The sequence below is a fragment of the Methylobacillus rhizosphaerae genome (assembly GCF_900187985.1).
Taxonomy (GTDB): Bacteria; Pseudomonadota; Gammaproteobacteria; order Burkholderiales; family Methylophilaceae; genus Methylobacillus; species Methylobacillus rhizosphaerae.
Map to the genome: position 1 here is coordinate 57,672 of NZ_FZOA01000005.1, position 57,671 is coordinate 115,342.

Genomic DNA, 57,671 nt, shown 5'->3' on the forward strand with positions numbered 1-57,671 from the left:
TGGCTTCGTGCCTATAATGAACCAAGTGCAAGAGAGGTTCAGCGCGGATTGGCCCGGTTCGCGAATTGTTGACTAATAACATGATGTCCAAACTATAAATCAGGAGGGGCAAAAATGCAGCAACAGGAATTAGGTTCATCTCGCTTTGTCAGTACTCTGACAAAAAATACTGTAGCACTGATTCTGGCTGGAGGACGAGGCAGCCGCCTCAAAGGCCTCACGGACTGGACAGCCAAGCCGGCAGTGCCTTTTGGCGGCAAGTTCCGCATCATCGATTTTCCCTTATCCAATTGTATCAACTCAGGCATCAGGCGCATCGGTGTCGTGACGCAGTACAAGGCCCATACCCTGATTCAGCATATCCAGCGTGGCTGGGGGTTTCTGCGTGGCGAGTTCAATGAGTTTGTTGATCTTCTTCCTGCCCAGCAGCGTGTCCAGGAAGAATGGTATAAGGGTACTGCAGATGCCGTATTCCAGAACCTGGATATCCTGCGACAGACCAGTGCCGAGTTTGTACTGATCCTGGCAGGCGACCACATCTACAAGATGGATTACGGACAGATGCTGGCAGCGCATGTGCGTAACAAGGCTGATATGACTGTGGCATGTATCAACGTGCCGCTGCAGGAGGCCACTGCTTTCGGTGTCATGGGGGTCGACAACAATGACAGGGTAGTCGATTTCCGGGAAAAACCTGCTGACCCTCCTTCTATTCCTGGCGACCCGGAACATGCGCTCGCCAGCATGGGTATCTATATCTTCAATGCCAGTTTTCTCTATGAGCAGTTGATTAGGGATGCAGATGACCCTCATTCATCGCATGACTTTGGTCATGACATCATTCCCTACCTGATCAATAAATACCGGGTGTATGCCCATCGTTTCGCTGATAGTTGCGTTGGGGCGGATGATGGAAATTACTATTGGCGGGATGTTGGCACGATTGATGCATATTGGGAAGCGAATATGGAGCTGACCAAGGTCATCCCCGAGTTGAATCTTTATGACCGGCAGTGGCCGATATGGACATATCAGGAACAGTTACCGCCAGCCAAGTTCGTTTTTGACAGTGATGACAGGCGAGGGCAGGCAACAGATTCCATGATTTCAGGTGGGTGCATTGTCAGTGGCTCACTGGTGCGTAATTCAATCCTGTTCTCGGATGTTCGGGTCAACAGCTATAGCCTGATTGAGCAGTCCGTCATCCTTCCTAAAGTGGATGTGGGGCGAAATGTCACCTTGAAGCGTGTTGTCGTGGATAACGGAGCAAGAATTCCCGATGGCATGGAAATCGGGGTGGATCCGGTAGCTGACCGTGAACGTTTTTATGTCACGGAGCAAGGGATTGTACTGGTGACGGCGACGATGCTGGGACAGAGCCTGCACCATATTCGTTGAGACTCGATGACTGAGAGGTCGGGTAATCATGAACAGGATTCACTCATGTAAACATTAAGGGAAGATATGACCGCATCGCATCCCAAGCTGTATCTCAATTTATACTGGCATATGCATCAGCCGGATTACCGGGATTCCATCAGTGGCGAATATGTCCTGCCCTGGACATACCTGCATGCCATCAAGGATTACACGGATATGGCCTATCACCTCGAAAGCAATCCTGCTGCACGGGTGAGCTTCAATTTTGTGCCTGTGCTGCTGGATCAGCTTGAGGATTATGCAGATCAGTTCAATAGTGGGAAGATAAGAGATCCTCTGCTGGCCTTGCTGCTCAGGGAGGACATGAAGTCACTGACGCTGGATGAGCGTTGTCTGATTCTGGAAAGCTGTTTCAAGGGCCATCATGAAAAGATGCTGGCTCCCTTTGAGCATTACCAGTGTCTGTACAATATGTATACCAAGCTTGAGCCACGCGGCAAGAGTATGCTCAATTACCTGTCCGGCCAATATATGGCAGACCTGATTGTCTGGTATCACCTGGCCTGGACCGGCGAAAGCGTGCGCAGGAACAGCAGTGAAATCCAGATGCTCATGAACAAGGGCAGTCAGTTCACGCTGGAAGACAGGCAAGTATTGTTCCGGGTGATGGCAGACCTGATCCGTGGCCTGATCCCGCGCTACCGGGCATTGGAAGCCACTGGTCGCATCGAAATTTCTACAACGCCGCACTATCATCCCATCCTGCCGTTGCTGCTGGATTTTCGCTCAACCCGCGATGCCATGCCTTATGCACCATTGCCGCGTTACCCGCAGTACCCGGGTGGCAGGCAGCGGGCATGTGCCCATGTGCAGGAGGCGCAGGAGTTTCATCAGCATCGCTTCGGCAAAGCGTCCAACGGCATGTGGCCTGCAGAAGGCGCTGTGTCGCAAGAAGCGCTGATCCTGCTGGCACAGCATGGAGTGAAATGGGCTGCCACCGGGGAAGGCGTGCTGGCCAATAGCCTGTATAAATCCTTTGACAGCAGTGGCTTGCCGCCCAGGCATGAGTACCTTTACAAGCCGTATCGTGTTGGCAATGAGCAGGATTCCATCATGTGTTTTTTCCGTGATGACCAGCTGTCAGACAAAATCGGCTTTGAATATGCAAACCTGCACGCAGATAGTGCAGTGGCAGATTTCGTACACCACCTGGAACAGATTTATGAGCAGCATCCAGGTGAACAGCCGCCGATTGTCAGCGTGATTCTGGATGGTGAAAATGCCTGGGAGTACTATCCCTACAATGGATATTACTTCCTGAGCCAGCTATATACAGCCTTGAGCACGCATGAACACATCACCATGACCACACCAAGTGATCTGGTGCAGCGATGCCTGCAGCCGGATTCGGGATTACCCATAGGAGAATTGCCTGCTGTTGCGGCAGGCAGCTGGGTGTATGGCAGTTTCAGTACCTGGATAGGCAGTTCAGATAAGAACAAGGGTTGGGATCTATTGTGTGAAGCCAAGCAGGCCTACGATCGTGTCGTGCAGCAGGGTGCACTGACGGAGGCTGAGCTGGCGGCCGCCACACGGCAATTGGCCATCTGCGAAGGGTCAGACTGGTTCTGGTGGTTTGGTGACTATAACTCGGGCTTGAGCGTCAGCAGTTTTGACCATTTGTTCCGCCGCAACCTGTCCAACCTTTACCATTTATTGCAGCTGGATCCGCCACACACTCTGGACCAGGCCATCAGCGCGGGGTCGGCATCCTCGACAGCGGCCAATGCCGGCACCATGCGCCGCGGCCAATCAGCAGAATCATCAACTTGATAGATATGACAGGAGTAGTACTTGGCTAAAACTGTTGCATTATTGCTCGGGGTCCACGCTCATCAACCAGTGGGGAATTTTACCAGTGTGCTGGATGATGCTCATGCCCGCTGCTACGGCCCGTTCCTGAGGACGGTACATGAGTATCCGGATTTTCATTTTGCGATTCATATTAGTGGCTGGTTGCTGGATTACATGATCCAGCATTTTCCTGAGGATATGGCTTTGCTGCGCGACATGGTGGCACGAGGGCAGGCAGAGCTGTTCGGCGCAGGCTTTACCGAGCCAGTGCTGGCTTCCATTCCAGTCAAGGACCGAATCGGCCAGATCAACACCTTGTCCCACCGGCTCAAGCAGGCATTTGGTGAGGTGCCGCAAGGGGCCTGGCTGACTGAGCGAGTCTGGGAATCTACCGTGGTACCTGCGCTGGTCGATGCTGGCATACGCTATGTGACAGTGGATGACTATCACTTCATGTGCACCGGCCATGCAACCAACAAACTCGATGGTTTTTATACCACTGAGGAAGATGGACGCCAGCTGGATTTATTCCCGATTTCCGAAGCCCTGCGCTACCGCTTGCCATTTTCCCCGGCTCATGAGGTGGTGGAGTATCTCGAAAGCCTGGCGCAGGAGGATGGTCAGGCCGCCGCAGTGTATTTTGATGATATAGAAAAATTCGGAATATGGCCTGAAACCTATCAGTGGGTGTATGAGCGTGGCTGGCTGCGCCAGTTCATAGAAGGGGTGCTGGCATCCGATATCATCAAGCCCATGCGTTATTGTGATTATCACCAGCAGGCAAAGAAGCGCGGAGTAGTGTACCTGCCGACGACTTCCTATATCGAAATGAACGAATGGACCCTGCCAGTGCCCGCTGCACACCATTATGCCGACCTGGTGGAGCAGGAGCGGCAGCAACAGCGCTATGAAACCAGCAAACCATTTGTGCGTGGCGGCATCTGGCGTAATTTCCTCATGCGCTATCCTGAGTCTAACTGGATGCACAAACGTATGCTGGCATTGTCTGCACGTTATCATGCCTTGCCGGAAAAGCAGCAAACGGCAGAGATGTTGCAGGCATTGTATGAAGCCCAGGCCAATGATGCTTACTGGCATGGCCTGTTTGGCGGGTTGTACCTGCCACATCTGCGCCGGGCGGTGTACCAGGCGCTAGTGCGGCTGGAAAGCCTGCTGGATGAGGTGGAGGCACGGTCACCGCAGCAAGTGATGGATATCGACCTGGACGGCCATGACGAATTTTTTATGCAGAATGGCTGCCTGCAGGCTGTGATCCGACTGGATGGCACGGCATCCATCGCTGAGTTTGATAGCTATAAACTCAAGCATAACTTTGCGGATACCCTGACCAGGCAGACGGAACACTACCATCGCAGGATTCATGCAGCTCCAGAGCACCAACAGCAGGGAGGGGGCATCAGTAATCCACACGAGCAGATGGCCTCCAAGCATGAAATAACGCCTGCTGACCTGATTGTGGATGAATACCGCAAGGCGCTTTTCTGCGATAGCTGGCATGATCACCAAGGTACCAGCCACCGTTTGCAATATATGCGGGATGAACATGGCGGGCCTGGTTGCGAGTTTGCGGCCAGCCTGCCTGGGCAGGCCAGTCTACTGCGCAAGACCTTCAACCTGGAACAGAATCAGCTGGTGGTGCAGTACACATTTGCCAGCCAGGAACTGCTGGAAGGCAGGCTGAGAGTGGAGCTTAACCTTGCCATGCCAAGCTGCGATGGTCCTGCAGGCCGTTTCCGCCAGGATGAGCATATTCTCGGTGGCTTCGGGCAACCGCTGGTAATGGAAAACTTCCAGCAGCTTTTCCTGGACGATGAAGTGCTGGGCGGAACACTGGAATTGAGCAGCAGCATCCCTTGCCATTATTTTAGCCATCCGCATTTCTCGGTTTCCCAGTCCGAAGCGGGTTTCGAAAAGGTCATGCAGGCAGTCACCATTGTGCTGGAGTGGCCGGTGGAACAACTGGGACAGGAAATTTTCGTGCATCTCAAGGCAATATGAACTTAGGCATAGAGTGATGGCAGCATTGAATATTGGCGTTGATATAGGCGGCACCAACCTGAGGGTGGGGGTGGTACGGGAGCTGGAGGTAATCTATCAGCAACGTTTTCCTGCGGATTTCTCTGCAATCTGCAAACAGCATGCCCCTGAAGCCGCCCTGCAGGAAATCCTGCGTATTACCAGCGCTGCCTTACTGCAGGCCAAGGCAGCCTATCCCGACGTGCAGCATGTCGGCATCGGTTTTCCCGGCTTTATTGACCCGAAAAGCGGCCAGGTGCTGCAATCTCCCAATCTGCCCGGGTTACGGAAAGTTGACCTGGCCGCCGCACTTTCTCGATTGATTGAATTGCCTGTCAGGTTGGAAAATGATGCGCTGGTGGCGGCCTTGGGTGAATACAAGCTCCTTGAAACTCCTCCGCGCAGCATGGTGTATATCGGCCTGGGCACTGGGGTCGGGGGAGGGCTGATCCATGCTGGTCTGCCTTATCCGGGAGATCATGGCATTGCCATGGAAATCGGACACCTGATCGTCGAGGCCAATGGGCGCCAATGTGGATGCGGCAATAAGGGGTGCCTGGAACAATATGCAGCAGCGCCTGGTGTTATCGCCAGTTATGCCGAATTGAGCGGACAGCATCTTGTCGCTCATGATATAGCCGCCCGGGCCGATGCTGATGATGAAGCGGCACTGGCAGCTTATGCGCTGGCCGGGCGCTACCTGGGACAGGCCATTGCTCATATAGTGAAAACCGTTGACCCGGAATTGGTGCTGGTGGGTGGCGGCATGAGCCAGGCCTGGCGTCATATCGCCCCGGAACTGGAAACACAGTTGGATAATGACTTGGTGCCTGTCCTCAGAAACAAAATAACCATGGCAGTTTCAGAAAGCGGCGACCTGGCAGGTATCATAGGCGCTGCTTATCTATCCTAGACCAGCAATGCTGTCCGAACCGGCCACAAGTATGCGTGGGCGATATCTCCGATAACATCGCTTGTAATGATTTCATTCTAAAAATAATATCTCGACCATAAAAGGCCATGCTGATGCATGGCCTTTTATTTTTCTGTGCTTATTACCTGCTGGCTTGAGCCAGGTTGGGTTGCGCAGGTGCTTGCCAGCTTCCACCTAATGCACGAATCAACTGAACTGTGGCTCGTGCACGCTCTGCATTCAGCTGCAATGTTACCCGCCTCTGAGAGAGTAGAGTACGGTCAGCATCAATGACTTCGATATAGCTGACAAGGCCTTCGCGGTAACGGCTTTGTGCCAAGCTACTGGCGCGCTCCGAGTAGATCACGGCATTGTCCTGTACACCAGTCTGTCGATCAATGATACGCAGGCTGGCCAGGTTATCCTCGACTTCGCCAAAGGCCTTCAGGACAGTCTGTCGATACAGTGCCACATCTTCCTCGTACACTGCGCGCGCGCGTGCCAGTCCGGCATCACGCTTACCCCCATCAAGAATAGGCAGGGACAGCATAGTGCCTATCAATGGCCCCAGCAGGAATGTTCGGCTGGACCACTCAAACAGGTGACCAATGTCAGAGGATTCATATCCCAGGGCACTGGTGATGTTGAGCCGTGGGAAATAGGCTGCTCTGGCAACGCCGATACGGGCATTGGCAGCTGCCATGGCGCGTTCTGCGGCTGCAATGTCTGGCCGGCGTTCAAGCAATGTTGATGGCAAGCCCGCGGGTATCTGGATATTGATGCGTTGCAGCGGCATGGCAGCCAGATTGAACTCTGCAGGTGCCTTGCCCAGCAGAATGGCAAGTGCATGTTCTGCGATGGCTCGGCGACGGCTGACGGCAAGTGTTTCAGATTCTGCAGAAGCCAGTTCACTCCTGGCACGTACCAGTTCAAGCTCTCCGATGTCGCCGGCATCAAAGCGATACTGAGTGAGTTGCACCATTTTTGCCCGCAGATCCACGGTATATCGCAGGATCTCCTGTTCAGCATCCAGCTCACGAATAGTGAAATATTGCTGAGCAACATCCGCCTGAAGCGAGAGTTGCACGGACTGCAGCAATGCCGCACTTTGTTCTGCATCGGCCTGGGCGGCACCAATCAGGGAGGAAACCCTGCCGAACAAGTCGGCCTCGTAGGCAATCTGGGCCTGGGCTCGCCACAAGGTCTGTTCACTACCGCTTTCGGCACGTTGTGAGTCAGGGGAGACTCGCTGGAGCGTTGGGCTCATGCCGGCACTGATCTGTGGAGTACGCGCAGAGCGTTCATCCTTGAGCAGGGCACGAGACTGCGCAAGACGGGCAATGGCCGCCTGCAGGTTCTGGTTGTCGAGCAGAGCCTGCTCCTCCAGGTCATTCAGCGTAGCATCATTGAACACCTGCCACCACAGGCCACGATCGGCAACCTCAGAAGGCTGGGCAGTCTGCCACTGGCTGCCTTGTTCTCCCTTCAAACTGCCATGGGCTTCCTTGAACTGTTGCGGCATCATGACCTGCGGTTTTTCATAGAGAGGAGCTACTGAGCATGCAGCCAGGATCAGGGTCGCCGTGAGTAAAGATAGAAGTTGAAATTTTTTCATCATAATTCCTATAGCAAATGGCTGGCTGTCGGGCCTTCGATATGAGGCTTGTGCTCAGTGGCTGAATGCAGTTTTCGTCCTCCACTTAACATACGCAGCAATACATAAAACACCGGTGTCAGAAACAGTCCGAACAAGGTGACCCCCAGCATGCCAAAGAACACCGCGATACCCATGGCATGGCGCATTTCAGCACCGGCTCCCGTGGATGTGACCAAGGGAACAACGCCCATGATGAAGGCAATGGATGTCATGAGAATAGGGCGCAAACGTAAGCGGCTTGCCTCGATAGCAGCCTTGATGATGCTACTGCCTTGCAGCTCAAGCTCCCGGGCAAACTCCACAATGAGGATGGCATTCTTCGACGCCAGACCGACCAGTACCATGAGGCCGATCTGGGTGAAGATGTTGTTATCACCCTTGGTCAGCCATACGCCAGTCAACGCAGCCAGTATGCTCATAGGTACGATCAGGATCACGGCCAATGGCAGGGTCAGGCTTTCATAGAGGGCAGCCAGTACCAGGAATACCAGCAACACACTGATAGGAAATACCCAGATACCGGCATTACCGGCAATGATCTGCTGGTAGGTCAGGTCAGTCCATTCGAACTTGATACCTTGAGGCAGGGTTCTGGCAGCGATTTTCTCCACAGCAGCCTGGGCCTGACCGGATGAATATCCAGGTGCCGGCCCGCCATTGATATCGGCAGCGGTATAGCCGTTATAGCGCACGACCATTTCCGGACCATAGGTCGGGCTTACCTTGACCAATGAAGACAATGGCACCATGTCACCTGCATTGTTACGGGTCTTGAGCTGCAGAATATCCTCAGCCTGGGCACGATAGGGGGCGTCAGCCTGGGCACGGACCTGGAACACACGGCCGAAACGGTTGAAGTCATTGATGTATAACGACCCCAGATATATCTGCATGGTGTCGAACACTTCAGTGACCGGTACACCTAGCTGCTTGGCCTTGGCGCGATCAAGATCAACATTGAGTTGCGGGACATTGATCTGGTAATTGGAAAACATGGGGCCAAGTTCAGGAGATTTCTGCGCCTCTGCCATGAAAGCATTGGCTGCATTGTTCAACTCGGCGTATCCCAGTGCACCCCTGTCTTCAATCTGCATCTTGAAGCCACCGATGGTACCAAGGCCCATTACGGGAGGTGGCGGGAATACGGCAATATAGGCATCCTGGATCTCAGCAAATTTCTGGTTGAGCGCCTGGGCGATGGCGCTAGCCGACAGGTCAGCACTATTGCGTTCCTTGAACGGCTTGAGTGGCGTGAACACAATGCCTGCACTTGAGCTGTTGGTAAAGCCATTGATTGAAAGGCCGGGGAAGGCGACGGCATTCTCCACGCCAGGTTGTTGCAAGGCAATTTCGCTCATGCGTCGAATCACTTCTTCAGTACGTTCCAGCGAAGCACCAGGCGGCAGCTGTGCAAACCCAACCAGATATTGCTTGTCCTGTGCCGGTACAAAACCACCTGGCACAATCAGGGAAATGCCAACGGTCAGACCCAGCAGTACGGCATAGACCCCCATGGCAGAAGCCTTGCGGTTGATAATGCCTTTTACGCCTTTGCCATAATGCTCGGAAGCACGGCTGAACATATGATTGAAACGGGCAAAAAAACCTCCCAGCCATCTGTCCATGAAGCGTGTCAGCCAGTCTTTGGGATCATGATGTCCCTTGAGCAACAGCGCAGAAAGGGCAGGGGACAGGGTCAATGAATTGAAGGCAGAAATGACGGTGGAAATGGCAATCGTCATGGCAAATTGCTTATAGAACTGACCGGTTAACCCTGTCATGAATGCCAATGGCACAAACACAGCAACCAGGGTCAGGGCAATGGCAATGATGGGGCCGCTGACTTCACGCATGGCCTGATAGGTGGCATCGCGTGGAGTCAATCCAGCTGCAATATTACGTTCGACGTTTTCCACAACCACAATGGCATCATCCACTACAATCCCGATGGCCAGCACCATGCCGAACAGTGACAGTGCATTGATGGAGTAGCCAAAGGCCAACATCAGGGCAAAGGTGCCGATAATGGAAACCGGCACGGCCAGTAACGGAATGATGGAAGCACGCCAGGTTTGCAGGAACAGGATTACAACCAGCACAACCAGCGCAATGGCTTCCAGAAGAGTGGTGACGACCGCATGGATGCTGGATCGCACAAACTGGGTTGGATCGTAGACAATGTGGTATTCCACCGACTCTGGGAAGTCTGCCTTGAGTTCCTGCATGGCTTCACGCACAGCATCGGAAATAGCCAGGGCGTTGGCACCTGGAGCCTGAAAAATGGGAATGGCCACTGCCGGCTTGTTATCAAGCAGCGAGCGCAGGCCATATTCTGAAGCCGCCATTTCAATTCGTGCGACATCTGACAAGCGTGTAATGCCGCCATCTGCAGAAGTTTTGAGAATAATGGCCCCAAACTCCTCCTCGGTCTTCAGGCGGCCCTGGGCATTGACGGAAAGTTGCAATGGCACACTCTTGGCATTGGGCGAGGCACCAATGATGCCAGCTGCCACTTGTACGTTTTGTTCGCGAATCGCCTGTACGACATCCGATGCAGTCATGTTGCGCTGGGCAACCTTTTGCGGATCCAGCCAGATACGCATGGCGTAGTTACCCGAGCCAAACAGCCCGACTTCACCCACGCCCTGTATTCGCGCCAACCTGTCCTTGACATTGATGACGGCATAATTGCGCAGATAGGTCATGTCGTAGCGGTTGTCCGGTGAGGACAAATGCACCACCATGGTCAGTGTGGGCGAGCTCTTGAGCGTGGTCAGGCCAAGCCGCTGAACATCTGGCGGCAGGCGGGGCAGGGCTTGATTGACACGGTTTTGTACCAGTTGCTGTGCCTTGTCAGGATCTACACCCAGCTTGAAATTGACAGTGATGGCCAGGTTGCCATCGCTATTCGCCTGAGACTGCATGTAGATCATGTCTTCGACGCCGTTGATGGATTCCTCCAATGGCGAAGCAACGGTTTCTGCAATCACCTTGGGGTTGGCACCAGGATACTGTGCACGTACCACCACCGAAGGTGGTACTACCTCGGGGTACTCGGAAATCGGCAATTGAAACATGGCCAATGCACCACCCAGCAGGATGAGCATGGATAACACACCGGCAAAAATCGGCCGGTCTATAAAAAATTTAGAGATATTCATAATGTTGGCTCCCTGTCTTGATTCAGGCGCTCACGGCCTTGGTGCGCTTTTCAGGCAGGTGACGGAAGGTAGCTTGTTTCCTGGAAGTGGTTTGTCCAATATCGGCTGCAGATTCGTGTGCTGCCTGTGCTTCACTGCCAGGCATGGCGACGAGGTGAGGGGTGACCTGCTGCCCCGGCTTTACCCGTTGCAGTCCGTTGACCACAATACGTTCGCCAGCCTGCAACCCACTTTCCACCTCGCGTAAATGACCTTGCAAGGCTCCAATATGGACTTCACGATAATTGGCCTGGCCCTGCTCATTCACAACCAGGACAAAGCGTTTGTCCTGGTCTGTGCCTACTGCCTTTTCATCAATCAGCAAAGCTTCGTGTTGATTGCCACTGCCCAGGCGTACGCGAGCAAACAATCCGGGGAGAAGTACGCCATCGGCATTATCAAAAACAGCCCGCACCCGGATAGTGCCTGAGGCTGTATCCAGGCGGTTATCCACTGAACCGATATGTCCATGGCGGCTGAATCCTTCTTCATTGGCCAGTCCAAGCACTACCTTGATCTGATGATGGTTGCCAGCTTGGACCGGGCTGATGAATTTGAGATAGCTTTGTTCATCGACCTCAATAGCCGCATAAATATTGGCAGTCGATACCAGAGTTGTCAGTGGAACGGAATTGGCACCTGCAGAAACAATATTTCCCAGTGTGACTTCGGCACGAGAAATGCGTCCGGTGACAGGGGCAGTAATATGGCTGTATTCCAGATTGAGCTGTGCAGTCTGGAGCTGAGCCTGTGCTGCCAGCAGGCCAGCCTGAGCTTCCAGGGCAGCATTGCGTTTTTCCTCAAAATCGCGACGTGCAATGGCATTGTCGCCAATCAGTCGTTCGGCACGTTCAAGGTCACGCGTAGTGTAATCCACACGTGCTTCGGCACTGCTGACAAGCGCTTGTGTACGCGCTACCTCAGCTTCGAAAGGGCGGGGGTCAATAGTAAATAGGGTATCTCCCTTTTTGACGATATCTCCATCCTTGAAGTGAATGCGAGTCAGGGTGCCAGATACCAGCGGCCGGATTTCAACACGCTCTACCGCCTCAAGGCGACCCGAATAATCCTGCCAATCTGTGACCAGACGGCTTTCTATTGCAGCTACATCCACTGTCACCGCTTGTACAGCGGTTGTTTGTTCAGCATGCACAGATGTGCCGGATTGTGACCAGAAAGTACCAATGCCACCTATCAATAAAGCGGCGGCAATCATGGCAGCAATTTTCTTCTTGCGAAATGTTTCAGGCATGATGATCCTTGTTTTGAAAGTTAAATAATGAATTCAGGGATTTGACGTGACGACGCAGAAAGTCGCTGACTTCCTCTAATACCAGGTCATGGGTATGCAGATCGGCGTGCTTGACTCTGGCGAAACGGGCTACCTGTGTGGGTACACCAGCACTTATCAGGGAGGCAGCATATTTCTCGGCTTCCACATGCAGCACATCACATTCGGCTGTGGCAATGAAAGCAGGGGGGAGCCCTGCCAGACGCAGGCATTCCAAGGGGGCTGCATACGGATGTATGCGTTGCATGCTATGCGGAAAATATTGCTGATAGCGTTTGGCACATTGTTCTGCCGTGAGGTCAGAGTTCAGTTTCTGGGCGTCTCCCAAGCGTGTCATGCTAGGGTCCAGCATCGGGCCTATCAGTATCTGGGCAGTGATATTCACTTCGGCGCGGTCACGCGCCATCAGGGTCAGGCTGGCTACAATATGCCCACCGGCATCATCACCTGCAACAACCAGTAGTTCAGGCATCGCGCCAAGTTTCCTGGCATTACGCGTTGCCCAGATAGCTGCCGCATAGGCTTCCTCGGTTGCGGTAGGAAACGGATGTGTGGGAGCCAGTGAATAACCCACCGCCAACACCAGCGCCGGACAATGGTTGGCAATGAAGCGGGCAGGGTATTCAGCATCATCCAGACTGCCACTGTTGAATCCACCGCCATGAAAATACAGCACCAGCGGCAGCAGTTGCTTACTGCCATCAGGCCGATACAGGCGTACGGGTAATGCGCCGCCAGGGCTGGCAATAGTGAATTCTTCAGGAGAAAGTTCTGGTGTAACTGTGTCGTCCACAATCATGATGGCAAATCCTTTATTTGCTATCTGGAATGGACTTTATTCTGATATGAACGAATAAATTAATAATCAGCTTATTTTCGGTAACACTATTCTTAAATATAGAACAATTGCAGCCAGTATGAAGATTTTTTAATTTAAATATATGATTTTAATCATTATTTAATGATGTAAATTATTGAGGGAAAGACCTGTATTCTTGGTATTTTCCAAATAATCCATTGCATTTTTTATCATTGTTAGTTAATTTCATGACAATATGACGTAATAAAGCAGGGAAAGAGTATGGATAGATTCCAGGCAATGAAGGTGTTTACTACCGTCGTAGATGCCAATAGTTTTACCCGGGCAGCGGATAATCTTGGCTTGCCGCGCACCACAGTGACCACCACCATACAATCTCTGGAAGGCCTGTTGCAGGTGAGGCTGCTCAACCGAACCACACGCAGACTCAGTGTCACGCCGGATGGCGCCGCCTATTATGAACGCTGCATGCGGATTCTTGCAGAAGTGGATGAAACCGAAGCCTTGTTCCGTCATGTAACACGAGGCCCCAAAGGGCGCTTACGCATTGATGTGCCACCTTCAATCGGCCGCTTGATCATTATTCCAAAATTGTGCGATTTTTACTCACGTTATCCAGATGTTGAATTAGTGATCGGCATGAGCGACCGTCCCGTGGACATGGTGCAGGAAGCTGTTGATTGTGTTGTAAGAGTCGGCGATCTCCAGGATTCCAGCATGGTGGCGCGCCGCATCGGTGCGTTCGAAATCGTTACCTGTGCAGCACCGCGCTATCTGGCACAGTATGGCGAACCACACACTATCGAAGACCTGGCCCAACACCATGCTGTCCATTACTTTTCCAGTCGCACCGGACGAAACATGGATTGGGATTTTGTCGTGGATGGAGAAATCACAGAAGTAAAAATGACAGGCAAAGTGGCAGTCAACGATGCAGAAGCTTATGTAGATTGTGCTTTACAAGGGTTTGGCCTGATACAGGCCGCGAGATTCATGGTATTGAAGCAACTCGAATCTGGAGAACTGAGCGAAGTATTAACCCAATGGCAACCCTCAGTGCAACCAATCTCAGTGGTGTACCTGCATAACCGCCATCTGTCTCCCAAAGTCAGGGCATTTGTAGACTGGATCGCTGAATTGTTTGGAAATTGTCCTTTACTGGGTGGGACCAGCAAAAATATTCAGGATGAAGAATGCCGATTTGCCTGTCAGCAAGAACAAGGCACAACAATACGAGAGATTATCGAGCGTAACAATCAGGCGGAAGCGATTTTTTGATTTACTTTCAATAGCTTGAAAATAAATTGCGTTAAACACTAAGGTATAGGCAACAAGAAAAAAATCTCTCGTACAGAACATAATTTTTATCATGGGACAAAGATTGGGAAAATCTGCAGGCGATTCGAAAACAGCCCAAACCTCTGCTACTTGAAATTTATAAAACTTCGCATAATGTATATTATGTTAAATTATGGATCAATAATTACGCTTCGATCGGTAGACGAACTCAAAGCTCATTTGCCTGACTGGCCTATCCATCAACTCCAAGCATATGCCTGCTACTAACTCAAGTTGCATCAATCAATCTCTGATCTATATTAAGCGCCGCTAGTCGGAGCTTGTTTTAGAGCCTATTCCGTCAATAATTCTCCTTCTAAGCAGCCTCGTACCTAAGGCTGCGCAATAGCTTCCGGCACTTGTCAGTACGCCGTATTCAGAATCAGCCAAGCAAACTATATTGCAATTGAGAAGTATATAAATGTTTTCGTAAAAACAAGTGGCATGAGCGTGGCTGATATTTCCATTTTCAGCGGGTGCGACATTATGTCACGTATGTCTCGTGTGGTTCCTGAGGCATAAATTTCTCGAAAAGCCATTATTTGCAACACTGTTGCAAATAATGGCTTTGTTGATGATAATGCTGCAGGTTGGGTGGGTGACCATTTGCATCTGCCATCATCAATACTCGCCCACAAGATGGGCTTAGGGAAAACATGTTAAAAACTATACAACTCGATAAACATTTTGGCTCGCACCAGGCCCTGAAGGCCATCAGCATTGATGTTAAACCCGGTGAAATTTATTGTCTGCTAGGAGCCAATGGTGCAGGCAAGACCACTCTGATCAATTTGTTCCTGAATTTTCTGCAGCCGACTGGTGGCCAGGTACTGGTCAATGGTCGTGATGTGCAGCAGTACCCATTGGAGAGTAAGCGCGACATTGCTTATATCCCGGAGCTGGTCATGCTGTATGGCGTGCTATCCGGTCTGGAGAACCTGGAATATTTTGCTGCGCTTGCTACTGGAGAAAAATTACCGCGTGACAAACTGCTTTCACTGTTACAAGGTGCAGGCCTGGATGCCACTGCAGCCGATCGTCGTGTTTCGACGTATTCCAAAGGGATGCGGCAAAAAGTGGGCATTGCCATTGCCATGGCAAAAAATGCCAAAGCGTTGTTGTTGGATGAACCCACTTCCGGCTTGGATCCCAAGGCCGCTAACGAATTCTCCCAACTCCTGACCAAGGCCAAGGATAGCGGCGTGGCAGTGCTGACGACTACTCATGACTTGTTTCATGCCAAGCAAACCGGCACCCGCATCGGTATCATGCGCCGGGGTGAGCTGCTGACAGAGCTGAATAGTGCTGATGTCAGCCATAGCGAGCTCGAATCGCTCTACCTCCAGTACATGGAGGCATAAGCATGTTGAGCCTGATTGCACGCCGTGAATTCACGGAGTTTTGTCGCGATGGCCGCCTGTTCTGGACAGGCGGCATCATTCTGCTTTTGTTGCTCACTGCCTTGGCGGTGAACTGGCAACATCAACGCACGGCGGATGCAGAGCGACTCGCTGCGCAGACACTGGATTATGACGATTGGGTCAACCAGGAGGCACGCCATCCACATGATGCCGCCCATCAAGGAATGCATGTATTCAAACCACAATCGGCATTATCCATGCTTGATCCGGGTATCGTGCCTTACGTGGGCTCCACGCTCTGGTTGCAGGCGCACCGCCAGAGCGAGGTCAAGTTTCGCCCAGCACAGGATGCCACCGGGCTGCAGCGTTTTGGCAACCTCTCCCCTGCCTGGGTGATCCAGATGCTGGGGCCTTTGCTGGTGATCATCCTTGGTTTCAACGCCTTTGCAGGCGAGAGAGAGCAAGGCACCCTCCGGCAAACGCTTAGCCTGGGTATCTCACCGTATCAATTGTTGTGGGGCAAGGCGCTGGCACTGGCGATTGGCCTTGGGTTGTTATTGCTGCCAACCCTGTTGTTCGCCATGGGGATGATAGTCTTCACCATGTCAGGCAATGCCATGGTGGATGCCTTGTGGCGCACCTTATGGCTGGGCCTGGGATATAGCGTATATCTGGGAATTGCTATTTTTGTCGTGCTGGCGGTGTCTGCCAAAACGGCAACGTCAAGAATGGCGCTCGCCATCCTGCTTGGCGTATGGATTGTCACGACCATGATTGCACCTCGTGCCATTTCGGATGCCTCACGCATTTGGCATCCTAACCCGACACGCTATGAATTCACTGCCAGCCTGGACAATGACCTGGGGAATGAAACCAGGAAGGCCTGGATGGAAAACTTCGGCAGCGATCAACGTTGGGGCAGCGAAGTCGGTATCGACCAATGGGGCAAGGCGCTGGAAGTGGACGACAAGGCTGGCTACAAGGCACTGGATCATCAGTTCCACAAGCTTTGGGATACCTTTGACTCGCAACAGCGTGTGCAGGAGTGGGCGGGATTCGTTGTTCCCCTGCTTGCCATCCGCTCGTTTTCCATGGGAGTCGCGGGCACCGATTTTGCCAACCATCGCGACTTCTCCGTAGCCGCAGAAAACCACAGGCGCATCATGCAGGATAAGGTCAGCCACGACCTGGTCGAGCATGCCGATGGTCATGGAGACCATCATTTCGACTACAAGTCCACGCGCGAATTCTGGGCGACTTTTCCCAAGTTTACCTATGCCCTGCCCGATCGCAAGTTTGCCCTGGCACATAACACTCTAAGCCTGGCGATTCTTGTCATCGTATTACTGGCAGCGATGGTATTGGCCCATCGTGCCGTTATGCCACGCAAAGCCTGAAAGGAATCACAATGAAAAGCGCATTGTTTGGCAAAGTTTTCCTGCATGAACTCAGAGTCCTGATCGCCGACCGTACATTGCTGTTGGTTGGCAGCCTATTAGTCGCCCTCGTGCTGTATGGTTTCTATAACGGTTACCAGGAAACCTTGCAGCGTGAGCATGCTGCACAGGAACTGGCAAAGAAGCAGGCAGACAAGCATGCCGAGAATATAACGACACTGCGGGCCTTGCTTGGCGGCGAGCAAAAGCCAGATCCATTCGCCAACCCGTTCGATCCTGCTTCAGTGGGCGGTGGGATGGAAATGCGGTATGCCACCTTGCCAACCCTGGCACTGTCACCCCTGGCTTTCGGCCAGTCAGACATGCTGCCCAACTATTACAAGGTGACCGACCGCAGCAAAGCCAGCTTTATGTATGACACTGAAATCGAAAATCCCTGGAACCTGCTCAGTGGTCATTTCGATATTACCTTTGTGCTGGTCTACCTGTTCCCGCTGATCATTTTTGCACTGAGCTACAACCTGCTGACTGTCGAACGCGAACAAGGCACGCTACGCATGCTGCTGTCGCAGCCGCTCAGCCTGGCCATCCTGGTGGCAGGCAAACTATTGGTGCGTGCGCTGCCTGTGCTGCTCATCATGGCGGTATTGCCTTTGCTCCTGCTCGGAGTCCTGCGCCCGCAACTGTTTCAGGCTGACCAACTGCCTGCCGTATTAGGCTGGCTAGGCCTGGTGCTGGCTTATGGCGGATTCTGGTTTGCACTGGCTTTGCTGGTCAATATCATCGGACGCAGTTCCGCTACCAATGCTCTGGCACTTATGGCAGCCTGGGTACTGTTCGTCCTGGTTATCCCGGTAGTGCTGAACATCGTGGTCGGCCTGCTCAGCCCAGCACCTTCCCGAATTGAACTGGCGACCAAGACCCGCTTGATCACGATTGAAGGTCTCAACCGTTATCACGACAAACTCAGCAGTGATTACAGGTTCACGCAAGATCCAGAAGTGTTATTGCCCAGGGATGGAAAAATCGAGGTCGCCCCGCGCAGGCAGGCACAATTCCTCATTCAGCGCGATGTGGATAAAGAAATCCAGCGTGTACTCAATGAATTCAGCACGCAACTTGCTGTGCAACAAATGCTGGTTGAACGGTTCGGGTGGATTTCGCCTGCCATTGTCACTTACGAAGGTATGGCGGCTATCGCTGGCAATGGCGCCGCACGCTACTTGGAATTCCAGCAGCAGGTTGACCGGTTTCATGAACGCTGGAAAGAGTATTTCGAACCCAGGCTGCTGAACAGCATTGCCATGACTGAGCAGGATTATGCCGAAATGCCGCACTTTGAGTGGGCTGAAGTGCCAGTACAGGTATCGGGCATCCTGAAAAGATTGTTACTGCTCGTCATTCCCGCCTTGATCGTCATCGCGTTTGCCATCAGGCGGATGCGTCGTTTCTCGGTAGTGTAGTGATTCAAACTAAATCAATGTCCAGGGAGGACATGTTGCTTAACCATTTTGTCATGAATCCAGAAAATAACTGGAAACTAAAATCAGGTCATATCGCAGTGACAGCTTCTATCGTGCTGATGAGTACGCCTTTGGCTTATGCTGATGCGGAAACACTGCCAGAGGTCACAGTGGCATCTAAAAAGGACACCCGCATCACGCCGCTTGATATGCCTTCCAGTACTGCGTCCCGGTTGGGAGTTACCTTGCAGGAAATTCCCGCCAGCGTGGAAGTCATTACCAAGGATGCCATGCAGGAGCGTGGTGATCGCACGGTCACGGAAGCTGTGGCAAAAGCGGCAGGCTTCACCACCGCGGTGACACCCGGCACGCCCGGTATGATCTCAACACGGGGATTTACCAACAATGCTGTGGCCTGGCTCTACAACGGCGTACGTGTCCCCGGTGGTTCAGGTATGTCTGCCCGTGTGATCGATATTGCCAACTTCGATCGTATTGAAATCATCAAGGGGCCGGCCGGTGTACTGCACGGTGAAGGTTCAGTCGGTGGAGCCATCAACCTGATTTCGCGTGAGCCCAGCTTTAATAAACAATCTCTGGATATTGACTACACATTCTCCAGTTTTGATTCCCATCGCCTGCATGTTGGTACCGGTGGCGCCATCAATGATGATGTGGCAGCCTACCGCGTCGATTACAGTGGCAGCCGCTTCGGTACCAATGTCGACAAGGAACGAGGTAGCCTGGATCGGTTTACCGGCTCTGTCCTGTTCAAACTCAGTGACACAACCAGGCTCACTCTGGAACTCGATAAACTCTACGACAATACCGATAACATCTACTTCGGCACCCCTCTGGTCGATGGCAAGCTCAAACGCTCTCTGCGTAAAGTCAACTACAACGATATCAGCGGCAACCGCTACGAGTCCGACACGCTCTGGGTGCGTGCCAACCTGGAGTGGACACCGAATGAACAGTGGGAAGTACGCAACCAGCTCTACTATTACGACTCCTACCGCGACTGGCGCAACGTCGAGGCATATGCCTATAACGCCAACAACACCGTCACCCGCTCCTCCTGGGGTGATCTTGATCATGACCATCAACTACTGGGCAACCGTTTCGAAGTACTGCATAAGGGCCAGATTGCCGGACTGGAGAACCGCTTTATGATCGGTGCTGACATCAACCGCACCGATTTCAAGAACAAGCGCAATGGTTTCCCCGGTTCGCAGATCATAAACCCTTACGACCCGCAGGACAGCAGCTTTGACACCGGCTCAGGCGGCGTCTACAAAGGCACAGACATCCGCAATGTCAGCATTAACCAATGGTCACTTTTCATGGATGACCAGCTTGCGCTGACCAGGCAACTGAAACTGGTACTGGGGTTGCGTTATGACCAGTTCGATACACACTGGAAATACACCACAACCTCCGTCGCCAGGGAATCCAACAAGTACGAGTTTGTTTCCTTCCGCGCTGGCGCGGTATATGACATTACCCCGACACTGACAACCTATGCCTCTTTCGGTAGTGCGGTCGAACCGGGCGGCACAATCTTATTGTTGAATCGTGATCAAAGCCAGTTGGACCTGACCACGGCAAGGCAAGCGGAAGTTGGCATCAAGCATGCTTTCTGGGGTGGAAAAGGAGAATGGACGGCAGCTATTTATGAAATCACCAAAAAAAATGTGTTTGTTTCCGACCCCAACAATTCAGCCAATCGCCTGCCCATAGGGCAACAATCCTCCAGAGGCATAGAACTTAGTTTAGGGCTGCGCCCGACAACGCAATGGCAACTGGATGCCAATATTGCAGCCACACGAGCGCGGTATGATGAATATAGTACAGGCGTGCCACCTGTGGATTTCGGCGGCAACCAACCGCCCTTCGTGCCAGATTATGTTGCCAACCTGGGTATTCGCTACCTGCCCAGCAGTGACTGGAGCATTGGCTCCTGGATTCGGCACGTCGACAAGACCTATGCCAATGATGCTAATACCGTCAAATTGCCTGCATATACGACAATCGACCTGTCGGCAGACTATAAAATCAACAAAATGGTCAACCTGAGCTTCCGCATACGCAATCTCACTGACGAATTATATGCTACCTATGGCTCGACCAATGGGCGCCAGGCAATCATTGCAGCTCCTCGCACCTTTGAGGTTTCAGTGAATATGAAGTTCTGATATTCGTCCAAGCGCCCACTGCAGTCTGTTCATCCGCAGGCTGCAGCGGCTTACCATCAATACATATTTGACAAGTCATCAATCGCATCAATCACCATGCCGGTGCCGATGGCAATTAACAGAATATCGGCGGCAACCCTGACATAGCGATACCCCGCAGGAGGTGGATCCAGTCGGCCAATAATCACAGATGGAAGGTCGTAATAAATGACATCTCGCGGCAATGGATAGCCTATTCTCCATTTCTTTGCCTGCCCTGGCGGCATACAGCCATTGTTCTTTTTTGCCAGTCCAGGAGGACAGTGACCGGTCTTGAACTGATCACGGTAATAATCATGGATCACTACGCGCTGATCATTGGAAAAGCGGATATCGACATTGCCATGTCGTTCCACACCTTCACGCTCGCGCGCACCATAATCTTTACCTTGGTAATCACGGTTTTTATTCTTGCCCTGCCCTTGCCCTTGATTACCTTTTCCAGCTCCATGACCATTGTTCGCATTGCCATGGCCGTTGCCGTTGCCATGATTATCAGGTGGTGCAGCCCATACGGATATCGATGCAAATGTCGTGGCAGCCAATAAGGCCATTACTGCCATAGACAGCTTGCCACGTTGTCGTAATGTTGAACTCATCTTATTTCTCCTTGTTTTCTGCTGATGACTACAAGCCAGGCATGCAACCCGGCGCATGCAGCGATACGCTCAACGCTATATTCAAGATGGAGTGAGCGATGCCATTATGGCATGACTTTCAGAGGCCATGGCTGAGAATTACCTAAAATTACATACGTCAAAAAAGGAGCTTTTTACGCTCAGGTAGGGTTCATGGCCGGTCAGACATCTAGCTGGATCTGATGCCGTTGATTTTTCGCCAGACGACTATTCGTGGCATTGCTGTTGCACCACGCTCCTCATTCGACTGCATGAACCCCTTCTTCTTCAATCAACATAATATAAAACCAGTCATTGAGCAGATTTATAGTTTCAATGAGGCTGTGGAAACGTTCAAACATCTTTCTCGTGGTGCATTCGGTAAGATCGTCATCAAGATTGGTGATTAGGCAGAAAAGGCAGGAACTTGCAGGATGACTGAGTGAGCGGAAAAACTCATCGCCGTGGCAGGAAATAAAAAAGCTCGCTATCAACACAATGGTTAATAGCGAGCTTCCAGTTTGGCTCCCCGACCTGGGCTCGAACCAGGGACACACGGATTAACAGTCCGTTGCTCTACCGACTGAGCTATCAGGGAATCGATAGGGCCGCAATTATGCCATAACGCTAACAAAATGCCAGCACTTTTTTACACAGCCTGACAACCATCCTAACGGAACAATTACCGCTCGTCCCAGTGAGTGTTATATGGCATATTGCCCACTCCCGGTTTTCCCCTGATGTCCAGTCGTGGCCTTTTCCTCCAACAAACATAGATCGCTCTTCCCTACCCTGGTCGGCATGATGGCCACTCTGCTATGGAGCGCCACCATCGGGCTGTTCCGCAGCATTGCAGAGATATTCGGCCCGGTGGGCGGCCCGGCCATGGTGTTTACACTGGGCAGCCTCTGTGCGGCTTGTCTGGTAGGTTGGCCCGGCTTGCGATCCCTGCCGCGCAGTTATCTGTGGGGAGGTGGCCTGTTGTTCGTGAGTTATGAAATTGCACTGGCATTGTCCATCGGGTTGGCGCACAACCGTTTGCAGGTGCTGGAGCTGGGAATGATCAACTATCTCTGGCCGGGCCTGACCGTCATGTTTGCCGTGATTACCAGGCAACAGCGCAGCAGCTGGTCAATCTGGCCCGCAATGGCGCTCTGTTTCCTTGGCATTGTCTGGGTGATGAAAGGAGATTCTCCGTGGTCAGCAGAACTGCTGTGGCACAATCTTCAGGATAATCCGCTGGCTTACGGATTGGCATTCTGTGCTGCTTTCCTCTGGGCTATTTACTCTGTATTCACCCGCCGTTATGGCCAGGGGCATAACCCAGTGCCACTATTTCTGCTGGCGACAGCCCTGCTCCTCTGGTGTCAGTATGGGTTCAGCAGTGCGCCAGCCTTGCCTTTGAACAATCTCAATGGCTTGTTGCAGGTGGGCGTGGCAGGCGTATTGATGGGAGCCGCTTATCCGTGCTGGAATCACGGTATCCAGCATGGCAACCTTACGGTGCTTGCCATCATGTCGTATTTCACCCCAGTGCTCTCAGTCCTGCTTGCCAGCCTGTGGTTGGAAATCACGCCCGGAACCAGCTTTATTCAGGGCGTGATCATGGTGACGGTGGGCTCCTTACTCAGTTGGTGGAGCATCCGCCAACAGTTGCCGAAGCGCTGAAGCTGGCAGCCCGGCATCTCGCGCGTACAACTGGCATCCTCAGATGCCAGCCTATACATCAACTGGCGGGATACATCACTTCCGCGCGCCAGTCTCCGGCAGTTTCCTGGTGCAGTTGCCAGAAGGCTTCACCAATATCCGTAGCCTCCTTTGAACCTGGAGTAACGAAAGTTGCCACGGTGACAGAGGCAACATGCACACCCTGCTCTTTCAGCGCCTCAAACATCCCCAGTGTCAGCGTGCGAACACCAGCCTTGCCGATACTCAGAGAAATATAGTCAGCACTGGGGAACAAGGCAAAACCGCCGCCAGTCAGCAGGATGGTGCCTGATCTTCTTTGCGTCATCTGTGGCGCAACAGCCTGCACCGCACCCAAAGCCCCGCCAATATTCACCGCCAAATCACCTACGAGCGTATCTTGTGGCTGCGCAGCCAGGGTGGCCTGGCGCAAATTGGCAGCGTTGTAATGCAGCACATCAATCGTGCCATATTGCTGTTCAACAGTTGCCACCAATGCCGCGACATTAGCTGGCTCGCTGGCATCTACGCTAAGTGCTTCCGCTGTGTAGCCCTTGGCTTTCAACTGCTCAACCAGCGCATTGGTATTGTCAGCACGACGTGCACTGAGAATTACGCGAAATCCCTCGCGGGCAAAACGTTCAGCCGTTGCCAGGCCAATACCGGGGCCAGTGCCAATGCTCAGAAATGTTTTCATGACTTCTCCTCTAGTGAAATAAAGACATATGGCCTCAAAACGCCATGTGTAATGCTGGAGAGTATTCTGAACACTTCATATCATCAGATAAACAGCATAATATGAAAAATATTAATTACTGATAGTTATCAATAGGGGCGAATCTCATGGATCGTTTTGACAGCATGCAAGTGTTTATTGCGGTCGTGGAAGCAGGCAGTTTCACGGCAGCAGCGGATAAATTCCGCATCTCCCAGGCCATGGTCAGCAAACACGTCAATGCCCTGGAGCAAAGGCTGGGAGCCACCTTGCTGACCAGGACCACCCGTAGCCTGCACTTGACCGAAATCGGCCGTAATTATTACGAAAACTGCAAACAGATCCTGCGGCAAGTGGAAGCGGCTGAAGCTGGTGCGGAAATCCTGCGCGGACATCCCAAAGGCCTGCTCCGGATCAGCGCCTCCAGCTGGTTTGGCGCATGTATCCTGGCGCCCATCGTGGCCGATTATCTGCTGCAATACCCGGAAGTTAACATAGACCTGGCACTGGCCGACCGCTTTGTCGACATCATTGATGAAGGCTTTGACGTGGCAATCAGGATAGGCGAACTGGAAGATTCTTCCTATATCGCCAGAAAACTCTCCATGTCTGAATGGGTCATCTGCGCCTCCCCTGCCTACCTTGCACAGGCTGGTATTCCGCAAACGCCGCGAGACCTGCAGCAACATCAATGCCTGGGTTTCACTAACTGGCGCAACCACAGCGGATGGCGGCTCATGCAAAAACAACTGATGGGCAGGTCACCTTTTCCTTCACGCTTCGATTCAAACAACATCCAGGCACTGCAGGCTGCCGCACTCAAAGGCATAGGCATCATCATGATGCCCAGAGCATTGCTGGAAGAAGATATTGCAGCAGGGAAGCTGACAGAAATCCTGCAAGCCCACATTCCACCGCCACGCCCGGTGCATGCGCTCTATCCCCGGGAAAAACAAGTGCCGCTGAAACTGAGCACATTTCTTGACTTTCTCAGCCTGGCATTGCGCCAAACCAGCGGGGAAACCTCCAGGTCATAGGCTAACCACCCCGCTTTCAAGTGGAAATCGAGAGTGCAGACTTTCTGCGTTCCAATTTCTTGGGAAATGGGACAGATGACGGCAAGTCCAAGAGGACTGACAGCTGCCTTATAGTCGAATATTCAATCCGGGCCGGTTGATCCTGACCCAGTTGAGCATGTGTTTGTATAGATTTTCTGCTTGTTTAATACATTCGATAACCACTTCATCACTCACCGGATCACCCTCGTAATCGCTCACATTTCTTTGCTTACGCAAAGCGTTCAACACGATGATCGCGGATTTATCGATGCCGACAGTCATTGATAATGCTTGAATCGCTGTCTGGTGATGACCCGGTTGACTTGTGGATGTGCGATAACCATTCAACCACAATCCCAGCATCGCACATTGCATAATGGCTTTATAGGCTGCATCAAATCTGGTTTCACCACTCACAACATCAACCTGGGAATCTTCAATGTTGCGTTTGATCGCGTCCAGCAAACGAAGCAAGGCCTCGTTGGACGGGTCATGTAACTGGAGCTGCTTAATTTTCAGTAAATTTTCTAAGCTCATGTTCAGAGCCGATTATAAACAACTTCGGTTTTTGCAGGATTTCTTTTATAAAAGAGTCGTTTTGTTCAATGCGGCTTTGAAACCCTTCAATCGAATATACCACTGGGTTAATTTCGCGCTTCAGGCCTGCCTGGCTGTCATGCAATAGACCAACCACATCACCAAAACCGATATCACCAATAATCATGACATCGATATCGCTATGGGCATGTTGCTCACCTCGCGCAACAGAACCAAATACAAACGCAAACGCAATGCGATTGCTGGCACTCGACAAAGCGTCCGCAACGACATCCACCAATCCCGATGTCTTGCGCAATATGCTCGCAAGCTCCTCAAAAATGGGACATTGCAGATTCGCGCTATAGCGTTGCTGATTACCCACTTTCTCATTTTGCAAAATACCTGCTCCAGATAATTTGCTGAGTTCTTTATGCAAGGTGCCGGCACTGGTGTTGGTTAATCGCGCCAACTCTCGCACATGATAGCTTTGCCCTGGATGCAATAAGAGTAACCCCAGAACACGCTTTCTATATTCACCAAACAATACATCAGACAACATAATGTTTTCTTTAATGCTACAAATGAAGCAAATAATGCTACATATATAACAGCAAAGCAACCATTTTTAAATGAGCAACAGCGCAATACACCACATCAAGCTCTCAATTCTAGTTGCGCCGACAACGTATTAAGCATTGCATTCCCTACTCTGCCAAACACGCATTTTTCAGCAACCAATAAATTGGCTATATATAGCCATGTGGTTGTATACAGCCAATCGAATTGGCTATATATAGCCAACTCAAAAATCTCAACCAATGTAAACCAATAATTTTATTATAAAAATCAATAAGTTAATTTTTTAGTTAAAGTTGGCCCAAATTTTGCATTGTAACCAATGAATCCTTTGCGCATTGGATCAATATGAGACTGAATACAATCTGGCATGGTATCGACCTTAACTGGGCCTATTTTGACCTGTTACCAATGATTCACCGCCAAACAGGCTACCATCGGGCTGCCTGTGATGTACTGCATGACGCATTAATCCGGTTTGCCGTCTCAACCAACTCCCACCGGATGGAACAACCGCATGCCTATCTCCGTACAATTGTTCACAATTTGCTGGTAGATGGCTATAAGGAGCAATCCAGGTTCCTGCCATTGGTCGATGAGGACCAGGTATTGGAGGATGACGAAACCCGCGTCGCGCCTTCCGCCGAACACCTGCTCGACGTCCAGCAACGCCTGGACGTCCTGCTCAACATCCTGGATCACCTGCCGGAACGCTGTAAGCAAGTGTTCATGATGTTCCGGGTAGATGGGTTCTCCCAACAGGAAATTGCGAAAAAGCTCGGCATATCCATCAACATGGTACAAAAACATATCATGCGGGCTATGCTAGACTTGCTGGAAGCTAAAGACCTGATGGATTAACCTTCTGCCCTGCAGAAGGCATGGAACCAAGCAAATGAGCCAGAACGATGCCCGCCGCACAGCACGACAGACTGCCATCAAATGGTTTGTCACCCTGCAAGGAGCCGATATCGAGCATCCGCAGCGCAGCCAGTTTGAGCAATGGCTCCTCATGCACCCCTTGCATCAGCAGGCATATCAGGAAGTATGTTCCCTCTGGGAATCACTGGACTCCTCCGACCAGCTGGCGCACCTTGAAAGCGCCATGCAGCAAAAAATCTCTATTGAAGAAACAAGCCGCCGCAAAAAAGTCCGCAACGTCATCACCCACACACTCAGCACCATCTTTATCGCCGCCATTGGCCTGGGTGGCTATATCGGCTATGACACATGGAAGAACCAACCCTCCATGCACCTGCTTGCCAGCACAGACATCGGTGATATGCGCACCCAGATACTTGAAGATGGCACCAGGCTGGTAGTCAATGCCAATAGCGACGTCGAAGTTACCTACACACGCGGCAAGCGCCTCGTGCTGCTCAAGCGCGGTGAAGTCAGCTTTGACGTGACAAAAAATCCTGATCGCCCCTTCGTCGTGGATAGTGGTCTGGCCCGTATCACCGTGCTGGGCACACGCTTTGCCGTCAACAAATTCAACAGCAAAGTCAGGGTCAGCGTCGATCACGGCACCGTGCGCGTAGAACCCATGCAATACGATGCCAGCGACAATGCTTCCAGAAGCCGCTACGCAGAACATGTCTTGACCTTGCGGGATAACGAAGTCGCTGAAGTCAGCCTCCATGGCACCTCCCAACGTGTTGCGCGCCCTGCCGCCGATGCCTTTGGCTTTGAAAAAGGCATCATCACCTTCGATCAGGCCGACCTGGAAGAAATTACCGAAACCCTGTCACGCTATCGCCAGCCGCCCATCACCGCCAGGCAAGCGCCAGATAAAAACATCAAGGTCACAGCTGTAGTGCAGACCCAGCACGTAGAACGCTTCCTGCGCCAGCTACCTGTTATCAGCCCGTTGAGCGTGCAATACGCTGACGACCAAACCATCCTGATAGCGCCATAACAACTGGATGCCTCGGGCGCGACAACGCCCCGATCACCCTGTATTAGATGAGAAAGAGATAAGTTAATGTATCTTAGGTTATTCCAGGAGCCGGAGAAGGATCGGCATAACAGAAATCTCAAGTTGGATTAGCGGTTTATCTCGGTACAACCGCGCTGGCAGGACGGGTGATCTCTTTGATCAAGGCAGGCAAATCCTTGTTACCCTCAAAGATATCCAGGCTGAAAATAATGTCTCGCTGAGTGCCTGGGTCTTGTACTTTGGCTAAAGCCAATTGATTGACGCTTAAATCGCGTGCGATATACACCTGATCGCGGCCTGCTGGAGTTTTTGCAAAGCGCTCCCAATCCAGGGCAAAACCTGATTCTCTGGCAAGCTGTTGAGTAAATACACGCAATGTACGGCTGTTACCGTCTGCAAATGGGTGTAAATAGTCCAGATTGGTGTAAAGGTCACCAATTTCATCAGCGAACTCATCGACTGACAGTGTTGATAACCTGGTTGGATCAGCCGCTTTTAACACCTGCTCAATCTGCTTTTGTGACGCCTGATCCATAGCGGAATAAGCAACAGTAAGAGAGTGCCTCACGGTTTCTAGATAGCGGGTTTTCAGCCAGTCCCGGCCATCTTCGACAGGTGGCCGATATTGGCCTGGCTTCACATCGGCATAACCCAGCTTGGGCAGATCCTGAAAAATACGCCGGTTTATTTCTCTCAAATGTGCTGCATCGAATAATCCTTGTACAGGAGCATGATGCAGCTCCAAAATGCGCACATAGGCAAACCGGGCCTCGTTTTCCTGGCGTTTAGCCAGTAATGGATTATTGTCCGGCTTGCTCATACAGACGTGCTATTAACTCGGAAAACTCAATATCGCCTTTGATGAATCGCTCCGACTCAGCTAGCGTATCCGCAGGGACATCAAACCCTTCCAGCTGAACCGAAGCTATTGCGGCTTCAGACGCTTGACGGCGCTGACTGATGACTTGTGGTGCGGCTTGAGCTTGTTGAGATGAAGCAGTAGCCGTTGTAAGCTCAACATAGGAACGCATAAAATCGCGTAATACCTGCGAAGCAGGTCGATCATTCCGCTTTGTCGCCGCTACAAAACTTGAGCGTAAATCCGTATCAACCCGGATGGTCATAGTGGCTTCTTTAGACATAAGCACTCCTAACAAAAACATCGCTACCAACATTACACTTCACGTTTTGATGTAACGACAATGTCATTACATCATATTTTGTATTGTAGCGCTTATATGGATCACAAGATTAGATTGCCGCAAGGCTTACCAGGAAAATGGCGGATTAAGCCATTCAACACGCGAGATATTTCAAGGTGCTGGGCTGTCTCCATCACGGATAGACCCAGTTCGCCCATCACGGATTCGTACAGCAACTCGCCCGGGGAAGAGGATGTTTCATATGGTCCAGAACTTCAGGAAATCAAATGAAAGCTGCCGTTGATGACGAATGGAAAGCAAGTAAACCGTGCCGCCAATCTACGGTCTTTTCCTGTGCTTACTCGTTCCAGCAAGTCAGCAAAGAGCAAAACACCGCTCGCTAACCCTCTCCCCGCTTGCGTTTTGTCACAAAGCCTGCTTCCAGTCCAAACACCTCGCCAATTTTATTCAGGGTTTCGACCTGGGGGTTGCCTGTGCCAGATTCTATTTGCCGTAATGAGCCCAATGAAATACCGCGATGCTTGGCAAATTCCGGTTGAGTGAGTTTACTCAGCTTGCGGATTTGCCGCACACCCTCTGCGAAAGACATCTCACCGCGTTGCACCGCCTCAAAAAACTGGTCACGCGCCTGGCGTTCAACGGCATGGTCTATCTTCTTGATCCGTTTATCCACGAAGCATCCCCTTTGCCGCTTCAATGTTGTAATGCAGTCGCTCAATGACTGATTGATCTAACTCATTCCGCTTCATTATGACGGGAAGTTCGCTTAAAACATCATAAAAACCATCCAGCTCGCCGCGAACATGCTGCCTGACCTCATCGGTAGTATCGGTCTGCGCAATAATATCTTCTACCCGGTCAAATTCGAGCCCATCCCTGATCCATCTACAGCTTCTCGCCACAACCTCAGGGTCCATGAACATCGGTGCAAAATCATAGAGAGGAGTTAACTGAATCGTGCCATCAGGCAGACATTGCATCGCCGTATTGCGACCATGATTATCCGTATTGCCCATGGCACGGTTCATCAGCTCACGCTTAATGAACTCTGTAAGCTCCTTCGCCGGATCAGTTGCATATCGGGCAATGGTATTGGCAAGCGTAAACAGCGACACACCACCGGGAAACCCTGAAATACCTGCCACCGAAAGCAGGCTCTCCTGATGAAGACGAATAACTTTGCCCTGTGCTGGATTCACCATACGATCAAACCGTTCGATGAACAGCATATTGTTGCTGGTATAGCACTCACCATGCGTGCGCAAACCACAATCTTTGGCAATGGCAAAATAAATTGCCTCAATCCTGAGCACATCAAGGTCCGCCTGGGTTTTCCCTCTGGGCAACTTAACGAGCCAATGCTTGGTGGCCAGCCTATCCTCCAGAGCAGAATCAGCAAACCAAAGGCCATCCTGATTCTGGGTAAGCAGGAATTTTGGTGCAGCGCCCTGAACCCCGGTTGTGCCGGCAGTCAACATGGCATGCAGCCAGATATGATTCACAAAAGGCTCATGCCGGCTGACAATTTGCTCCTGGGTAAATCCCTCAACCTGGGTATCCGCATGCTGTTCACGCCAGCGATCAAAATAGCGGACTGCCGTATCAAGCCTTAAATTGCCAATTGGATTGAATGCACCAATTTGTGCCAGTGGGATATCCATACCATCACCATCAGCCTTGGATAACTCTTGAAGCAGATACTTCCTGCCAAGTCCCTGGGGTACCAAATCAAACATAAAGGCCGGACAAATCGGCACCCCATTTTCCCCAACGCCTACCCGCTCACCAAAAACAGGCATGGCAAGAGAAATTGGAACAGGATCATCTCCAAATTGATACGTGGGGAGATAATCAAAGAGCGCACGATGTCCTTCCATATGCCTTAATTCAGCAGTTGGAATCCACACTCCATCTTTAAAAATCTCAATGATGCTTTCCATAATTTTTATATTCTAATAATCAAATTACCAAAAGTAAATACCATAATTGATACATTAAGATATACAAATTATATAAAATTCCGCAGCAAGCTCAACATGGCAGGGGTTGATATTCTCTCAGGGCGGCACCCTGCTCTTGTCATAGCAGCCTTCGAGCCAGAATCTTGAGTATGCGGATAAAGGCAATTGCCACCCTCTGCTTCCACCTCGATATAACGCTTCATCACCATCACTCCGTTTTTCGATTGTCTGCGAGTCACTTTTTAATATCTGTGCAGCATCGAAAGCTACCTCACGTTCTGGCTAGGGGATTTGCTACGGAAAATGTATCTGAAATGTCATTTTTCCTGCTTTCGAATGCTCGATTCAGTAGATTCATTCCTCTTTTCACTGCTTTTTCTTCATTTTTTTCAAAAAAATATAAATTTTTTAACATTTTAACCTATTGTTAATAAATAACTTTTTAAATTAATTCAAAAAAAGTGTAAAAAATTTCATATTTTTTTACAAATCGACGTCAGGGTTTTCGCGGCTAAACAGTTAAGTAGGTATAAGGAGCAATTTTTTGTATGGCTTCTTATGGCCAAGTCCCGACAAAAGATCGGGCTGGCAAGTGTGAGCTGGGTTGAACCTGCTGGGCAAGAAGAAGTGGATGGGCTGATGGCTCCCCTTCCCTGTCATTGGCGGCTTGATCCGGAATTTGGGAAAAACTATGGAGACCTGAACCGTGGTTCAGGAAAAGTATTAAGAGGAGATACAAGAATGAAACGCTCAAAGGGAGATTCCAGGATGGAAAATGGAATGGCAAAACAAACACCTCATGATGGCCTGAAAACAGCATCTGCCGGGATAACAGCGCCGGCACATATCAATAAAGGCCGTGCGCAGGCAAACACACTCAACCCCATGCCCAAGGTGAGAAAACTGCACAGCGCACTCAGGAACCTGTATCGACGTGACCACTCCTCCCTGGTATTGCTCACCGCCTCCCTTGCCAGCGCCATGACTTTTCCATTGCAGGCAGCGGAACTGAACACTCAACTGCCCACCGCCAAGGAAAGCAGCGGCTCAGTTGTCCCGATGAACATTGACATCCCCAGCCAGCCATTGTCTGCCGCACTCAAACAGCTTGCCATCTCCACAGGCATCAGCGTCTCCTTCGATAGCAACATCGCCACAGGCAAAACCGCCCCTGCCGTCAAAGGCCGCATGAGCGCCAATGACGCCCTGAAAAAACTCCTCGCAGGCAGCGGCCTGGAATCCGAAATGGAAGACGGCAGCGCCGTTGTGATTGCAGGCATGGCCTCACCAGAAGATATTGATTTTAAGGTGGACTCAGTTGAAGTCCGCGCCAAGCGCTTCTATGAAATCGGGCCATTGGGCGGCACCGGCCTCACTAAAGAACAAATTCCCGGCAACGTCCAGACCCTCACAGCCAAGGATATCCAGGACGCACATGCCTTGAGCATGGCAGACCTGATGAATTCCAGGCTGCAATCGGTCAACGTCAATGACTATCAGGGCAATCCATTCCAGATGGATGTGCAGTATCGTGGTTTTACCGCAGGCCCTCAAATTGGTACACCACAGGGCCTATCAGTATTCTTCGACGGCATTCGGGTGAACGAGCCATTTGGTGATGTCGTGAACTGGGACATGATCCCCATGAATGCACTTGCCAGCTTTGACGTATTCCCTGGTTCCAACCCTATCTTTGGTTTAGGTACCTTGGGTGGTGCCCTCTCCATGAAAACCAAGGATGGTTTCAACAATACCAAAGTCAATGCAGAAGTATTGACAGGCTCCTTTGGCAGACGCCAGCTGCAAGCCGAAGGAGGATGGAACAACGGCACCGTGGCTGGCTTCGCTGCTGCCAACATCTTCCTCGAAGATGGCTGGAGGGATAACTCACCAAGTCGGGTCAATCAAGTGTTCACTAAAGGTAGTTACCGTGGCGATAAGCTGGATTTAAACCTCAGTACCTTGGTTGTCTGGAATGATCTGACTGGTAATGGCATGTTGCCAAGTGAAATGTATGCACAGGACAGAAGCAGCGTCTTTACCTCTCCAGATACAACAGACAACCGCCTCTGGCAATTCCAGTTATCAGGCAGCTATTTTGTTAATGATAACTTCTCGATAACTGGACAAGCCTACAGAAGAAATAGTAAACGCAAGCAAAAAAATGCTGATGTTTACACGGAATATGATGATTCATTTGTTAGAAGAAAATTAGAGGAAGGTGAACAATACACCTGTCTTTTTGACGGTACTAATGCTTATGAATTACCGGACTACTATGTTGTAGATATACCTAACAATGATATTTCTCAAAGCCCATTTTTTATGGAGTTTCTCATGAATGGGGGAGATGCGGCTGCAGCATTGGCATCAGCAGGAGTTGAAAAAAATGCCACTCTGACCAATACAGAACAAGGTGCTGACTATGTTGCATATGCTGCAAGTGTTTTCAATAATTGGAAAAACTGGAAACAGGCTTTGATGTATGAAGCACAGTCAGACTTAACCTTGCCAGAATTAGAACCGGCTCCAGTGACTGACTATACAAACTGGGAGCAAGGATCTAGCGCAAACATATATAACACATTCAATCCTAACAATATTTCCTTTTCTGGCGGGGTATTAGATCCATGGTCAGCATTTGTAAGTAACTACTATTACACGCCAGATGGTACTAAACATTTAGTTCTGATTACCGCTCCAACTAACTTAGCAAACTGTTCATCTTCTTATGAGGAAAGCTATAAAGATATATTGGCAGTGAGAGATCCTACTACAGGAAACCCATTGATGGTTGATGGTGCCAATGCGGTTGGCGGGCAACAACCTGGCGTAGTTGAGGGTACTCCGACTGCTGTTATCACTAATACTCAAATCAATCAGGTAACTGATGGTGCCTCAATGCAATTTAACTGGAATTATGAGAAGCACAAATTCATGGTTGGTGCTTCAGTGGACATGCCTTCAGCCACTTATAAAAGTGGACAAATGTTGGGCTTATTTGATGCAGAGCGTGATGGCTATCTGGATGCAAGTCAGATACGAGATCAATATGCGGCAGCTAGCGTGGAAGTAAGTAATGCTAATTTCAAAGGACATCAGGTTACCAAGAGTATTTATGCCAGTGAAACCTGGACTCCGATTGAAACTCTGAGTATTACAGGGGCATTACGCTATAACGACACTAAGGGGAAAAACAAGATAGCTTCACGAACTTATGGTTCCTATGTCTGGGATTTGGCACAGTTTGAAGCACTACCCGATCAATACAATCTTTGCATTAATGGCGAATGTCCTACTACAGGTTACAAGATTCCAGATTTATCCAGACTGCAGAACAAACCTGAAACTGAAAAATTCAGCTATTACTCACTCAATCCATCACTTGGTGCAACATGGCAAGCAACACCAGAGCTGAATGTATATGGCAATGTTAGCCAGGGAACCCGTGTACCATCGGTAGTCGAACTGGGTTGTGCGTTTGATCATACTCTTATTGAATATCCCAATGGAGGCGATCCTTATTACGTACCAAGGAGTCTGGCAGAGAACCGGGCTTGCTCTTTACCGACCACCCTCTCTGGTGACCCTTATTTACCTCAAATAAAGGCCACCACTTTTGATTTAGGCATGCGTGGCCGCTTCAACGACAATGTTGAGTGGAATTTTGGCGTATATCGTACCGATCTGCGCGATGACATCTACATGATCGGTTATCCCGGTAATCGTAATTTCTTTGACACCGTCGGTGATACTCGACGCCAAGGCCTTGAAGCTGGTATTACAGCAGCATTCGAAAAATGGCGTTTACGCTTGAACTATGCCCTGACCGAAGCTACCTTCCAGGATTCGTTCTGGATGCCTGCGAATGATAACAGCAGTTCAGTTGAAGAATATTTTGGCAATTATAGTTATAGCCGCCGTATTCAGGTCAAGCCAGGTAACCGCATGCCTGGCGTACCTCTGCATAACTTCAATGCCACATTAAGCTATCAGATTACTCCCAAGTGGCAAGTAGGCCTGACTGCTGTCGCTCACTCTTTCTCTTTCGTCAGAGGAAATGAAAATAACAAGCACCGCCAAGGTGAAGTTATCTATGACACTATCCCTTATGAAAACAGGACGGTTGCTCGTCAAGCGACCAGCCCCGGCACAACTCCTGGCTATTTAATGCTGAATTTCAATACTAGTTACAGGCTCAATTCTGAGTGGACATTAGGGCTAAGAGTCAACAACCTACTGGATAAAGAATATTTCACAGCAGGACAACTTGGACGTAACCCATTCTCACCATCGATTAATGGCGCTATTGGTCCAGATGGATACAACCACAACTCCAATGATTGGCTGATGACGAATTTCCTGGCTCCAGGCGCTCCAAGAGCTGCTTGGATCAGTTTGAGCTATTCATTTGATCCGAGGAAATGAGGATGAAGATAAAAGCATTTCGATGGGGCATTTGTGAACTGCCCTTTCAAGAATTCAACCAGAATCTATTTAATGACTTTGCAGAGACTTAAGCAGATTCAGGTGAATTGGTGACGCAGGCAGCCACAAATGCCTGCTAATTGTAAATCATAGGAGAAGCAAAATGAAAAGAAATGCCTTGCAATTGGCAGTAATCGGAGCACTGAGCATGACATCTGCATCGGTTTTTGCCGCTTTTGTCACCTTACCTTCTGCGGGCTCACCAGTTGCTGCCGGATTCAACTATTCTGGCTCCCCAGCTGGTACTACGGCCTATGTTCAATGCAATACAACTGGTGATTTGGGTTCCACTCCTACGACTCCGCCTAGTAGCTCCAGTGACGCTTGCGCAGTATTTCCTGCCAATGAGACTACTGCTCCTGAAACAGGATTTACTCTTGTCACTGCTGCTAATAGGCCTATTACCGTCAACAATACTTATACCGGTGGTGTAAATAAGACTGTGGGAAATATACAGGAATATGTCTGGCGTAATACAGCAAAAACTGAATGCATTTATGGTATGAAAGCTGTCATGACAGCATCTGCAAGTGCTGACTATTTGCCGGCATCTGGCACACAATATTTTGAGATCAATGATATTGCACGCGGTGGTTTCAGCGGTCGCCCTGTAGCAGTCGCCTATTATGTGCCATCTCTGACAGCTGAAGTGTTATTTCGTGCTGGTTTGACTTTTACCTCAGTCCAGCATCGAACTCCTCCAGAGTTTGCTGAGCTACCATTAACCACCCCAGCTCACTCATCTCCACAGCCATCTATCGTTGGAGTGGATGCTTTTCCTCTATCTACTGTGCCAACTGCAGCACAGCAGTCCGCTGCGATTGATGGAAATTGGGTGAATTTTACTACGGACGTCAATATTCAAGATGATGATGGTAGTTCAAAAGCCCACTCCAGTGTGCTGTATGTGAAAACCACATGTGATAGCAGCGCACCTGTTGCTGTACCTGAAGCAATTAGAGTTCGTCAATCATTTCAGGAAACAAATGGAGATGGTGTTTCTGCAAACCGTTTTATCGAAGTAGCTATACCAGGGTTTGTACCACCTGGAGGCAGTGTAGCACCAGCACATACTAATCCATTCTAAAAAAACGTATTTTTTAGACGTCATGAATAAGGGTTCAGTAAAGGTAATTGAATTTATTGCTGAACCTTTATTTAGATTACTGCGTAACTTTTTTAAGTTAATGAATTGAGGAGTAATAAAAATGGCTATAAAAGTTTTAGGTTCTACAGAGACTTCCTATACCGGAAATAATGAATCAGATCTTATTATCGGCAATGATCTGGGTAACTTCATTGATGGAGGTGAGGGAAACAATCTGATTATTGGTGGTGCAGGAGACGATATTATTCTCACCGGTGATGGTAATGACATTATTTTTGGTGGTAATGGCAATGATGTCATTAATGCTGGTAATGGTAATAACATCATCTTCGGCGGTGGAGGTAATGACAATATTTTTGCTGGCTCCGGTAACGACATCATCTTTGGTGGTGATGGTGATGATGTTATTTTTGGTGGTGATGGCGATGACATCCTGCATGGTGGTGACGGTGCTGATTACATTGAAGGTCAAGGCAGCACATTTGGCAATGAAACTGTAAATGGTAATCTTTACTTTGTCACAACGGATGATGCTCTGATCGGTGGCAGTGGTAACGATACTTTCAGAATCACTACCACGCTCGAATCCGAAGGCAATGTTTTCATTGAAGCAGGTGTTTCCGGTTTGGATAATTCTGGAAATGCAGCACGCTATATCAATGTTTCTGAGCTTGAGGGCGAAGAAGAAGAGGAAGAGGACGAAGAGGAAGAAGAACTCATTGTTTATGACACTGCGACCGGGGAGTGGGAGGAAATTGAAGACCAGGAAATGTCGGAAGAAATTGAAACCGATGTTCGCCTGGATATCCAGACCCGCCCTGGTTCCAGTGCTATCAGCACTTATGCCACTACTATTGCTGGCTACAATGCAGTTGATACTCTGGAGTTCGCAGTGTCAGGAGACTTTTCTGAGAATCTCCATTTCAAAGGCATCGAGCGCATTGAGCTTGCCAGTGGGGTCAATATCACTCTTTCCGCTGAGCAGCTTGAAGCCAATGGCGAATCCTTGAGCCTTGGCTTCCTTAACCCTGGTACGCATATTTATGGCGTGGCTGGCGGCGATACTGAGTCTGTCACTATCAAGCTGGAGTTTGATGAAGTCGAGTTTGAGCCAGATGAAGATATCGTGGGTGCTCAGGAAGTTGAGTATGACGCGGCTGGCATTGAGTTTGATGATTTCTCTGTAGCTGAGTTGTTCCACAATGTCGATATCATCTATGACGCTACTGATGGTGAGGAAGGCAGCTATGTGCGCATTGACGGTGCCAATGAAACTGATGGCGCGCGTGAGATCGTACTTGGCAGCGATGGCGTGGATTATGTCACTGCCCGCCTGGGTGATGATGTAGTTTACGGCAACGGCGGCAATGATTTGCTGGTTGGTCATGGCGGCGCTGATTACCTGGATGGCGGCGAAGGTGATGATATCTTCCTGATCGGCGGTTTTGGCAGCGGTGTGCAAGGCACTACTTCCAAGGCTGATGATGGCAACGCTGAGTGGATTGCGACTGGTGCGAAGCATGATGTGATTGTGGGTGGTGAAGGTACTGACACCCTACGCATTACGACTGGCATTGGCGCCAACACGCAGGCTGCTGGCACTGTGCTGCTGAACGATGACAATTTCCAGGAAATGGAAGTGGTTCAGGTTGGCGGTACGGTTGGTCGCCTGAATGTGGAAAATACGGCATTGCAGTTGCTGAATGACCACTACTACTTTGACGCCAACGGCACTGTGGCTGACCTTTCCAATTCCCGAGGCAACAACGGCGGCACGATCGACAATGTAGTGATTGATGCTTCCGGCGTCACTGCCAATGGCCTGACCTTTGAGGGTAACGGCAACACCCAGACTTTCATTGGCACTTCACAGGATGACCGTTTCATTGGCAATGGCGGCAATGACACGCTGACTGGCGGCCTGGGTTCCGATACGTTTGTGTTCGGCAAGGTGTGGACTCAGGTTGTCACTGGTGACGACGATGAGGTGCAGACCTATGTCAATACTGCTTTTGATCTCACTGGTGTGGATACCATCACTGATTTTGAAAGTGGCGTGGACAAGATTGAGCTGAACACTGACCAGTTCTCTTCCCTGGCTGGGTTCAATGCCGGCAATCTGGTGATTGGCTCTGCTGCTGCGGATGCTGATGATTACCTGATCTTCGATAGCAGCACCAACACCTTGTTGTATGACGCTGATGGCAATGGCGCGGGTGAGGCTGTGGAGATTGCTGTATTGACTGGTGTTACTTCCATTACTGCCGCCGATATCGTGGTGGTGTAACTGTATGGCCGGGCTGGAATTTCTCCAGCCCGGAGTTTTTTGTACCAGGAAATACTGCAGGAATTACTGTTAGTGACGATACACAATCCTTCCCTCATACTGAAGAAAGCCTTAATGGGCCTTGCGCCACATTATCGCAAGGTGGCTTTCTTCGGTTTTTTTACCAACCTGATGGTGTTGGCTCCCTCCTGGTATATGCTGGAAGTGTATGACCGGGTGATTTTCAGCCGCAATACCAATACGCTGCTGATGCTGACCGTGATGGTGGTGTTTATTTACCTGATTATGGAAAGCCTGGAACGGGTGCGCCGCAGTATGTTGCAGCAATCCGCCGCCGAGCTTGACCAATCCCTGAATTCCAAGTTATTCAACGCTGCCTTTGCCGCCCGGCTTAATGCCGCTGATTTCCCGGCGCAGCGTGTGTTTACCGATTATCGCAGCCTGCGGGAGATGCTAGCCTCCCCTGCCCTGATCGGCATGATGGATATTCCGTTTATCCTGATTTTCATTATTGCGATTTTCCTGATTCATAGCAGCCTGGGTTACCTGACATTAGGTGGATTGGTGATCCAGACTGTTATTGCCAGCCTGAACCAGATGCGGGTGCAGCCTGCGTTGCAGGAGGCTAACCAGCATGCGCTGGCTGCCCAGCGTTATTTTGGCAATATCCAGCAATATGCCGAAGTGGTACGGGCCATGGGCATGCAGGCTGCACTGGAAACCCGCTGGCAGGACAAGCAGCAGGGTTTTCTTGACCACCAGGCGCAGGCTTCGGAAATTGCAGGCAAATATGCAGCTTATTCCAAGTTTCTGCAGATTACGCAGACGTCCATGGTGCTGGGTCTGGGCTGTTATCTTGCCATCAACCAGTCGCTGGTCAATGGCGCTGCGATGATGATTGTGGCTTCCATCCTGGCGGCACGCGTGCTTGCACCTTTCAGCCAGTTTATTGCGCAGTGGCGCAACCTTGCCAATGCATTGCAGGCTTATGAGCGCCTGAGCGATTTGCTGGAGCAGCACCCTGCTGCGCAGCCGGGCATGGAACTGCCTGCCCCGAGCGGACAGATCACGGTGGAAAACCTGAGTTATGCGCTTGCTGACAATCCACGTGAGCCTTTGCTGCGCAATATGCAGTTTCGTGTGGCACCGGGGGAAGTGCTGCTGGTGACCGGGCCTTCCGCTTCCGGCAAAACCACCCTGTCAAAAGCGCTTGTGGGCCTGTTGCAGCCCAGCACGGGCAAAGTGCGGCTGGATGGCGTGGATGTGTACCAGTGGGACAAGGAAGAACTGGGGCAGCACCTGGGCTATCTGCCACAGGAGATTGAATTGCTGGATGGCACGATTGCGGAAAATATCTGCCGCTTCGGGACACCGGATGTCGAGCAACTCCAGGCCGTGATTGAGCTGCTGAAACTGCAAGCATGGATATCCACGCTGCCAGATGGGCTTGAAACCCGTATCGGGCATGAAGGCCACCTGCTTTCCGGCGGTCGCAGGCAACTGGTCGGGCTGGCACGCGCACTTTATGGCAAACCGGCGATTGTGGTGCTGGACGAGCCGAATGCGAATCTGGATGAAGCCAGCGAACAACGCTTGCAGCAGGCTGTGTATCAGCTCAAGACACAAAACACTACCTTCGTCATTATCAGCCACCTGCAAGGCATCAAGGAAATTGCCGACACCATGATGGTGATGTCGAAAGGCCAGATATTGCGCTATGGCAAGCCGGATGAAGTCATTGCTTCATTGCAACAGGCAAGCAAGGAAGCCAGGAGGAAGGTGTGATGGGGATGATGAATCAGGTGGATATATTGAGCCGAACCCGTTATGACAGCGCCATATTGCCACGCCGCCTTTCGCTTGCCAGCGAGTTACTTTCCTTTGCTTCGCCAAAGCAAAGTAACCAAAGTAAAAGCGACCCCGATTGCCTGGCCGGGAACGTGTTCCCGGTTCCCTGCGGTGCTCGCTTTGTCCGGGCACTGGCTGAACTCGCTACGCTCAAACAGACGCCAGCGCTTGATCCGGCCCAACCTGCGCTACTCGGCGCAGTCAGACGGGGGGAAGGTCAAGGGCGGTGTGGAGGGAAGCAATTAAGGTTGCTTCCACTTCCTCTGTCATTCCGGGTTGTGAGCCGAAATCTTGTGGCGCTCAGCCGTAGGCTGTTGGGCGAAATGTTAGATCAAGTTTGTGGTGACAACGGTTTGTTGGGACCGGGGCATTCTGTATCACTTGCTCAATCACGTCGTTCCAGTCCTGAGTCAGAATCTTTGTTCGCGGAGAAAGGCAATCGCCATCCTCTGATCCCAATCCGATATTCCAGTGCCACATTGCCGCGTCGCTTTTCGCTTGTCAGCAAGTTACTTTCCTTTGTTTCGCCAAAGCAAAGTAACCAAGGTAAAGGCGCTCCCGATTGCCTGGCCGGGAACGTGTTCCCGGTTCCCTGTATTGCTCGCTTTGTCCAGGCACTAGCTGAACTCGCGTCGCTCAGACAGACGCCAGTGCTTGATCCGGCCAAACCTGCGCTACTCGGCGTAGCCAGACGGGGGGAAGGTCAAGGGCTGTGCCGTAGGTTGTTGGATGAGATATCAGATCAAGTTTGTGGTGACGCCCTACTCTTGTCATTCCAGACCTTGACCATTAATGCTTTTGTTCCGGTCTTGAGCCGGGACGGCAGTGTGTGGAGGTTGGCATGAAAAGCGTGCTTCCTTCTTCATTGCGAGGCTATCTGGCGTTGTTCAAGCCGGAGGTGCGGGCGATTGCGGTGTTCAGCATGGTGACGAATGTGTTGATGCTGGCCCCTACTCTTTACTTGTTGCAGTTGTATGACCGGGTGATGCTGAGCCGTAGTGAGATGACGTTGCTGGCGGTGACGTTGATTACGGTGTTCCTGTTCATGGTGATGGCGTTTGCTGATTGGGTACGTTCCCTGGTGGCGATCAGGGCCGGAGTGCGTTTTGACCGGCAGCTGACAAGCCGCCTGTTTGCGCTGGGCTTGACGAAAACCGGGCCGGCGTTTGAGGGTGCGCAGCAGGCTATGCAGGATTTGACGTTTATCCGCCAGTTTGTCACCAGCAATGGGTTGTTCGCTTTCTTCGACTTGCCATGGACACTGCTTTATATCGCGGTGCTGTTTATTCTCAGCCCGGTGTTGGGGATGCTGGCGGTTGTGCTGTGTGTGGTGCAGTTTGGGCTGGCCTTGTGGAGCCAGCGTTCCAGCACGCCGGTGATCAAGCAGGTGGCAGAGGCACGCCAGCATGGGATGCAGTTCCTGAACAGTAAGTTGCGTAATATCGAAACACTGCATGTGCTTGGCATGCTGCCGCAACTGCGGCAGCGCTGGCTGGCTGTGCAATCGCGCTGGCATGCGCTTGAAGCGGTGGCTGGTCAGGTACAGAGCCGCCACCAGCAGATCAACAAGTTTGCGCGCTATACCATGCAATCCGGCATGTTGGGTGTAGCGGCTTTGCTGGCGATCAAGGGAGACATTTCCATTGGTGCCATGATTGCTTCCAATGTGCTGATTGCCCGCGCTTTGCAGCCATTTGACGTGATTGTGAGCACCTGGAAGCAGTTTGTGCAGGCCAGGGAATCTGCCGGGAATATCGACCAGATGTTAGCGGCAGCGCAGGAATCGGAACCTGTTGCAGCGGCGGACCAATTTAAGGGTGTGGTTCCTGCTTCTGTCACGCTGACCCTGGACCAGGTGAAAGTATCAGGAAACAAGGGGCAGGCATTATTGCAGCCGTTGAGCCTGAAAATTTTCCCAGGGGAAATTCTGGGGGTGCTGGGTGCATCTGGCTCTGGCAAGACTACGCTGGTGCGTTGCCTGGTGAATGTATGTGATGGTCGCCAGGGCGATATCCTGGTGAATGAGGTGCCGCTGGAGCAGATTCCTGCGGAAACATATGCTACTTCTGTGGGCTACCTGCCGCAGGAAGTGGCGTTGCTGGAAGGCAGTATTGCCGAGAATATTGCCCGTTTCACACAACCGATTCCCGAAAAAGTGATCCAGGCGGCACAGGCCGCGGGCATTCATGAGGCTATCCTGCGCCTGCCCAGGGGTTATGACACCAGGATTACTCCCGAAGCGCCAGTGCTGTCAGGCGGGCAGCGCCAACTGGTGGGACTGGCGCGCGCCATTTACCAGCAGCCGGGCCTGATTGTGCTGGATGAGCCGAATTCACATCTCGATGACCAAGGCGAGGCCAGCTTGATTACTGCCCTGCTCCTGTTGAAGAACCTGGGCAAGACTATCGTGATCGTTTCGCATCGCACACATATTCTCAAGATTACTGACAAGTTACTGGTGCTGGATCAGGGCGCTGTGGCCTGCCACGGTTTCCGCGACCAGGTGCTGGCGACACTGAAACGCACCAGGCAGGCGCAGGCAAGCAAGGTGGCATAAGGAAGAAACGCATGAATTTACCTGTAGAAACGGCATTGCTGGACACTGCCAAACGTGAAAATGCCCAAGAGCATACCCATGGGGCAACCCGGGTCGGGCTGGGAATTCTCCTGCTGGGGTTTGGCGGCTTCCTGGCCTGGGCGGCATTCGCACCGCTGGATGAAGGTGTGCCGACTGATGGCGTGGTGACGGTCGAGGGCAGGCACAAGACTGTGCAGCACCCGACTGGTGGGATTATCAAGCAGCTGCTGGTGCGTGACGGGCAGACGGTGCAGGCTGGCGATGTGTTGTTCACGCTGGATGAAACTGCCAGCAAGGCGCGGTTTGATGAAGTCAGGCAGCGTTATATGGGCCTATTGGCGCAGGAAAGCCGCCTGATGGCAGAGAAAGCTGGTGCTGCCAGCATCCATTTTGATCATGCCCTGCTTGAGCAGCAAAGCGATCCTTATATCCAGCAGCTGATGCTGAACCAATCGCAGTTGCTGCGCGCCCGGCAGCAGGCTTTCCGTGCGGATGTGGAGGCAATGCGCGAATCCATCCAGGGCCAGGAGGCGTTGATCGAGGGTTACCAGGGTGTATCAGGCAGTTACCAGGCACAGCTGGAGCTGCTCACGCAGCAGCTTGACGGCATCAGGCAGCTGGTGAGTGAGGGTTATGCCCCGCGCAACCAGCAGAATGAGCTTGAGCAGAAACTGGCGCAGACCCACGGCTTGATTGCCAGCAACAACTCCAGCATCCTGCGCAGCCGCAAGGCGATTCTTGAATTGCAACAACGCATCACCGCGCGTGAGCAGACCGAGAAAAAAGAGATTGATACCGAGATGGCGCAGGTGAAGCTGGCGGTGCAGGCCGATGCGGAGAAATACAAACCCTTGTGGGATGAACTGCAGAGAATCCGCGTGACTGCACCAGTGGGCGGACAGGTGGTGGGTCTGCAGGTGCATACCATAGGTGCAGTGATCCAGCCCGGACAGAAAATCATGGACATTGTGCCGGTGGATGAACCGCTGATTCTTGACGCCCGCATTCCACCGCACCTGATCGACAAGATTCATGTTGAGCAGGATGCTGATGTGCGTTTTTCCAGTTTTTCCAATACGCCGCAGCTCTTGCTGGAAGGCAAGGTCAAGACGGTTTCCAGTGATTTGCTGACTGACCCAGCCAATGGCGGACAAGCGCCTGTCAGTTATTACCTGGCGCGTGTCACCATCACCGAGGATGGTATGCAGAAGCTGGGCAACCGCCGCTTGCAGCCCGGCATGCCGGTGCAGGTGGTGATTCGTACGGGTGAGCGTACCCTGCTCACCTACCTGATGCATCCGCTGGTCAAGCGCATCGCTGCTTCGATGAAGGAAGAGTGAGGAAGCCAAATGAACAAATATGGTTACCGCACACTATTGCGCCATGTCATCTGTGGCGGGTTGCTGGTCAGCGCCAGCCTGCCTTTGCAGGCGGCAGAAACCCTGCTCAGCTTGTATGAAAAAGCGTTGCAGTACGATGCCCAGTACAAGGCTGCCGAAGCGATGACTGACGCAGAGCGCGAGGAAATCAACAAGAGCCGCGCCCTGTTCATGCCACGGGTGCAGTTTGGCGCCAGTGTGGGCCACGGTGTGACAGACCGCACGACGCAAACCAACCCTGGTTCCGTGAATACGCATCTCAACTACGATATCCATAACTACGCACTGAGCCTGCGGCAGCCGCTGTTCAATAAAGAAAGCATTGCCACCTATCGTGGCGCGGAAGCCAGCATACAGAGTAAGGAAGCCTTGTTGCTGAAGGAAAATGCCACGCTGATCAGCCGTATTGCAGGCAGTTATTTTGAAGCCTTGTATGCGCAGGAAAAGGTTGAAGTGTTGCGCAGCAATATCGAGGCCACGACCCAGCAACGCGACCAGGCGCAGCAGCGTTACGACCATGGCGAAGGCACCATCACTGAAATCAATGAGGCGCAGGCCAATCTGGAGCTGGCGCAGGCGGAATTGATTACCACGGAAAATTCGCTGGCTGCGTTCAAACAGACCCTGGGCAATATGACAGGTATCACGGTAGACGAGATTGCGCCGTTGGCGGCAGAGCAACTACCTGCCAGTGTGCCGGATTCGGACGACATGGAGTTCTGGCTGCAGCAGGCATTGAGCAACAATCCTGAAATCACGGCGGCACGCTTGTCTGTCGAGGTGGCGCGGCAGAATGTGGAAAAAAAGCGTGCCGGGCACTTCCCTACCCTTGACCTGGTTGGCGTGCGTTCCTATAGCGAAAATGACAGCAATAACACGCTGGGATCGCGGTTCGATACTACAACGCTGGCGTTGCAGTTCAACATGCCGCTGTTTTCCGGCGGTTTTACCAGCGCCAGTGTGCGGCAGGCATACAAGCAGGTGGATGCTGCGGAAGAGCAGCTCAACTACCGCACACGCGATATTGAGGCCAATACGCGGAAATACCTAAAAAGCATACGCAGCGGCATACAGGCCATGTCTGCCTACCGCCAGGCGGTGAAGTCCAGCGAGATTGCGCTGGAAGGCACGCAAAAAGGCTTCAGTGCCGGGACACGCACCAATATCGAGGTGTTGAATGCCCAGCAGAAGCTATCCCGCAGCCGCCTGGAGTTGAGCCGCGTCCAGTATGTGCTGCTCAACGATATCATCAACCTCAGGCAGGCAGCAGGCATGCTCAACGAAGCCCAGCTGCAGGCTCTGAACCAGTATTTCCAGACGGATTGATATGCTGAAACTCGCTGCTTTTTCCACATCCGCGCCGAGTATCAGGCACAAGCTGCGTGCCGGGCTGGGCATCGTGGGAATGTGCGCCCTGGCTGCGCATGCTGCCGGTTTTGAGCCATTGCCCGCCTCTGGCGTGAAGCTGGAAAACGGTGACAGTGCTTATATGCTGTGCAATGCCAGTGGCAAGTTTGACCCTGCCAGCCGCTATGGGATTCCAAGCAAGCCAACTCCTGATAGCCATAATACCTGCGCGCTATTTACCGCGAACGGGATTGTTGCGCCATTGCCTAGCTTCACCCTGGTCAGGCATGCCAGCCGCCAGGTGGTGATGAACCATGCACTGACCGGGAATACAGACAAGAAGGTTGCCAGCGTGACTGACCTGGTCTGGCGCAACGCTGAGGCTGGCGAGTGCATTTTCGGCACGCAGGTGCTGACGCTTTCCAGTGCAGATGCAGATTACAACACACAGACACCCGGCAAGCAGTTCCTGCGCGTTACGGATATTGCCAGAGGTGGGTTTGCCGGACAGGACATTGCCGTGGCCTATGCTGTCCATGCCTCGAAAGCTGACCCGATTTACCGCGTCGGGCGTAGTTTTACTTCTGTGCAATATTACAAACGTAGTGGCTACCAGCGCCAGCCGTTGATCGAGTCTGCATTTACCGGCGCAATCAATGGAGTGGAAACAGCAAAGTCCGCACTGCCTGCCGCCGCACAGCAATCGGCAGCGCTGAATGACAACTGGGTCGATTTCACGACGCTGGTCGGGCTGCCGAAGCGCCCTGCCTCACCCATGACTTATATAAAAACCCGCTGCGAACAGGATGCCATTGTGGAACTGGATGATGCCATCCGCCTGCGTCAGACGGCTGCCCCTTTTATTGAACTCAGTGTGCCGGGATTTGCATTGCCCGGAGCCACGCTGGACGTTACATCACAACCCTGAGGAGATATCCATGTCCATTTTTATGCCTAGAACCACCGTATCCACATCTCCTGCCCCTCACCTACCGCGCAAGCTGCGCAGGAATGCAGGTTTTACCCTGCTGGAGTTGCTGGTTGTCATGGTAATCATTGGCCTGCTGGCCGGTTATGTCGGCCCCAAGTATTTTGCCCAGATTGGCAAATCGGAAGTGAAAACTGCCAAGGCGCAGATTGATGCATTGGGGAAGGCGCTGGATCAATACCGGCTGGATACCGGGCACTACCCGGCTACGGAACAGGGATTGCAGGCGCTGAATATTGCGCCTGCAGACGAGCCGAACTGGCAAGGCCCTTACCTGCAGAAAACCCTGCCGCAGGATCCTTGGAGCAAACCTTATCAATATGTCTCTCCCGGCGAGCATGGCGATTATGACTTGTGGTCGTTTGGCAAGGATGGTCAGCCCGGCGGTACTGCCGAGTCGGCAGATATCGTGAGCTGGTAGCCATCAACGGGGGGAGCAACACGCTCATGAAATTTGAGTTGAAAGTGGCACGCGGCGCGGAAGTGCAATCGCTGGTGCTGGAAGCCAGCGATGGGCTGGAAGCGCAATTGCAGGCAGAAGCCCAGGGTTACAGTGTGCTTGGCCTGAAACGCCTGGGAAATGCCGGGTTTGGCTGGCGACGCAAATCCAGGTTCAATCTGATGCTGTTCAGTCAGGAGCTTTTGTCCCTGCTGGATTCCGGCCTGAGCCTGGTGGAAGCCATTGAGGCGCTGGCTGAAAAGGAAGGCCAGGCAGAATCGCGCACCTTGCTCAAGCAAGTGCTGGCGTTGCTGTATGAGGGCTTGCCGCTTTCCAGTGCATTGGAAAAATTTCCTGCTATTTTCCCGCCGTTGTATGTGGCCTTGATCCGCAGCAGCGAACGTACCGGCGACATGGTGCAGGCATTGGGCAGGCATGTGACTTACCAGGGACAGCTGGATGCTGTGAAAAAGAAGGTCACTACGGCTTCCATCTACCCGGTGCTGCTGATTGTGGTGGGCGGTCTGGTGATGCTGTTCCTGCTGGGATACGTGGTGCCCCGTTTCAGCGCGATCTATGAAAGTGCCGGTGACAACCTGCCATGGATGTCCCAGTTGCTGCTGGATTGGGGACGTATGCTGCATGACCATGGAGAAGCTGCCCTGCTGCTCTTTCTCTGTATCGCCGGGCTGCTGGGTTTTGTGCTCAGCCGACCGCTGGTGCGCAGTGCCTTGATACAGCAGCTCTGGAAGATTCCCGCCTTGGGAGAAACCATGCGCATTTACCAGCTGGCACGATTCTACCGCACGCTGGGCATGCTGCTGCAGGGCGGTATTCCACTTGTTACCGGCATGCAGATGGTGTCTTCCCTGCTGCAACCTGCACTACGGCACCAGTTACAACTGGCGGAGCATGCTATTCGTGAAGGCAAGCCGCTTTCTGGCGCGATGGAGGAATACGGCATGACCACTTCGATTGCCCTGCGCATGCTGCGCGTAGGCGAACGCACCGGGCGCATGGGGGAAATGATGGAGCGTATCGGCAGTTTCTATGATGAGGAAATCGCGCGTGCTGTGGATTGGTTCACGCGCCTGCTGGAACCGTTGCTGATGGTGGTCATCGGCCTGATTATCGGCGTGGTGGTCGTACTCATGTATATGCCGATTTTTGACCTGGCCGGGAGTATTCAATGAACCAGCCCATGGAACATATCCCTGTGCTTTCCGAGCACCATGACCTCAGCCTTGCCCTGGTGCAGCAGGCGCGTACCCTGGCTCAGCAGGGACAGCAGCCGTTGCTGGATGTGCTGGAGGAAGTCTCTGGGCTGGATGCAGACGCTTTTGTGCAGGCGCTGGGGAAGCTCATGCATTATCCGGTGCTTGGCATCCTGCAACTGCACGCGATGCAGCCGGATTTCCAGCGCCTGACATTTGCTGAAGCCAGCAAGCATGAGTGCGTTGCGCTGCGGGATGCGGATGGCAGGCTGTGCATGGTGTATGCCAATCCGTTTGACGCCCGCCTCTACAGCCGCATGACGCAGTTGATGCACGAGCCTGCCACCTGGCATATTGCCCATCGCAAGGATATTGCCGCTTTCCTTTCCCGTTTTGAGGAAAGCATGCGGGCCATGGATGGCCTGCTTCCCGAGCATGCCGAACATGAATCCGGCCAGTCTGGCATTGAGGATATTTCCCTGCGGTCGATTGCGGAAGACACTTCCCCGGTGGTGAAGCTGGTGCGATCCACTCTCTACGATGCGCTCAAGGCTGGCGCCAGCGATATACACATGGAGACGGACAACCTGGGGTTGTCCATCAAGTATCGTATTGATGGCGTACTGAGCCATGTGGGCAGCATTCATGGCGTCATGCAGGCGGAACAGGCCATTTCACGCATCAAGGTCATGTCCGAGCTGGATATCGCCGAGCGCCGCGTGCCGCAGGATGGTCGCTTCAAGGTGATGGCAATGGGCCGTGAGGTAGACATGCGCGTCTCCATCATGCCCAGCGTGTTCGGCGAGGATGCCGTGCTGCGTATCCTCGACCGCAAGGCGCTTTCAGACCAGGCGCAGGGATTGAGCCTGGATGTGCTTGGGTTTGAGGCCGACATCATGGCGCGTTTCCGCCTGCTGGCGGAAGAGCCTTATGGCATGCTGCTGGTCACCGGGCCAACGGGTAGCGGCAAGACAACCACGCTGTATGGCGCCATCTCTGAAATCAACAATGGCCAGGACAAGATCATCACGATTGAGGATCCGGTCGAATACCAGTTGCCTGGCGTGCTGCAAATTCCAGTCAACGAGAAAAAAGGCCTGACCTTCGCGCGCGGCCTGCGCTCCATCCTGCGGCATGACCCGGACAAGATCATGGTTGGTGAAATCCGCGACCCGGAAACTGCTCAGATTGCCGTGCAATCGGCCCTGACGGGCCACCTGGTGCTGACCACGGTGCATGCCAACAATGTGTTTGACGTGATCGGCCGATTTACCAATATGCAGGTCGATCCCTACAGTTTTGTCTCTGCCATCAACGGCATCATGGCGCAGCGGCTGGTACGCACGATCTGCCCGCATTGTGCCACTGATGACGTGCCAGACCCTGCCCTGCTTGCCAAATCCGGCATTACGCCCGAAGCCGCGCCTGCATACCGGTTCCGTATCGGGCAAGGCTGTGGGCAGTGTCATGGCACCGGCTACAAGGGCCGTAAGGCAGTGGCGGAGCTACTGGTATTCAATGACCTGATCCGGGAGCTGATTGTGACCAGGGAGCCTGTGCGCAAGGTCAAGGAGGCAGCGCGTGAAAATGGCACGCGCACCATGCGCGAGGCGGCGCTGGATATGGTGAAGCGTGGTGAAACTACTTTGCAGGAGATTAATCGTGTTACCTCGCTGGTTTAAATGGAGACCTAGTCACTGGGCAAGACCGTGGCAGGACGAGCTGCGTATCTTGGTTCAGCCGCACAGCCTCATCCTGCTCAGGATGAAGCGTCATCTGGGCCGCAAAATGGTGGATTATGAGGAGGTGCGGATCAATGAGGTTTCGGGTGCAGGCTTGAATCCTTCTGATGATAGCAGCCAGCTTCCCGTTCAGTCTGAGCGCGGCAACGATGCCAAGTCAATTATCGCGGCGCTGCATAAACAGTTGCAATCCAGGCGCTGGCAAGGATGTCGGCCGCGCGTTGCTATATCCAACCAGTTGATGCATTACGTAGTAGTGCCGTGGAATGCGGCGCTCGGTGGGCGCGAAGAGCAGGATGCCTTCATCCGGCATGGTTTTACGCAGACATATGGCGATTGCGTGCGCGGCTGGGATATCCGCTCAACCCCGCCAAAATATGGCGTGACAAGGCTTGCCAGCGCCATTGACCAGGATTTCCTGCAGGCATTGCGTGAGACATTCCGGCAGGCCGGCATGCCGGTGCGCCATATCCACCCTCACCTGATGATGGCAATCAATATGCTGCGCCAGCAGTTGGGCAAACACACGATCACGGACTCCTTCAGTTTTGTCATGCTGGAACACCAGCAGTTGGTGATTGCCCTGATCCGGCAGGGGCAATGGCTGAGCCTGCAGAGTTATGCCGCCGAGCATGCACTGGAAGAACAGTTGCAGGCATTGCTGGGGCGGGAGGCCATTATTGCCGGGGTGGATAACAGCCAGTGGCCTGTGGTGTTCTATACCACCACAAGGACAGAGAAGGTTTCCCTGCCCGGCTACAAGGTTTACAACCTCCTGCATCATGCCCAACTGCATCACGGGCTGGAGGCATGGCACTGATGCTACCTGAGGTTTCCATCAATCATGCTTCAACCAGCTCAAGCCACCAGCGCCTGGGGATATGTCTGTTGCTGCTGGGATTGCTCAGCGCCATAGCCCTGCTGGTGTGGATGCACCAGCAGGATACAGCTCGCCAGCAGTTGGAAGGCGAAATGCAGCGCATGCAGGCACCTACCAGCACCGTCAGGCTATCTCCGAAAGAGAGTCAGTTACAGCAGCAGGAAATGGCGGCGGTGCGGGCTGCCATCAATGATCTTGCCCTGCCTTGGCAATCACTGTTCATGACCCTGGAAAACATTCCGGCAAGTGATATCAGGATTGCGGCGATTGAACCCAATGCCAGGCTGGGGAAATTGAAACTGACCGCGAATGCTGCCGATATTGTGCAGATGTTCGCCTATGTCAACGCCCTTTCCGAGCAAGATATTTTCAGTGATGTCGTGCTGGTTTCCCATGAATACCACCCTGGACAGGACATGCCTGTGCAGTTTGTCGTGGAAGCTATATGGGGTAATCAATAATGAAAAATTACATTAACTTAATCAAATATCATATTAATTTTATTGAAAATAAAGGAAAATGTGGATTATTACTCACCATCATCTGCCTAGTGGCCGCCCTGGGTATAGGCTGGCCCCAGGCTAAAGCCTTGCAACAGCTGGAACTTGAAACCGCTGCGATGAAGCGCAGCAGCAATGGCTTGCCCAGGCAACAGCTTGCACCTTCCCCACAAGTTGCGCTGAAAGCCTTTTACCAGATGCTGCCTGCAGAACAGGAAGCCACCCTGCTTCTCAACCAGATGCTGGATATTGCCGAACAACACCAGTTGATTCCTGAGAAAGTGGATTACGTGCGGAACCGCCAATCGACAGCGCAGTTTTCACGCTACCAGCTCAACCTGCCGTTGAAGGGGCATTACCCGGATATCCGTCATTTCATTGCCGACATCATGGTGGCATTCCCCAGCATTGCATTGAGCGAAATCACGCTCAAACGGGATGAGACACAGGGCGACCAGGTTGAGGCCAGGCTGAAACTCACACTGTATCTGCACAAGGACGGACAATGAAAAGCACACCAAGACAATGGCTGCTATGGGCGGCCTTGCTCACCACGCTGGGTGCCACACTCTGGCTGGCAATCAGTGACGATGACGATACGAATGCAATACAGGTGTCCCCTCCACATTCTTCCCCTGCCCGCGTACCGCAACCACGGGCCGCAGCGGCAGATGTCAAGGTGGCAGGATCGGGTTCCCTGGATATGGCACGCCTACAGCGCAACCCTTGGCCTGACAGCAAAAGCGATTTATTCAGCAGCGGACAGCCTGCATCCCTGATGAGTGCCCAGGAAGCTGCTGCGATGCCACAGCCAGTGATGGAGGTTCCGCCTGTGCCATTCACTTATGCCGGCAGGATTGAGGATCACGGCGAATTGAGCGTGTTCCTTGCCATGGGTGACAAAAATTTGAGCGTCAAAGTCGGTGACGTGATCGGTGACTGGAAAGTCAGGGAGATTACGTCAAGCCGCATGATGCTGACTTACCAACCATTACGCGTGGATGTGCCATTGATGATCGGAGAACACAATTGAACGCAAGCATGAAATTCAGCGTGGCACTGCTGGCCACTACTCTTACCGCCTGCTCTGGAACCGGGGTACGGCAAAGCCAGGGCGATATGGAGTTCCAGCAAGTCCGGGCCATGATCAATGACGGGCAGGTGGATGCCGGGATGACACGTCTAAGGCAATTGCTTAATACATTTCCTGACAACCCTGAATACCGCAATTACCTGAAACAGCAGCAGGACCTCCAGCTGACCACCCTGCTGCGGGAAGCTGACCAACTCAAGCAGCAGAAACGCTGGGGTGAGGCTGATGTGGCCTATCGGCGGGTACTGGAGCTTGACGGGCAGAACCAGCGGGCATTGAACGGTATTGAGCAGATGCGCACTGCCAGCACGCACGATGCCATGTTGCGGCAGGCTGAAGATATGCTGGGCAGGCAGGACTGGGAAGGCGCGCAGAACCTGGCCCGCGCTGTGCTCGCAGAAGATGCCAGCAACCCTGGTGCACGCGCATTGTTTGAGCAGATCGAGCAGAAGCGCATGGACAAGATGCTGAACCCGCCACACCTGCGTGCAGAGTTCAAGCGCCCCATTTCCCTGGAATTCAAGGAGGTAGCGATCAAGTCCGTGTTTGAATTCATCTCCCAGGCAGCGGCCATCAATTTCACCTATGACCAGGAGCTGCGCGGCGATCAGCATACCAGCGTTTTCCTGCGTAACACCCCGATCGAAGAAGCCATTGATGTGATCCTGACCAGCAACCAGCTGGGCAAGAAAGTACTTAACGACAATACCCTGCTGATCTATCCACTGAGCCGCAGCCAGGAGTATCAGGAAACGTTTGTTCGCAGCTTCTACCTCAGTAATACCGATGCCAAGAAGCTCATGAATATGATCAAGACTGTGGTCAAAACAAAGGATATCTATATTGACGAGAAGCTGAATACCCTGGTGATGCGGGATACGCCGGAAGCGATCCGTATTGCGGAGAAGCTCATCCAGTCACAGGATATGGCCGAACCGGAGGTGATGCTGGAGGTTGAGGTGCTGGAAATCAATCGCCGCAGCCTGGAGAATATCGGTATCCGCTATCCCACCAATGCCAGTATCGGCGTGCAGGGGCGGAGTACGGTCAATGGCACAACCACACTGACTCCCGGCTCCCTCACCATCAATGAGCTCAAGCACTTCAATTCCAACCTGGGTGTGTTCAGTATCAGCGATCCTGTGCTGGCATTAAACCTGTTGCAGCAGGATACCGATACCAATCTGCTTGCCAATCCGCATATCCGGGTCAAGAACCGTGAAAAAGCCAAGATTCATGTGGGAGACCGTATCCCGGTATTGACCAGTGTGGCCAACTCCACCGGCTTTGTGTCGCAGACAGTGAACTATATCGAAGTCGGCATCAAGCTGGACGTGGAGCCCACTATCCTGCTGCGCGACGAGGTTTCCATCAAGATCGGCCTGGAAGTCAGCAACCAGACCGACCGCATGACGACCAGTTCCGGCACCGTGACTTACACTATAGGCACCCGTAATGCGAGCACTATCTTGAGGCTCAGAGATGGTGAAACCCAGATTCTCGCAGGCTTGCTGCGCGACGATGAGCAGAAAGTCTCCAACCGGGTTCCTGGCCTGGGAAACCTGCCACTGATCGGCAAGCTGTTTTCTGACCGCAACAATGACCACAGCAAGAAGGAAATTGCCTTGCTGATCACGCCGCGCATCATTCATAACCTGACACCTGCAGATGCCGTCTACACGACTTTCCCGGCAGGCGTGGATCGCAGCACACCAACGAGACCTGGCCGCGATAATGCAGCCATGGCTGGACAGTCCGCCGCACCTGCTCCTGCAAGGTCGGCGCAGGAGGTTCAAGCGGAACGCGCTGAGGCTGACCGCTCGTTCGCCGGTTCCGTGATGCGCACCATGGATGATATTTCCAGTCCGGATGAAGCAAGATGAAGCAGTCAGGCTTCACCTTGATCGAGTTGATGGTCGCGCTGGTGTTACTGGCGCTGATCCTTGGCTCGGCTGCGCCGGTGATGCAGGTGACTGCAAAACGCGCCAAGGAACAGGAACTGAAACGGAATTTGTGGCAGATACGCGATGCCATTGATGCCTATAAAAAAGCGGTCGAGGATGGCGTGATCAGGAAAATCCCGGGGCAATCCGGCTATCCCCCCAATCTGCAAATACTGGTACAGGGTGTCGAGAACCCGAGGGACCCCAAGAAACGTAAGATTTACTTTCTGCGCAGTATCCCTCGTGACCCGTTTGCGACGGATGCTGAACTTTCCAATGAGGAAAGCTGGGGAAAACGCAGCTATGCCAGCTCATTTGAGGAGCCTGCTGCAGGCGAGGATGTCTACGATGTGTATTCACTTTCCAGTGATACAGGCCTTAACAAACAACCTTATAAAGAGTGGTAGGTATGCATTATAATAATATGAAAAATAAAGGATTTACCCTCATTGAAATCCTGGTGGTACTTGCCATTATTGCCACTTTGCTAAGTATAGTGACGCCGCGCTACTTTGCCAGTATTGACCACGCGCGGGAGAGCACGCTCAAATATGATCTGGTCATCATGCGGGAGGCGATTGACAAGTTCTACAGTGATACCGGACGTTATCCTGATGAGCTATATGACCTGGTGGACAATAAGTACCTGCGCTCCATTCCCCAGGACCCAATCACGGAAAGCACCGATACCTGGGTCTTGCTGCCTCCTGCAGACAGCAACCTGCCCGGGCAAATCTATGATATCCGCAGCGGATCGACCGGCATTGCTGCTGATGGAAGTTATTATGAAGAGTGGTAACCGACAATGCGGCATGGTGCTGATGGGAGTGCTGCTGCTCATTATCCTCATGGGGCTAGGAATGGCTGTCGCAGGAAACCGCTGGAGTGACATGCAACGCCGCGAGCGTGAGCAGGAGCTGCTCAAGGTCGGCGATACCATACGTAAGGCCATCGGCAATTACTACAACCTCTCTCCCGGCATGGTGAAGCAGTTTCCACCAACTTTGAATGCGTTGCTGAAAGATGAACGCTTCCCGGTTCCGCAACGCCACTTGCGCAAGCTTTATACCGACCCTGTGACCCAGAGGCCGGGATGGGGACTGCTCTACGCCCCCAGTGGCGGGATCATGGGGGTTTACAGTTTATCTGGGGCGCATCCTTTCAAGACAAGGAATTTCCCCCCGCCCTACCAGGATTTTGAAAAGAAGAAAGCCTATATCGACTGGGTATTTGCCTATCTACCCGAAACTGACAATAGTGTTGTCAGTTATGATTAGGCAAGCGTTGCACGATTAACCAGCGGTGTGCGGCTGGCATTGCCAATGTGCTGCAAAAGCCTTATGCTCCCCGACTGCTTCAGGCAAACTTGGTTGATTGAATGTTTTTCCGGCAATTCAAAAAATTCTCGCTGTATATGGTGTTGGTGCTTGCAATATTGCAAGCGCTGTTGCCATTGCTGCATGCGCACCCTGCCGGAACCTCGATGACTGCCACGGGCAGCGGCATTCATTTGCACCAGGCTGAGTTTGGTGGGCTGGATCATCATTTCAGCACGCCGACTTTCGAGGCATTCCACACGGCAACAGTTGCCGTCGGTGTGGGCAATGCCTACGAGCCAGACCCGCTGCAACTTCCGCACCTGGATGTTGTCCTGCTGGCAATATTCCTGCTGGTAGCGTTGTTTTTCGGCGGCTCTTTCCACCAGACCTTCTGGCGTGAGTATGATCTCAAGCCAACACCCTTCCCCTCTTTTTTCACCTCTCCGTTACGCGCACCTCCCCTTGCTTGATTCCTAATTTCCGGCGCTTGTAGCGCTGGTTGTTGTGTGCTGCCTTGCAGCATGCTGAATCAAGCGAGAGGTAAATGATCTTGAAATCATATGGAATGACATGGCTATCCCTGGCCATGAGTTGTCTATTTCTGCACGCCCATGCCGGGACATTTGAATTAGATACTAAAGAAGAGCTGCCCGTTATTCAGGTGGACCATGATGATGTGCTGGAGGGAAATGCGACACTTTCATTACGGGAAGTACTGGAATCCGCCTATAACAGGAATCCCGAGCAAAAGCTGCTGCAGGCACTGGATATCGAGGCACAGGCCAGTTACACCCGGGCAAGAAGCATGCTGCCAGCGGCACCGGCCATAGCACTACGCATGGTCAATGACAGCTTCAGCAGTGGCCGTGGAGAACGGGAGTGGGAGGCCGGTGTCGACCTGCCCATCTGGCTTCCGGGACAGCGCGCTGCCCGGCAGGCAGTGGCCAATAGCAGTCATGATGGCGTTGCTGCCAGCCGTGAAGGTTTCATGATGCAACTGGCTGGCCTGGTGCGCGATACGATCTGGGATATTGCCATGCAGGAAAATGCCCTCAAGCTTGCCCAGTACCGCCTGGACAATGCACGGGCCATTCAACAGGATGTCGAAGCGCGTTTCCGAGCTGGTGAGCTTCCACGCACTGATACCATGCTGGCAGAGGATGAGACTCTGAAATCAGAGGCCGCACGAGTGCGTGCTGATGCAGAGGTCAAGCATGCACGACACCGATATACCTTGCTTACCGGGCTGGAGACCCTGCCTGCCCGGCCAACAGAAAACCTCGCTTCCATCCAGGAGCTGCAGGATCACCATCCCTTG

The 57,671-nt window shown here is 52.2% G+C and carries 47 protein-coding genes and 1 tRNA gene (1 of these 48 only partly in view); 35 read left to right on the plus strand and 13 right to left on the minus strand.

What is annotated here, in order from left to right:
• Positions 1-114: 114 nt before the first annotated feature.
• From glgC to CHB59_RS06615, 4 genes are all read left to right on the plus strand, one after another.
• A complete protein-coding gene (gene glgC, locus CHB59_RS06600) occupies positions 115-1,398 on the plus strand; it encodes a glucose-1-phosphate adenylyltransferase (RefSeq protein WP_089375452.1) in 1,284 nt (427 codons plus the stop codon).
• A 66-nt stretch (positions 1,399-1,464) separates the two neighbouring features.
• Positions 1,465-3,213 (plus strand): glycoside hydrolase family 57 protein, encoded by a 1,749-nt coding sequence (locus tag CHB59_RS06605; protein ID WP_089375453.1) that lies wholly within the window; start codon positions 1,465-1,467, stop codon positions 3,211-3,213.
• 21 nt (positions 3,214-3,234) lie between these two features.
• Complete coding sequence (locus tag CHB59_RS06610; RefSeq protein WP_089375454.1) at positions 3,235-5,253, plus strand: alpha-amylase/4-alpha-glucanotransferase domain-containing protein; 2,019 nt, start codon at positions 3,235-3,237, stop codon at positions 5,251-5,253.
• A 16-nt stretch (positions 5,254-5,269) separates the two neighbouring features.
• Positions 5,270-6,184: an ROK family protein gene (locus tag CHB59_RS06615; RefSeq protein ID WP_179212096.1), complete on the plus strand. Its 915-nt coding sequence runs from the start codon at positions 5,270-5,272 to the stop codon at positions 6,182-6,184.
• Between the two features lie 142 nt (positions 6,185-6,326).
• Here CHB59_RS06615 and CHB59_RS06620 read toward each other — a convergent pair whose 3' ends face one another.
• The 4 genes from CHB59_RS06620 to CHB59_RS06635 are packed head-to-tail and all read right to left on the minus strand — an operon-like array spanning position 6,327 to position 13,131.
• Positions 6,327-7,802, minus strand: coding sequence for an efflux transporter outer membrane subunit (locus tag CHB59_RS06620; protein WP_342743068.1), 1,476 nt, complete (start codon positions 7,800-7,802; stop codon positions 6,327-6,329).
• Positions 7,803-7,807: 5 nt separating this feature from the next.
• Positions 7,808-11,002 (minus strand): efflux RND transporter permease subunit, encoded by a 3,195-nt coding sequence (locus tag CHB59_RS06625; RefSeq protein ID WP_089375456.1) that lies wholly within the window; start codon positions 11,000-11,002, stop codon positions 7,808-7,810.
• A gap of 22 nt (positions 11,003-11,024) precedes the next feature.
• Complete coding sequence (locus CHB59_RS06630; RefSeq protein WP_089375457.1) at positions 11,025-12,293, minus strand: efflux RND transporter periplasmic adaptor subunit; 1,269 nt, start codon at positions 12,291-12,293, stop codon at positions 11,025-11,027.
• Positions 12,286-13,131, minus strand: a complete 846-nt coding sequence (locus CHB59_RS06635) for an alpha/beta hydrolase (RefSeq protein WP_089375458.1) — start codon at positions 13,129-13,131, stop codon at positions 12,286-12,288. Before CHB59_RS06635 ends, CHB59_RS06630 begins: the two co-directional genes overlap by 8 nt.
• Positions 13,132-13,413: 282 nt before the next feature.
• Between CHB59_RS06635 and CHB59_RS06640 the strand changes: the two genes are divergently transcribed.
• The 5 genes from CHB59_RS06640 to CHB59_RS06660 all read left to right on the plus strand — a co-directional run bounded on the left by CHB59_RS06640 (position 13,414) and on the right by CHB59_RS06660 (position 20,906).
• On the plus strand, positions 13,414-14,430 hold the full coding sequence (locus tag CHB59_RS06640; protein WP_089375459.1) for a LysR family transcriptional regulator: 1,017 nt from the start codon (positions 13,414-13,416) through the stop codon (positions 14,428-14,430).
• A gap of 716 nt (positions 14,431-15,146) precedes the next feature.
• Positions 15,147-15,851 (plus strand): ABC transporter ATP-binding protein, encoded by a 705-nt coding sequence (locus CHB59_RS06645; RefSeq protein WP_089375460.1) that lies wholly within the window; start codon positions 15,147-15,149, stop codon positions 15,849-15,851.
• A 2-nt stretch (positions 15,852-15,853) separates the two neighbouring features.
• Entirely contained in the window at positions 15,854-17,248 is a 1,395-nt protein-coding gene (locus tag CHB59_RS06650; RefSeq protein WP_089375461.1) for an ABC transporter permease subunit, read from the plus strand.
• 11 nt (positions 17,249-17,259) lie between these two features.
• Complete coding sequence (locus CHB59_RS06655) at positions 17,260-18,711, plus strand: DUF3526 domain-containing protein (RefSeq protein WP_089375462.1); 1,452 nt, start codon at positions 17,260-17,262, stop codon at positions 18,709-18,711.
• A gap of 32 nt (positions 18,712-18,743) precedes the next feature.
• Positions 18,744-20,906 carry a TonB-dependent receptor gene (locus tag CHB59_RS06660; protein WP_179212097.1) on the plus strand — a complete coding sequence of 721 codons (2,163 nt, stop codon included), beginning with the start codon at positions 18,744-18,746 and terminating at the stop codon, positions 20,904-20,906.
• A 56-nt stretch (positions 20,907-20,962) separates the two neighbouring features.
• On the opposite strand, the gene CHB59_RS06665 is transcribed toward CHB59_RS06660, so the two are convergent.
• On the minus strand, positions 20,963-21,544 hold the full coding sequence (locus tag CHB59_RS06665) for an RcnB family protein (protein WP_089375464.1): 582 nt from the start codon (positions 21,542-21,544) through the stop codon (positions 20,963-20,965).
• 221 nt (positions 21,545-21,765) lie between these two features.
• On the opposite strand from CHB59_RS06665, the gene CHB59_RS06670 reads away from it, so the two are divergent.
• Positions 21,766-21,972, plus strand: coding sequence for a hypothetical protein (locus tag CHB59_RS06670; RefSeq protein WP_218816214.1), 207 nt, complete (start codon positions 21,766-21,768; stop codon positions 21,970-21,972).
• Positions 21,973-22,084: 112 nt separating this feature from the next.
• On the opposite strand, the gene CHB59_RS06675 is transcribed toward CHB59_RS06670, so the two are convergent.
• Positions 22,085-22,160: transfer RNA gene (locus CHB59_RS06675), tRNA-Asn, on the minus strand.
• Between the two features lie 152 nt (positions 22,161-22,312).
• Here CHB59_RS06675 and yddG point away from each other — a divergent pair.
• The gene (gene yddG / locus CHB59_RS06680) at positions 22,313-23,230 is read left to right on the plus strand and encodes an aromatic amino acid DMT transporter YddG (protein ID WP_245835077.1); all 918 of its coding nucleotides are present in this window, start codon (positions 22,313-22,315) and stop codon (positions 23,228-23,230) included.
• A gap of 58 nt (positions 23,231-23,288) precedes the next feature.
• Here the strand turns inward: yddG and CHB59_RS06685 are convergent, their stop codons facing one another.
• Entirely contained in the window at positions 23,289-23,945 is a 657-nt protein-coding gene (locus tag CHB59_RS06685; protein ID WP_089375466.1) for an SDR family oxidoreductase, read from the minus strand.
• A 146-nt stretch (positions 23,946-24,091) separates the two neighbouring features.
• Between CHB59_RS06685 and CHB59_RS06690 the strand changes: the two genes are divergently transcribed.
• Entirely contained in the window at positions 24,092-25,000 is a 909-nt protein-coding gene (locus tag CHB59_RS06690; RefSeq protein WP_089375467.1) for a LysR family transcriptional regulator, read from the plus strand.
• Between the two features lie 108 nt (positions 25,001-25,108).
• Here the strand turns inward: CHB59_RS06690 and CHB59_RS06695 are convergent, their stop codons facing one another.
• Both CHB59_RS06695 and CHB59_RS06700 read right to left on the minus strand, forming a co-directional pair.
• Positions 25,109-25,558: a DNA-binding protein gene (locus CHB59_RS06695; protein ID WP_089375468.1), complete on the minus strand. Its 450-nt coding sequence runs from the start codon at positions 25,556-25,558 to the stop codon at positions 25,109-25,111.
• Complete coding sequence (locus CHB59_RS06700; RefSeq protein ID WP_089375469.1) at positions 25,530-26,120, minus strand: nucleotidyltransferase domain-containing protein; 591 nt, start codon at positions 26,118-26,120, stop codon at positions 25,530-25,532. Before CHB59_RS06700 ends, CHB59_RS06695 begins: the two co-directional genes overlap by 29 nt.
• Positions 26,121-26,485: 365 nt before the next feature.
• Here CHB59_RS06700 and CHB59_RS06705 point away from each other — a divergent pair, with 365 nt between their 5' ends.
• Together CHB59_RS06705 and CHB59_RS06710 are read left to right on the plus strand one after the other, a co-directional pair.
• Positions 26,486-26,998 carry a sigma-70 family RNA polymerase sigma factor gene (locus CHB59_RS06705; RefSeq protein WP_089375470.1) on the plus strand — a complete coding sequence of 171 codons (513 nt, stop codon included), beginning with the start codon at positions 26,486-26,488 and terminating at the stop codon, positions 26,996-26,998.
• A gap of 34 nt (positions 26,999-27,032) precedes the next feature.
• Entirely contained in the window at positions 27,033-28,055 is a 1,023-nt protein-coding gene (locus CHB59_RS06710) for a FecR family protein (protein ID WP_089375471.1), read from the plus strand.
• 136 nt (positions 28,056-28,191) lie between these two features.
• On the opposite strand, the gene CHB59_RS06715 is transcribed toward CHB59_RS06710, so the two are convergent.
• The 4 genes from CHB59_RS06715 to CHB59_RS06730 all read right to left on the minus strand — a co-directional run bounded on the left by CHB59_RS06715 (position 28,192) and on the right by CHB59_RS06730 (position 31,179).
• The gene (locus CHB59_RS06715) at positions 28,192-28,896 is read right to left on the minus strand and encodes a Fic family protein (protein WP_089375472.1); all 705 of its coding nucleotides are present in this window, start codon (positions 28,894-28,896) and stop codon (positions 28,192-28,194) included.
• On the minus strand, positions 28,877-29,218 hold the full coding sequence (locus tag CHB59_RS06720; protein WP_143738697.1) for an antitoxin VbhA family protein: 342 nt from the start codon (positions 29,216-29,218) through the stop codon (positions 28,877-28,879). Before CHB59_RS06720 ends, CHB59_RS06715 begins: the two co-directional genes overlap by 20 nt.
• A gap of 400 nt (positions 29,219-29,618) precedes the next feature.
• Entirely contained in the window at positions 29,619-29,912 is a 294-nt protein-coding gene (locus tag CHB59_RS06725) for a helix-turn-helix domain-containing protein (protein WP_218816215.1), read from the minus strand.
• Entirely contained in the window at positions 29,905-31,179 is a 1,275-nt protein-coding gene (locus tag CHB59_RS06730) for a type II toxin-antitoxin system HipA family toxin (protein WP_089375474.1), read from the minus strand. Before CHB59_RS06730 ends, CHB59_RS06725 begins: the two co-directional genes overlap by 8 nt.
• A gap of 579 nt (positions 31,180-31,758) precedes the next feature.
• Between CHB59_RS06730 and CHB59_RS06735 the strand changes: the two genes are divergently transcribed.
• From CHB59_RS06735 to CHB59_RS06840, 21 genes are all read left to right on the plus strand, one after another.
• Positions 31,759-35,628 carry a TonB-dependent receptor gene (locus CHB59_RS06735; protein ID WP_245835078.1) on the plus strand — a complete coding sequence of 1,290 codons (3,870 nt, stop codon included), beginning with the start codon at positions 31,759-31,761 and terminating at the stop codon, positions 35,626-35,628.
• Between the two features lie 163 nt (positions 35,629-35,791).
• Positions 35,792-36,775, plus strand: coding sequence for a hypothetical protein (locus CHB59_RS06740; protein WP_245835079.1), 984 nt, complete (start codon positions 35,792-35,794; stop codon positions 36,773-36,775).
• 121 nt (positions 36,776-36,896) lie between these two features.
• Positions 36,897-39,083, plus strand: coding sequence for a calcium-binding protein (locus CHB59_RS11875; RefSeq protein WP_089375476.1), 2,187 nt, complete (start codon positions 36,897-36,899; stop codon positions 39,081-39,083).
• Positions 39,084-39,197: 114 nt separating this feature from the next.
• Positions 39,198-40,868 carry a type I secretion system permease/ATPase gene (locus CHB59_RS06750; protein ID WP_089375616.1) on the plus strand — a complete coding sequence of 557 codons (1,671 nt, stop codon included), beginning with the start codon at positions 39,198-39,200 and terminating at the stop codon, positions 40,866-40,868.
• Positions 40,869-41,772: 904 nt separating this feature from the next.
• Positions 41,773-43,488, plus strand: a complete 1,716-nt coding sequence (locus CHB59_RS06760; protein ID WP_089375478.1) for a type I secretion system permease/ATPase — start codon at positions 41,773-41,775, stop codon at positions 43,486-43,488.
• Positions 43,489-43,499: 11 nt separating this feature from the next.
• A complete protein-coding gene (locus CHB59_RS06765; RefSeq protein WP_089375479.1) occupies positions 43,500-44,849 on the plus strand; it encodes an HlyD family type I secretion periplasmic adaptor subunit in 1,350 nt (449 codons plus the stop codon).
• Positions 44,850-44,858: 9 nt separating this feature from the next.
• The gene (locus CHB59_RS06770) at positions 44,859-46,214 is read left to right on the plus strand and encodes a TolC family outer membrane protein (RefSeq protein WP_179212098.1); all 1,356 of its coding nucleotides are present in this window, start codon (positions 44,859-44,861) and stop codon (positions 46,212-46,214) included.
• Position 46,215: 1 nt separating this feature from the next.
• A complete protein-coding gene (locus tag CHB59_RS06775) occupies positions 46,216-47,163 on the plus strand; it encodes a hypothetical protein (protein ID WP_089375480.1) in 948 nt (315 codons plus the stop codon).
• Positions 47,164-47,185: 22 nt separating this feature from the next.
• Positions 47,186-47,644: a type II secretion system major pseudopilin GspG gene (gene gspG, locus CHB59_RS06780; RefSeq protein WP_089375618.1), complete on the plus strand. Its 459-nt coding sequence runs from the start codon at positions 47,186-47,188 to the stop codon at positions 47,642-47,644.
• 26 nt (positions 47,645-47,670) lie between these two features.
• Positions 47,671-48,855, plus strand: coding sequence for a type II secretion system F family protein (locus CHB59_RS06785; RefSeq protein WP_089375481.1), 1,185 nt, complete (start codon positions 47,671-47,673; stop codon positions 48,853-48,855).
• The gene (locus CHB59_RS06790; RefSeq protein WP_089375482.1) at positions 48,852-50,558 is read left to right on the plus strand and encodes a GspE/PulE family protein; all 1,707 of its coding nucleotides are present in this window, start codon (positions 48,852-48,854) and stop codon (positions 50,556-50,558) included. Before CHB59_RS06785 ends, CHB59_RS06790 begins: the two co-directional genes overlap by 4 nt.
• Positions 50,539-51,438, plus strand: a complete 900-nt coding sequence (locus tag CHB59_RS06795) for a hypothetical protein (RefSeq protein WP_143738698.1) — start codon at positions 50,539-50,541, stop codon at positions 51,436-51,438. Before CHB59_RS06790 ends, CHB59_RS06795 begins: the two co-directional genes overlap by 20 nt.
• A complete protein-coding gene (locus tag CHB59_RS06800; protein ID WP_089375484.1) occupies positions 51,429-51,959 on the plus strand; it encodes a hypothetical protein in 531 nt (176 codons plus the stop codon). The genes CHB59_RS06795 and CHB59_RS06800 overlap by 10 nt, the downstream gene beginning before the upstream one ends.
• A gap of 128 nt (positions 51,960-52,087) precedes the next feature.
• Positions 52,088-52,507 carry a type 4a pilus biogenesis protein PilO gene (pilO, locus tag CHB59_RS06805; protein WP_245835080.1) on the plus strand — a complete coding sequence of 140 codons (420 nt, stop codon included), beginning with the start codon at positions 52,088-52,090 and terminating at the stop codon, positions 52,505-52,507.
• On the plus strand, positions 52,504-53,031 hold the full coding sequence (locus CHB59_RS06810) for a hypothetical protein (RefSeq protein ID WP_089375486.1): 528 nt from the start codon (positions 52,504-52,506) through the stop codon (positions 53,029-53,031). The genes pilO and CHB59_RS06810 overlap by 4 nt, the downstream gene beginning before the upstream one ends.
• Before the next feature lie 8 nt (positions 53,032-53,039).
• On the plus strand, positions 53,040-54,974 hold the full coding sequence (locus CHB59_RS06815) for a secretin N-terminal domain-containing protein (RefSeq protein ID WP_089375487.1): 1,935 nt from the start codon (positions 53,040-53,042) through the stop codon (positions 54,972-54,974).
• Positions 54,971-55,441 carry a type II secretion system protein gene (locus tag CHB59_RS06820; protein ID WP_089375488.1) on the plus strand — a complete coding sequence of 157 codons (471 nt, stop codon included), beginning with the start codon at positions 54,971-54,973 and terminating at the stop codon, positions 55,439-55,441. The genes CHB59_RS06815 and CHB59_RS06820 overlap by 4 nt, the downstream gene beginning before the upstream one ends.
• Before the next feature lie 17 nt (positions 55,442-55,458).
• Entirely contained in the window at positions 55,459-55,833 is a 375-nt protein-coding gene (locus CHB59_RS06825) for a type II secretion system protein (protein WP_089375619.1), read from the plus strand.
• On the plus strand, positions 55,820-56,311 hold the full coding sequence (locus tag CHB59_RS06830; protein WP_089375489.1) for a secretion system X pseudopilin PulG-like protein: 492 nt from the start codon (positions 55,820-55,822) through the stop codon (positions 56,309-56,311). The genes CHB59_RS06825 and CHB59_RS06830 overlap by 14 nt, the downstream gene beginning before the upstream one ends.
• Positions 56,312-56,412: 101 nt before the next feature.
• Positions 56,413-56,823, plus strand: coding sequence for a hypothetical protein (locus CHB59_RS06835; protein ID WP_089375490.1), 411 nt, complete (start codon positions 56,413-56,415; stop codon positions 56,821-56,823).
• Between the two features lie 116 nt (positions 56,824-56,939).
• A protein-coding gene (locus CHB59_RS06840) for a TolC family protein (protein WP_179212099.1) crosses the window boundary here: on the plus strand, positions 56,940-57,671 show its 5' portion. 516 nt of this gene lie beyond the right edge of the window; only the first 732 of its 1,248 coding nucleotides appear in the window; it begins with the start codon at positions 56,940-56,942; its stop codon lies off the right edge, out of view.

Coding starts and splice junctions, on each gene's coding strand:
- CHB59_RS06625 (WP_089375456.1), bottom strand. CDS start 11,002: ATGAATATCTCTAAATTTTTTATAGACCGGCCGATTTTTGCCGGTGTG.
- CHB59_RS06785 (WP_089375481.1), top strand. CDS start 47,671: ATGAAATTTGAGTTGAAAGTGGCACGCGGCGCGGAAGTGCAATCGCTG.
- CHB59_RS06630 (WP_089375457.1), bottom strand. CDS start 12,293: ATGCCTGAAACATTTCGCAAGAAGAAAATTGCTGCCATGATTGCCGCC.
- CHB59_RS11875 (WP_089375476.1), top strand. CDS start 36,897: ATGGCTATAAAAGTTTTAGGTTCTACAGAGACTTCCTATACCGGAAAT.
- CHB59_RS06620 (WP_342743068.1), bottom strand. CDS start 7,802: ATGATGAAAAAATTTCAACTTCTATCTTTACTCACGGCGACCCTGATC.
- CHB59_RS06690 (WP_089375467.1), top strand. CDS start 24,092: ATGGATCGTTTTGACAGCATGCAAGTGTTTATTGCGGTCGTGGAAGCA.
- CHB59_RS06685 (WP_089375466.1), bottom strand. CDS start 23,945: ATGAAAACATTTCTGAGCATTGGCACTGGCCCCGGTATTGGCCTGGCA.
- CHB59_RS06700 (WP_089375469.1), bottom strand. CDS start 26,120: ATGTTGTCTGATGTATTGTTTGGTGAATATAGAAAGCGTGTTCTGGGG.
- gspG (WP_089375618.1), top strand. CDS start 47,186: ATGCCTAGAACCACCGTATCCACATCTCCTGCCCCTCACCTACCGCGC.
- CHB59_RS06695 (WP_089375468.1), bottom strand. CDS start 25,558: ATGAGCTTAGAAAATTTACTGAAAATTAAGCAGCTCCAGTTACATGAC.
- CHB59_RS06635 (WP_089375458.1), bottom strand. CDS start 13,131: ATGATTGTGGACGACACAGTTACACCAGAACTTTCTCCTGAAGAATTC.
- CHB59_RS06640 (WP_089375459.1), top strand. CDS start 13,414: ATGGATAGATTCCAGGCAATGAAGGTGTTTACTACCGTCGTAGATGCC.
- CHB59_RS06705 (WP_089375470.1), top strand. CDS start 26,486: ATGAGACTGAATACAATCTGGCATGGTATCGACCTTAACTGGGCCTAT.
- CHB59_RS06710 (WP_089375471.1), top strand. CDS start 27,033: ATGAGCCAGAACGATGCCCGCCGCACAGCACGACAGACTGCCATCAAA.
- CHB59_RS06790 (WP_089375482.1), top strand. CDS start 48,852: ATGAACCAGCCCATGGAACATATCCCTGTGCTTTCCGAGCACCATGAC.
- CHB59_RS06720 (WP_143738697.1), bottom strand. CDS start 29,218: ATGTCTAAAGAAGCCACTATGACCATCCGGGTTGATACGGATTTACGC.
- CHB59_RS06655 (WP_089375462.1), top strand. CDS start 17,260: ATGAAAAGCGCATTGTTTGGCAAAGTTTTCCTGCATGAACTCAGAGTC.
- CHB59_RS06820 (WP_089375488.1), top strand. CDS start 54,971: ATGAAGCAGTCAGGCTTCACCTTGATCGAGTTGATGGTCGCGCTGGTG.
- CHB59_RS06770 (WP_179212098.1), top strand. CDS start 44,859: ATGAACAAATATGGTTACCGCACACTATTGCGCCATGTCATCTGTGGC.
- CHB59_RS06665 (WP_089375464.1), bottom strand. CDS start 21,544: ATGAGTTCAACATTACGACAACGTGGCAAGCTGTCTATGGCAGTAATG.
- CHB59_RS06835 (WP_089375490.1), top strand. CDS start 56,413: ATGTTTTTCCGGCAATTCAAAAAATTCTCGCTGTATATGGTGTTGGTG.
- CHB59_RS06730 (WP_089375474.1), bottom strand. CDS start 31,179: ATGGAAAGCATCATTGAGATTTTTAAAGATGGAGTGTGGATTCCAACT.
- CHB59_RS06760 (WP_089375478.1), top strand. CDS start 41,773: ATGAAAAGCGTGCTTCCTTCTTCATTGCGAGGCTATCTGGCGTTGTTC.
- CHB59_RS06735 (WP_245835078.1), top strand. CDS start 31,759: ATGGCCAAGTCCCGACAAAAGATCGGGCTGGCAAGTGTGAGCTGGGTT.
- CHB59_RS06830 (WP_089375489.1), top strand. CDS start 55,820: ATGAAGAGTGGTAACCGACAATGCGGCATGGTGCTGATGGGAGTGCTG.
- CHB59_RS06750 (WP_089375616.1), top strand. CDS start 39,198: ATGGGCCTTGCGCCACATTATCGCAAGGTGGCTTTCTTCGGTTTTTTT.
- CHB59_RS06670 (WP_218816214.1), top strand. CDS start 21,766: ATGCCGTTGATTTTTCGCCAGACGACTATTCGTGGCATTGCTGTTGCA.
- CHB59_RS06810 (WP_089375486.1), top strand. CDS start 52,504: ATGAAAAGCACACCAAGACAATGGCTGCTATGGGCGGCCTTGCTCACC.
- CHB59_RS06775 (WP_089375480.1), top strand. CDS start 46,216: ATGCTGAAACTCGCTGCTTTTTCCACATCCGCGCCGAGTATCAGGCAC.
- CHB59_RS06650 (WP_089375461.1), top strand. CDS start 15,854: ATGTTGAGCCTGATTGCACGCCGTGAATTCACGGAGTTTTGTCGCGAT.
- CHB59_RS06715 (WP_089375472.1), bottom strand. CDS start 28,896: ATGAGCAAGCCGGACAATAATCCATTACTGGCTAAACGCCAGGAAAAC.
- CHB59_RS06645 (WP_089375460.1), top strand. CDS start 15,147: ATGTTAAAAACTATACAACTCGATAAACATTTTGGCTCGCACCAGGCC.
- CHB59_RS06815 (WP_089375487.1), top strand. CDS start 53,040: ATGAAATTCAGCGTGGCACTGCTGGCCACTACTCTTACCGCCTGCTCT.
- CHB59_RS06825 (WP_089375619.1), top strand. CDS start 55,459: ATGAAAAATAAAGGATTTACCCTCATTGAAATCCTGGTGGTACTTGCC.
- glgC (WP_089375452.1), top strand. CDS start 115: ATGCAGCAACAGGAATTAGGTTCATCTCGCTTTGTCAGTACTCTGACA.
- CHB59_RS06765 (WP_089375479.1), top strand. CDS start 43,500: ATGAATTTACCTGTAGAAACGGCATTGCTGGACACTGCCAAACGTGAA.
- CHB59_RS06660 (WP_179212097.1), top strand. CDS start 18,744: ATGTTGCTTAACCATTTTGTCATGAATCCAGAAAATAACTGGAAACTA.
- CHB59_RS06615 (WP_179212096.1), top strand. CDS start 5,270: ATGGCAGCATTGAATATTGGCGTTGATATAGGCGGCACCAACCTGAGG.
- CHB59_RS06605 (WP_089375453.1), top strand. CDS start 1,465: ATGACCGCATCGCATCCCAAGCTGTATCTCAATTTATACTGGCATATG.
- CHB59_RS06800 (WP_089375484.1), top strand. CDS start 51,429: ATGGCACTGATGCTACCTGAGGTTTCCATCAATCATGCTTCAACCAGC.
- CHB59_RS06740 (WP_245835079.1), top strand. CDS start 35,792: ATGAAAAGAAATGCCTTGCAATTGGCAGTAATCGGAGCACTGAGCATG.